This is a genomic window from Mesorhizobium sp. P2_C4 (assembly GCF_056404575.1).
Map to the genome: position 1 here is coordinate 1 of NZ_JBFUDT010000010.1, position 55,458 is coordinate 55,458.

Consider the following 55,458-nt stretch of genomic DNA (forward strand, 5'->3'; position numbering starts at 1 on the left):
CCGGCAGGACAGAGGGGGGCGCGAAGGATCGCGGCCTGTGGCCTAACAGCTACCCCGCCATGGCCAGTGGCACGGCGCTCTTGTTGGGGATCTGGATGTCGATTTCCAGCGTCGACATGGTCTCGCCGCGGTCCATCGAGACCTGCAGATAGTCCTGGTCGATCTGCACATGCCGGGCAATCACCGCCATGATCTCCTCGCGCAGGATGGAGACGAGGTCGGGCTGGCTGCGGCTGCGGCGCTCATAGGCGAGCAGCACTTGCAGCCGCTCGCGCGCCACCGGCGCGCTGGAGCGCCGCTTGAAAAGGTCGAGCAGGTTCATGCCGCCCTCCTTCCCAGCAGACGGTCAAGGAAGCCCTTGCGTTCGAAGGGAACGACAACCGGCAGGTCCTCGCCTTCAAGCCGCCTGGCGGCATCGATATAGGCCTTGGCCGCGGCATTCAGCGGATCGCTGAGCGTCACCGGCGAACCGAGGTTGGAGGCGCGCAAGACATCCTGGCTCTCTGGAATGATGCCGAGCAGCGGCGTCGACAGGATTTCCAGCACGTCGTCGATCGACAGCATTTCGCCGCGAGCCGCGCGGGCGGCATCATAACGCGTCACCAGCACGTGCTTGGCGATCTGCTCGCCCCGCTCTGCCCGCAAGGTGCGGGCATCGAGCAGGCCGATGATGCGATCGGAATCGCGCACGGAGCTCACTTCCGGATTGGTGACGATGACCGCCTCGTCGGCAAAGCGCATGGCGAGCTGGGCGCCGCGCTCGATGCCGGCCGGGCTGTCGCAGAAGACGTAGTCGAAGACCGAGCGCAGCTTGTCGATGACTTCGCCGACGCCCTCCTCGGTCAGCGCATCCTTGTCGCGCGTCTGCGAGGCCGGCAGCAGGAACAGCGTTTCGACCCGCTTGTCGCGGATCAGCGCCTGCGAGAGTTTGGCCGAGCCCTGGATGACGTTGACCAGGTCGAACACCACGCGGCGCTCGGCGCCCATGATCAGGTCGAGGTTGCGCAGGCCGACGTCGAAATCGACCAGGGCCACCTTCTTGCCGGTCTTGGCGACCGCGGCACCGAGTGCGGCCGTTGAGGTCGTCTTGCCGACGCCCCCCTTGCCCGAGGTGACCACCACTACCTTGCCCATCAAACTGCCTCCATTCTTGTTCGTTAATTGCCTGATATTTTTCGTCGATTTGCCGTCAGCCGAGCATCGTTCAGCCAAGAGGGGCTATGCGCAGCATGCCATTGTCGAGAAAGGCCTGGACCGCCTTGCCGCGCACGGAAGGGTCCATCTCTTCGGCCGTGCAATACCAGCCGTCGACCGACAGCAGTTCGGCTTCGTTCTTGCGGCAGAAGATGCGCGCCGCCGCATTGCCGAGCCCGCCGGCCGAGGCGCGCCCGCGCAGCGTGCCGTAGACATGAATGGAGCCGGCGGCGACGATTTCCGAACCGGAGGCGACGGAGCCGAGCACGATGACATCGCCATGCGGATGAAAAACCAGCTGTCCCGAGCGGATCGGCGCCTTGATCATCAGCGTGGCAGGAGCCTCTTGCGGCTTGCCCTCCCCCGCCTTGCCGGTCTGTTCCGGAGCGACGGCCTTGCGACCGGGCTGCGTCAGCAGGCCGTCCGTTGTGGCCTCCTTGGCACCGATGAGCACCGGCGGCAAATTGGCCTCAAGGGCCGGATTGCCGTCGAGCTCGATGGCGTAGATGCGGATGCCGCGCTGGCCAAGCACGGCGACCAGCGAACCGATCGCTGCGACATCAGGCTTCAGCGTGTTGAGATCGAGCAGAACCGGCCGGCCCGAGAAATAGCCCGGCGAGTTGCCGATCCAGCGATCGAGGCTTTCCAGCCAGGCATCCAGCGGCGCCTCCGGCGTCAGCGTGAAGGCGACGAAGGAGCGGGCACGAAAGCGAATGGATTTGGTCTCGAGGGGGGCGGCGAAGGTCACGGACAGCGATTCCTTACTGATCGGTAAACGCTAGCCAGCCATGGTTAATGAAAGGTTAATGAAGGGGGAATTGCGTGAGCCGGAAGGCGGTTTCTGACAGCACTGGCGGGAGGGTGCGAGAGTCTGCTCAGCGCCAGAAGCGGTCATCCGCCATGTGTGCTAGAATGATCATAGCGGGCCGAAAACGGAACGTCCGCTTTCGGGTGACTGGGCTAGAAAGCGGACTGGGTCCAGGGTGTCGTGAACCGGCTTTGCCAGGTCAGCTAAGGCCTGCACGGCAACACGTCTTTGGTCCTTCGTTGATCCGTCGTAGGGTTCGTGGCCAAGCGGAGGGTCCAGACGATGTCCAGTGCCGACTATTTGCTGTCGGACAGCGCTTCAGAGCTTGAGCGCCTGCGCCTCCAGGCGCGCGTGTGGGAGCCGGAGACAGAGGCGTGGCTCGACAGCCTTGGCCCGATGGAGGGCTGGCACTGCTTGGATCTCGGTTGTGGGGCCATGGGCATCCTTGGATCTCTGGCGCGGCGCGCTGGGGCGTCAGGGCGCATCGTAGGTGTCGACATCGATGCCATGCAGCTTCGCGCCGCCCGCGCCTTTATCGCCGAAAACAATCTGCCGAAGGTTGAGATCCTGGAAGCTGACGCCTACGCTTCTCCGCTTCCCGCCAACTCGTTTGACCTCGCGCACGTCCGTTTCCTCTTTGCGCCGGTCGGCCGGGATGCGCAGCTGATGGACGAGCTTTGGCGGTTGACGAAGCCTGGCGGCATCATTGCGATCCAGGAGCCGGACAGCGCGGCTTGGCGCTGCTACCCGCCGTCTGACGCGTGGGACCGGCTGAAGGCGGCAATTCTCGCAGCATTCCGCCGCGGCGGAGGTGATTTCGACGCAGGCAGACGTACTCACAAGATGCTGCGCGAGCGGGGAGCTGAGGACTTGCGCGTGCGCGCAGCCGTTGTTGCCCTAGCGCCCGGTCACCCGTACCTGCGGCTGCCTATCCAGTTCGCGACGTCGCTAAGGAACCGAATTCTGGACGCTGGCCTGATGACCAAATCCGAGCTGGATGAGGCGATCGTTGAATGCGAGCAAGTTGCAGGTGATCCACAAACCACGGGTCTGACATTCGTCGTCACTCAAGTGTGGGGTCGCAAGCCGGTCTGAAATCGCGCCCAAACGACACTTAGCCGCGCTCTCGCGATATCCATGAATGGCCCCTGATGTCGGCGAGCACAACGACGCCGTGCTGTTCCATCTTTGCGAAGTAGAGCGGCAAAACCACGTGGTCACCAACGATGTCTGTTTTCAGGAAACGGAGAAGTGTGATCCAGCGTCTGAAATGAGGCGCAAAGCAGCCATGCCGCCGTCGCGTGTGAGACTCTGATTTGCAAGCAAAACCGCAGCCCCCTACGACTCGTCCCTCTCATCGCGCAAATTGGACACAACGCGGCGGTTCTGCGACCTGCAGGCGGTGTCGGGGCAGTCGCGGACGAGCCTGTCCTTGCCGTAGCCCTTGGCCCACATGCGGTTGCGGTCTATGCCGCCGGCGGCGAGGTAGTCCATCACCGCATCGGCGCGCTTCTGCGACAGCGCCGTTTCGCTTGCGCCGGGATCGTCGGCGAAACCCTGCAGCTTGAGCAGCCAGCGCGGATACTTTGCTAACCAGGCGATCTGGGTGTCGAGGGTGGTCTTGGCGACAGAATCGAGCGCGGCCGAACCGTTCGTGAAATAGGTGCGGCGGCCGACATTGAGGATAAAATCCTCCTCGCTGCCCGGCTGTACGTTCTGGAAGCCGGCAATCTCGGCGTTGGTGACGTCGGGCGTGGGCGGGGTCAGCGTGTTGCTGGTCGAGCAGGATGCGGCCAGAACCAACAGTCCGGCGGCGAGCAGCCGGCGCGTATTTTCAATCATGCGGTTCATGATGCGCCATCATTCGACAGTGGTGGAAGCGGGCGCCTGATCGGCGATGTGCGGCAAGACCTCCACCGCGGTGCCGATCGGGCAACGCTGGTAGAGGTCGATGATGTCTTCCGGGAACATGCGGATGCAGCCGCTGGAAGCATCGGTGCCGATGCTCCATGGCTCCAGCGTGCCATGCAGCCGGTAGCCGATGTCAGCGCCGTCGCGGTACAGATAGAGCGCGCGCGGCCCGAGCGGATTGTTGGGCGCGCCGCCTGCGACCATGGGCGGTAGCTCCGGCCTGCGCTTAAGCATTTCGGGGGGCGGGACCCATTGCGGCCACAGCGCGCGGCGGTCGATCGTCGCGCGGCCGTACCATTTGAAGCCCTCCTTGCCGACGCCGACGCCGTAGCGGATGGCGGTCTTGTTTTCCATGATGAGGTAGAGGAAATGGTGGTTGGTATCGACCACGACGGTGCCGACCGACTCGCTGCTGAAATACTTGACAATCTGGCGATGCCATTTCTTGTCGATCTTGGCGAAGTTGGTCTTGCGATAGACAAAATTGTTGTCGGTGGCGGTACCGGCAAAATAGGATTTTGCCGCCGCGGCTTGAACAATATTGCCGGTTGCACCGACCGCGACCAGTGCCAGGCCGCCTGTCACGACACCCCTGCGTGATAAAACCATCGGCAATCCCCCATGCCTTTAGTCTGCGAACCATAGTTGAGAACTATTTCGCCTCAAAGTGGAAAATGCCGCAGTTAGCCGGAAGCAGTAGGTCCGCATGTGGTGGAGGGAACAACGATAGCGGACGTTGAGCTTCCAATGTCCGAAATCGTGAGTTGGCCCGTTCCGGTCGTCGCATCCCCCCGACGGGAAAGAACCTGCCCGCACCATCGAAAGACATATGGGCGGCCGAGCGCAGATTCCCTGTCGACTTCAGCATTTCACAACGGATGCACGACCCAGCGACGCAGGCTATATTGCCTCCCGGGCCGACGTCATCGAAGGGAGGGCATGACATGCAGGCAATGCCGATAGCGCATCAAGCCGCGCAACCCGTGGTCGGGCCAATACCCTCTCGCATGTCCTCCTTGACCGGCTATCCGGCCGCCGTCCTGTGCTGGCTGCTTTCGGCCGGGGTCTATATCGCGGCCAAATGGGTGGCGCCTGAAATGCCGCCCTGGGGCCTCTGTTTCTGGCGGCTGACGCTCGCTTGCGCCATCCTGCTACCGATTGTGCACCGTTATCACGACGCGATGATTGGGCTTTTGCGAACTCGCGCCGTGGAGATCGTCGCCGTGGGGGCGATCGGCCTCACGCTGTGCCAGGGTATGATCTACCATGGCCTCAACGACACCGACGCCACCACGGCCGGCATCATCATGGCGCTGTCGCCTGTCATGACGATGGTGCTCGCCCGTTTCGTGCTTGGCGAGCCGCTCGGCCTGTGGAAGTCGCTTGGCGCGCTGGTTGCGCTCGCCGGGATGATTTTCATCGTTGCCCACGGGAACCTGACGGCGCTGCTGCAACTCAAGTTCAACGCCGGCGAGCTGTGGATCGTAGGGAGCGCGTTCTGCTGGGGCCTGTACACCGTGCTTTTGCGCCGTGCCAAATTCGGCATCGAACTCCTGCCAATGGTCGTGCTGCTGCTCGGCGCCGGTGCGCTGGTCGCCTTGCCTTTCCATTTGTGGGAATTGTTCAACGACGAACGCTCCGCCATGGACGTCGACAGCATTCTCGCGCTCGCCTATCTGGCAGGTCCCGGCGGCGCCTTGATGTACTATCTCTACAACAAAAGCGTGGAAACGCTCGGCGCGAGCCGGGCGAGCATGTTGCTCTATCTGCAGACGGTGTTCGTCGCCATACTCGCCTATCTGCTGCTCGGCGAGGAGTTGCACGATTACGATCTGGTCGGTGCGGCCTTCATCGTCGCCGGCATCGTACTCGCCACGGTGGTCAAACCCGGGCCGGCTCAACCACGGGTGGCGTAGAAATCTTGCGCGTGACGGCGAGGAACTGACCTGGAGCTTGTGGAAGGAAGAGCCGCGACTGTTTGAGTCTTTAATTGCCAAGTCCTTGAAAAACGGCCCTCTTGCCATGCCGCCTAATCTGGCAAGCCGGCCAGATGCCAGCCATCGACAAAGGGCTGCGCAGCGCTCATGGTCTTAAAGGGCAAGTTCGTCATGAAATCAGCGATTTTCCAGTCTGGATTCCCAGCAAGAAATAGGCGGGCTTCCTCCCGTGCCTCAGGAACACGGCCGGCAAGGGCAAGCGCGGCAATCAGGTGCTCCCTCGAACCCGTCCCGTAGGTTTCTTCCCGGCTCAAGGAAGCAACGGCTTCTTCGTAGTTGCCGGAGGAACAATGCGCCATTCCCTCGATCCAGAAATACCAACCAGGTGGACGAGGATTCAAACGGAGCGCCTCTGCACAAGCTATCAGCGCCGCTTGCGGCTTGCCTAAGTAGATTTGAAGCTCACCAATCCATGCAACCGCATCTGCATTGTTGGGATTTATCAGAATGGCAGCATCGAACTGGAATTTTGCTTCATCCCAATTGCGCTCAAAAAGCTGAACGCAGCCCAGGATCCTGCGAACGTTGGAATCGCCGGGATCGATTTCCATGGCGCGTTGCGCGTGCATCAGCGCCTTTGCGCGACCGGGTATCTGTGGCTCTCCCCAGACAATCCAGCCAAACAAGAGCGCAAGGGCGAGATTGCTGTGCGCTTCGCAATAGTTTGAATCAAGCGCAACGGCACGTTCCAAAGCTGAGCGCGCCTCGCTGTTGTCTGATCTTGAAATGTTCCATTTGCCTCGCGACCTAACACAAAGATCATAGGCTTCGAGATTTGACGGTCGGGAACGGGCAACAAGTTTCTTTTCACCAAGCTTGCCAGAAATCGCTTCAACAACGCGTCGCGTGACCTCGTCCTGAACGTCGAAGATGTCGGCGATATCGCGGTCGAAGCGCTCGGCCCACACGTGATTGCCGCCTTCTGCCGCATTGATAAGCTGCACATTGACGCGCAACCGCTTGTTGGATCGCCGGGCGCTGCCCTCGAGAACATATTTGACGCCCAGATCGCGAGCGATCTGACGGACGTCGGTGGGCTTGCCTTTATAGGCAAAGGTGGAGTTGCGGGCGATGACGAAGAAGCCGGACACATTCGACAGATCGGTGATGATGTCCTCCGTCAGCCCGTCGGTGAAAAATTCCTGTTCGGCATCGCCACTCATATTGACGAAGGGCAGCACGGCAATCGAAGGCTTGTCGGGCGGTGCGAGCGGCTGCGAAAGCTTCTCCAGCACAAGGGACTCAGCTGGTGCCGCGGGCTTGGCCTTGGAGGGAACGCCGACCTGGAGCGAATAAACCCGGACCGGCTCGGCGATGTTCTTGAGCTGAACCGCCCCGCGATCGTTGATCGCGATATCGAGCCTTGACTTTACCTGCCAATAGGCTTGCTCGGAAAGACAGATATTGCCAGGTTCGCAGATGCCTTCCAGGCGCGCGGCGATATTGACGCCATCGCCCATCAGGTCGCCATCGCGTTCTTGCACGACGTCGCCCAAGTGAATGCCGATCCGGAACTCGATGCGGCGATCATCCGGCACCCCGGCATTACGCTCAAGCATGGCGTTCTGTACTTCGATCGCGCAGCGCACTGCTTCCACCACGCTGTTGAACTCGACGAGGCTCCCGTCGCCTGTGCGCTTGACGACGCGACCACGATGAACAGCGATGGTGGGATCGATGAGATCGCTGCGCAGCGCCCGCAGCCGTGCCAAGATGCGATCTTCATCCGCGCCGGCCAGCCGGCTGTAGCCGACCACATCCGAGACCAGGATCGCTGCTATTTTGCGGGTCTCACTCATGTCGTGCTCCCTCCATCCAGTCTGGCACTACTGCCCAGCCAAAGGAAGATAGCTCCGAGCCATTGGTCGGATGATCCGCGTAGCCCGAGAAATAACCCGGCGAGTTGCCGATCCAGCGATCGAGGCTCTCCAGCCAGGCGTCCAGCGGCGCCTCCGGCGCCAGCGTGATGGCGACGAAGGAGCGGGCGCGAAAGCGAATGGATTTGGTCTCGAGAACGCTCGCAGCCGATTTTGTAACGTACCGCATCGGAGAAGGGACTGTTTGCTACTACCTCTCGCTAGCCAGTGCGTATGGTCTTGCCACTACCCTTTCCTTATAGTTCTGCCTGAAATGGAACAGGGTCAACATCTGGAACGAAAGTTGGTCGCTATCCTCGCCGCCGACGTGGTGGGGTACAGCCGCCTGATGGGCCTGGACGAGACAGGCACACTTTCTCGGCTCAAAGCATTTCGCCGCGAATTCATCGAACCGTTGATCAATGGGTACCACGGCCGCGTCGTCAAGCTCATGGGCGACGGGGCGTTGGTCGAGTTCACCAGTGTCGTTGATGCCGTGGCATGCGCTGTCGAAATTCAGCAAATTGCCGCGCAGCAGAACCTTAATGTTCCCGAGGACTCCCGGATCGTTTTCCGAATGGGGATAAATCTGGGTGACGTGATCATCGATGGGGATGACTTCTATGGCGATGGCGTCAACATCGCTGCCCGGCTGGAGGGGTTCAGCGATCCAGGCGGCGTAGTCATCTCGGGAGCTGCTTACGATCAAGCCAGGAACAAGCTTGGCTTGGCCTTCAAGTCGTTGGGCGAACAGCACCTCAAGAACATCGCCGAGCCAGTCCGCGTCTATCGGGTCCTGTTGGAGCAGACCGCAATCCCCAAGAAGCTGCGTTCCCGGCGATGGTTCATGATCCCCGCGGCAATGTTCGTGTTCCTAGCGGTAGGCGGCGTTGTGTTAATCCTTTGGCCGCAGGCGACTGCACTTCTTCCTCGCCACAGTCCCACCACTGTCGGCGCGGCGGCGGGCAAGCCCTCCATCGCCGTATTGCCGTTCGTTGATATCAGCGACAAATCCGAGCAGGACTATTTCGCCGAAGGGCTCACGGACGATCTCATCACTGATCTATCGAAGATTTCGGGGCTGCTCGTTATCGCTCGCAATTCCGTATTCTCATTCAAGGATCGAACCCTGGACGCCCGGCAGATCGCGGAGCAATTGAACGTCCGTTACGTGCTCGAGGGCAGCGTTCGCCGTGAGGGGGACGCAGTTCGCATCAACGTGCAGCTCATCGATGTGACGACGGGAAGCAACGTTTGGGCAGAGCGGTATGACCGCGACTACTCCAAGATATTCGCGCTGCAGGACGAACTGATCGGACGCATCGTCGAGGCCCTCTCGGTACGGCTGACGGAGGGCGAGAGAACCCAGATTGCGCGCCTCCCGACCCGAAATCTGGAAGCCTACGACTTCTATATCCGAGCCGAGCAGAAAGTGTATGCACTCGACTACAAGTCTCTCGGGGAGGCTCTCGCCCTTTATCAAAGCGCGATCAAGCTCGATCCTGGGTTCGCAGACGCCTATTCGGGCTACGCCCGGGCTACCGTGGACGTGCTCGGTTTCGACTACCAGCTCATCATGCTGAGCGCCGTCGCTCGCCAGCGCGCCTATGAGGCGGCGGGGCGAGCGCTGGAACTCAACCCCCAGTCTTCGCGCGCCTATGCCGTGCTCGGCATCCTGCAGATGCTCGACGGCGAAATGGACGAGGCGATCGTGTCGGTCCAGAAGGCGGTGGCACTCGATCCGAATGGGGCCGAGGCAGAGCTCAACCTGGCGATCGTACTGACCTACGCCGGTCAGAACCCGGAGGCGCTAGCGGCCATGGAACGCGTGCTGCAACTCGATCCCAAGCCGCGGGCGCAGGTCTTCGATTATTATGCCTTCGTGCTCTACATGAACCGGCAATACGAGAAGGCCATCCAGGCGCTGCACGAACTCCAGCCGGAAGAGCGGAGCGACCTCGGCCTTGAAACGCTGGCCATGACAAACGCGCGGCTGGGCCGAATGGCGGAAGCGCACAACGCGGTCGCAGCAATGCTGGAAAGGTCCCACGAGCAGAACCTCGCCGGCCTTCGCGTCGTGTACGCCCATCATCGGCGGCAACAGGATCTCGATCACCGGCTGGACGCTCTTCGCGCCGCCGGGATGCCGGAGTGGAGCTACGACTTCCGCGGGCGGGCGGAGGACCGCCTCGACGCCTCTGCTATACAGGCCCTGACAATCAACCACACATGGATCGGGCATCAACATAATGGTGCGCCGTTTGTGATGGAGCTGAATGCAAACGGCGATTTCGCCCTGAGCTCTCAAAACAGCATGATCGCCGGCGCGTTCACTCTAGAGGACAACCTGTTCTGCACGCGATCGCCAGCGACTTTGCTCGGCCGCAAATTCTGTAGCCCGGTCTACCGCAATCCCAACGGGAGCAGCGAAAAGCGCGACGAGTATGTTTTGCCGGACTCTGTCACGGTATGGTATTTCTCAGCGTCTCCATGACCCGCGCGGTTCGGCGCGAGATCGCAAGATTCCGCTCGAACCAAGTCAGTTGTCTCCCGCTCTGGCATTGAATTCCTTCGCTTCGATTGCGGGCCATTCGGCGTCGGCCTTGGCAATGACAGCACCGGGGGCAGCATCGAAGTCTTCCTCCAGGCCTTCCTTGCCGGAAAAAAGGAAGAGCTTGCCGTCGACGATACGCCAGGCTTCCGGGTCAATGTTCGCAGATGCCTCTTTGAGTGCCATCCCCCCCGTGCAGAAGCCGCCATACTGAGGGGCATAGCGGACCGGCTGAGAAGCGAACGCGTCGCGATGTTTTGCGCTAGCAAAATACCAGGTCGCCCCGAGCCATTTCTCCGTGATCTCCGGCGAACCCTTGGTCGCGCGACCGTCGGTGAAATACGCCACCGGATCGTAGCCGAGTATCGCGACATTGCCGAAGTATCCCGTGTTCGCTCCGTCGACAGCGTGGGATGCATTCATGCCAATGAACAGGAGGCACGCGGCTGTCATAGCTCCGCAAAGCAAACTGCCAAACGTTCTTGAGCGGTGCGTTGTCATATCAGTGTCTCCAATGATGTAACGCTTAGTTGCCGGCTGCGACGCACGCCGCGTACGATGCTCCAATTGTTTCCTTGGGTTGACATTTTGCTCCATGCTTCTTGAGCAAAACCATCACTTGCGCGCTCTGAAAGAATGTCGCACGGCTTAGAGGCGTATAGCCGTACTCTTGGATGGCCTCGACCTGGGCACCGTGCGCAATCAACATCTCAACCACCGCTGCCTGGTTTTCTTCGGCTGCTACGTGCAAGGGGGTGATTTTGTGAGCGCTCAAGGCGTCGACCTCGGCACCGTGGTCGAGCAACAGCGAGACTATCTCCACGCTTCCGGAATAGGCGGCGGCGTGCAGCGCAGTGAAGCCGCGGTCATTACGGGCTTCGAGGTCGGCATTGGCCTTGATCAGCACTGCGACAACTTCCGCTTTACCGGAAAGCGCCGCATCGATCAGAGGCGTCTCGCGGTTCTCGTCACGGCTGTTCACGTCGACGCCTTGAGCCAGGATATGGGCGACTCCAGCGGCATCGCCTTCCCGCGCAGCTTCATGAAGAGGCCCTGCGGTCGCCGCACCACCAGCAATTCCGAGCCAGGAAATGCACGCAACGAGCGCAGCAATACAGACGAGCCGCTCTGGGCCTATTTCCAAGGGCGTGACCCTCAGAGAGACCATCAGCGACAGTATTCGCTTGGTGACGGTCACGATAAACCTCCGGGCGACGTTCGCTCGCAGACCGATTTATGACTCCACTGTACTCCATTCGGCGCACAGGGGCTATGGATTCCGTCATTTCACCAGAGCGCAATTGGCAATGCGCTCTAGGAGATTCTCTGCTCTGGACGGGAAAGGCAGCCCTCGCGCGGTTGTGTTTCCGAACCCAGCGCATTGCGTCCGCGCGCAGCTCCCATGCGCCACAGCAATGTCCAGATTGGGGTCAAACCCGGACACCGCGCCGCCCAATCCGAACGTCTGCTTTCAGGAAGTAGCAAAACCGACTTTTACGGCCGACATAAGGCGCAAAGTTGCCGTTCGCCTCGTGGAAGACGTACATCGACTTAAGGTCAATTGCGGCCCGTCCCTGGCCTCGACATGGCACGCCTTCGATTTGCATCCTGGCCCGCCTTCCGGCAGGTCAAGCGGCGGCCGTCGACCGGCCTCCGCTTCTCTTCAACTCACGCCGCGAGCTGCACCTCGCGCGCCGCCGCGATCATGACACTGGCGAGCAAGCCGTAGGCTGCCTCCCAGGCCTCGCGCACCGCCGGCGTGAAGGCTTCGCCGAGGCCGGCCGCCAGTGTCTCGATCAACGCCTGGCCGACGATCGGGTAGTGATGCTCTTCAACGCCGTAGCCGACGTGCCGTTTGGCGAGCTCGCGCACGGTCGGCAGAATGGTGTCGGCCCGATCCAGTCCATGCACGACGAAGCCGAGGGCCGTCATCAGCTTGGCGCCCTGCTTGGTCATGTCCCGCACCGGAAACAACGCTCGAAGGCTGCCGTCGATGGCAAACAGGCGTTCGTAGAACAGGGCGGCGGCAGCCGCGCGTATCGGGACCACCTCACGAAAACTATCCTGGACAAGTCTGATCTGGTCGGGTGTCATCGGTCGCTCCTCTGGTTCTGATCCGGGTGACCATCCTCCCAAGGCGTTTCGCAGGCATGTCGCCCGTTGCGCCGGATGTTTCAGTTATGTCTCAATCTGGTTTCAGGTTGCATTCGGTTGCTTTCACACTCTTCTGCCCCTACGACCCAAACCGCACGCGCCGCGCCGTCTCCCTGCTTCCCTCCCAGTATCCCGTCACCCCGCCATCCTGCCGTATTCACCCGCCAGTGTCGCACCTGCGCCGGCGAGCCATGCTGCACCGCCCAAAGCCAACGGCTCAAATTCATTCGTCATGGGACAAGTGTGTAATCGACCTGCTTGAAACATATTTCTGTATAACTTCTCGCGATTTGTCGAAATATTGAATATTTTTCACCCGCCAATCCGAGAATGTCCTGAGCAACCTCTTTCAGGCGAAGCTAATGCAACTTATGCGATAGGGAGAAATGCCGTACAAATCGCCGTATCGGCGAAAGCCTGGCTGTTTTCATTAACTTTTTAGCATTTGCTCACGCAAGTATTTCAGTGAGGTAGATATTTTGTGTTGCGCTGCACAATGGCGTAACCGATCCATCTCCTGGGGGACTCATTTTTGCGACTGGAAATACGCCGTGAAGGATCCCACCGGCTCGACCGCCTGTCCGTTCGTTGATTGCGAGGCCGCAAAGCGCGGGTTTGATGGCGCCGGCGCCCAGGCGCGGCCCGTCCCCGCGCCCCTTGGCGTGAAGCTGGAAACGGCTAGCTGGCGGCTCGGCGGAAGCCGGTGATGGAAAATACCCGCGACACCCAACTGGATGCGCTGAGAGCCATCGCGGTGACGATGGTGCTGTACTCGCATTTCTTCGCGGCGGGCGGATCTTCGTTCTGGGGCCATATCGGCGTGCGGCTGTTCTTCGTGCTGAGCGGCTTCCTGATCACGCGCCTGCTCCTGGAAGCGCGCGCTGCCGCCGCGTTTGAAACCGGCCCGGCGCTGCGATCCTTCTACATCAGGCGCGGCTTGCGGATATTCCCGCCCTATTTTGCCGTTCTGGCTTTCGTCTGGCTGGTCGACCTGGAGCAGTCCAGGGGATCGCTGGTCTGGCATGCGCTTTATTTGTCGAATTTCTGGTATGCGCTGCACAATGACTGGAACCCCTGGGTGCTGTGCCATTTCTGGAGCCTGAGCATCGAGGAGCAGTTCTATATAGCCTGGCCACTGGTCGTCCTTTTGGCCCCGCGCCGGCGCTTCGAACAGATCTGCATCGGCGTCATCGCGCTGTCGCTGGCCTATCGCTTCTACTGGCCGCTCACCGCCAACACGGCGCTGGCGCGCGACCTGCTGCCGCCGGCATCCATGGACGCGCTGGCGACGGGCGCGCTGCTTGCCTGCTGGCGGGCCAGAGGTGCGGCCGTGCCGCAATGGATGCGGCTGGGCTGGCCTGCCCTGGCGGCCGCATTCCTTGTCATCGAGTGGTTTGTCCCGGCGCCTGCCGATCCGATGCTGGAATGGGCCCACTGGCTGGTGCGGCAGGTCCTGCCGCTGGTGCCGCTGATGGTCATCGTCGCCGCCTGTTCGAGCGGCCTTGGCGGCACAATCGGCAAGCTTCTCGAACTGCCGCCGCTGCTTGGTCTCGGCCGCATCAGCTACGGCGTTTATCTCTATCATCCGATATTGCTGTCGCTCGCCGTCAAGTCGCAGCCGTGGATTCCGCTCAATGTCTCGGAGCAAGGGCCGGGGCGGTTCCTGGTTGCGGGCGCCGCCACGCTTGTCGCTGCCTCGATCTCCTGGGTGGTGTTCGAAAGGCCGCTCAACAGCCTGAAGCGCCACTTCCCCTATGTCGCGCGCGCCCCGAAAGCAGGCGCCGGCCATGCCGGCAGGTTCGCGATGACGCCCGACGGTCGCACGCCAGCGCTCGACCTGCAGCGAACGGATCCGAGACGATGACCGCCGCGCCGCTCGTCTCCGTCGTGCTGCCGGTCTTCAATGCCGGGCCGTATCTCGCCGCCGCGCTTGGAAGCATCCTGCGGCAGGACTATAGCCGCCTGGAGATCATCGCCATCGATGACGGCTCGACCGACAATTCGCTTGAGATCCTCGAGCGATACCGGAGGGACGACAGCCGCGTCTCGATCATCTCGCGCGAAAACCGCGGCCTCGTCGCAACGCTCAACGAGGGGCTGGGGAAAGCCCAGGGCGAGCTGATCGCTCGGATGGACGCCGACGACGTCGCCTATCCGTGGCGCCTGTCGCGCCAGGTGGCGCTGTTTGCGCGGCGGCCCGAGCTCGGCTTCTGCGGCGCCGGAGTCGACATGTTGATCCGCGGCCGCATCGCCAGGGGCAGGCCCGATCCGGTGTTCCAGTTCGGCCAGCTGCCCATCTTGGCGATGTTCTTCACCATCTTCATGCACCCGACGGTCGTCTACAACAGGAAGGTCATCGCAGACGACGATCTCTTCTACGACAAGACCTACAGGCACGCCGAGGATTTCGATCTGTTCAGGCGGCTGGCCGGCCGTTACCCCGCAGCCATGATGCCCGAAAACCTGGTCGTCTACCGCACCCATGAGGGGAGCGTGACCCAGCGGCACAGCAAGGAGATGCGCAGGACGCATTTGCGGATCGTGGCCGAAAACCTCGAGCGCGAGGGCCTTGCGGAAGCCACACGGGACCTGCGCGCCATCGGCGGTGCGGTCAGCCTCGACACCGTCACCCGCGCGGCCGACTTCATCGTCGCGCTGGAGCAGCGGATTTGCTCGCTGCCGGCCGAGACGCGGCCGAGCTTTGCGGCCGGCGCGCTCAACCTGTTCTATTTCCTCTACCAGCTCGTCGCCGACGAAAAGCAGCCGCCGCTGACGCATGAATTGCTGACGCGGACCGCGAAGTGGAACGTCATCCGGCGGCGCGAGAAATATGCACTGCGGCCCGGCGCCTGGGCGCCCTGGCTCAGCCTTGCCTCGCTGGAGGCAGGCAGGCGGGCGGACGCGGTGGAGTATTTCTTCAAATCCGCGCCGGCTGCGGCGGTTCTTGCATCTTATCAGTTGAGTTAGGGGATGACCGTCAAAGCCCACCAACCCCTGCAGCGCGATCGCTTGACCTCGCTTGAGCCCGGCCCGGCCGATCCGCGGCCGGAGCGATCGGCGCCGGAAGTCAGCTTCATCATCTGTACGCGCAACCGTGTCGCCGTGCTCGAGGCCTGCATCAAGTCGGTGCAGGCCGCGTGCCGCGCCCATGCCGGCTTCGCGGCCGAGCTCGTGGTCGTCGACAACGGCTCGAGCGACCGCACGGCGGAACGCCTGGCCTGCATCGCCGAAACCTCGGATATTCCGTTCACGGCCGTCAGCGAGCCGCGCCCCGGATTGGCGGCTGCCCGCAATGCCGGGTTGCGGCGGGCGCGGGGCCGTGTGCTGGTCTTCGTCGATGATGACTGCGCCGTCCACCGCGATTATCTCAGCGATCTGGAGCGGCACTATGCGTCCGGGGAACAATGGCTGATCCGGGGCGGCCGCGTCGAACTTGGTGATCCCAGGGATTTGCCGTTCACCATCAAGCGGTCGCGGGTCCGCGAGCGGCTGACGCCGGATGTTCATCCCGGCGGTTTCGTGCTCGGCTGCAACATGACGATGCACCGCGATGTCGCGGCCCGTATCGGCTGGTTCGACGAACGCTTCGGCGCCGGCGGGCCATTGCGGTCGGCGGAAGATACCGATTACCTCGTGCGCGCGATGCTGCTCGGCATCGCGGTCGAGTATGTGCCTGATATGACGATATTCCATCATCACGGCCGGCGGGATCGCAAATCCATCGAAAAGCTCCACCGCGACTACAGCCTGGGCAATGGCGGGCTTTGCCTGAAACATGTTCGCCATGCGCCCTGGCTGCTTCGCCATTTCTACTGGGCCGCGCGAGGCGCTTTGCGGGAACGGGCGGGCGGGCCTGCATTCGATCGCGAGCTGAAGCTGTCGCACTGGCCGATCGTCGCCATGAATTTGCTCGGCGCGGCCAAATTCGCGGTTCTCCTGCTGGCGCGACGGCCGCAGCGGGCCCCCGTGCGGCAAGATCAACACGCAAATGCCGAGGCGAGGTAGGCCACCATAATGCTATTGCTACCGCCAAGCCTGCCCATGCTGTTCCGGACGTTCGGAAAGCGGCAACTGCGCCTGCTTCCGGCCGTGGTGGTTCTCGGCCTGGTCGGCGCTGTGCTGGAAGGGTTCGGCATCGGCCTGATCATCCCGCTGCTGGGCATAATCATGGGGCACGGGGATGCGGCCGGAATGGCCGGCTTCTCGGCTGTCCTCCAGCATGTCGGCTCGGGCATGAGCGAGCGCGACCGGCTTGTCGCCATTTCGGTCGCCATCCTCGGCTCAATCATCCTGAAGAATGTTTTCGCCTTCGCCAACACGCTGCTGACCACCTTCATCTATGGCAAGGCCAGTCATTCGATCCGCAGCGCGTTGTCGGAGCAGCTCCTGAGAGTGGGCTATCCATTCTTCCTGCGGCAAAGTCCGGGACGCCTGCTCAACATCATCTCCAACGAATCCTGGCGGGCGTCGGATGCAATCCAGATCATGCTGTCGGCCATCGTCAGCGCATCGGCCGCCATCATCCTGCTGGCCTTTCTGCTGCTGCTTTCATGGCGCATGACGCTGCTGGTCACGCTCGGACTGGCGCTCGTCCAGATCGCGCACGCCATCCTCTCGGCCAATCTGAAAGAGCCCAGCCGCAGCGTCGCCTCGCGCAACGGCCATCTCGCGTCACAGATGCTGCATCTGGTGCATGCCGGGCGCCTGATCCGCATCTTCGGACAGGAGAGCCGGGAGAAGGCGATATTCGATGCGGCATCGGACGGGGTTCGCCGCGCCGCTTTCGTCCTGCAGGTCCGCCAGGGTGCGTTGCCGCCGCTAACGGAGGTTCTGCACGCCATGCTGTTTCTGGCGGTGGTGGTCGGCGCCTGGCTCGCACAAGTGAGTTTCCCGCTGATCATCGCGTTCGTCGTCCTGCTCTACAGACTGCAGCCGCATATGCGGGCCCTGCAAGGCGCGTGGAGCCAGCTGCAAGGCCTGAGCGGATCGCTGGAAGAGGTGACATGGATGCTGGATCCCACCGGCAAGCCCAAGCCGCCGCAAGGCGACGGGCCGTTCCACGGCTTGCGCCAGCGCATCAAGTTCGATGACGTGACGTTCACCTATTCCGGCACGGACCAGCGTGAGGTGGTGCTGCATGCGGCGACGTTCGAAGTCCGCAGCGGCCGCTCGACGGCACTGATCGGCCGCTCGGGCGCCGGCAAGACGACGATCGTCAACCTACTGTGCCGCTTCGTGGAACCGGACACCGGCAGGATTCTGGTCGATGGATCGCCGCTCGATGAGATCGATGCCAGCCAGTGGCGACAGCACATCGCGCTGGCCAGCCAGGAGCTGGAATTGGTCGACGGCACCATTTTCGAAAACATAACCTACGGCCAGGACGCGGCGACAGCCGGCGACGCCGAGCGTGCCGCAAGGCTGGCCGAAGCGCATGAATTCATCGAACGGCTACCCCTGGGTTACGACACGCTCGTCGGCTACAGGGGCGTCAATCTCTCGGCGGGACAGAGGCAGCGGATCGCGCTGGCGAGAGCCCTGGTGCGCGATCCCGATCTGCTCATCCTGGACGAAGCCACCAATGCGGTGGACGGACTGTCGGAAGCGGCCATCGTCGAGACCCTGAAGTCGAGAGCCGGCCGCCGCACGACCATCGTCATCAGCCACCATCACAGCACCATCTCGTTCTGCGACGACGTGGTGATCCTCAGCGGCGGCCGGGTGAAAAAGCAGGCACCTTTCGGCGCCCTGGCATCGCTCACCATGGACGAGCTTTATCAGCACGAGCCGCTCGACTGAGAGCCCGAGTCGCGATCCTGCAGCGCGGTATTCGAGATCGCGGCTGCCGGCATCTTCCGTGATCGCGCCAATGCCATGCTGCTGGGATGCGCTATCTTGCCTGAGCGGCGGACCTGTCGATCCGCCTGGCCGGCGTCCATCAACTTACTCTCCTGGTGTGGCGCCGGCTTTTCTTTGCCCTCGTCGTTTGCCCGCCGAGCCGTCCCCCTTAGCCGCGACGCTTGCAGTCCGGTGCCACTCGGCGAATGCGCGGTTTTCTTGTTCACCAACGATCTCGACATCCCCCTCACCGCCCACAGCGCGGATTGCAGTTGCTCGGCACGCGCAAATCCTTGTTCGGCGTCGCCCGCGCATGATAGCGGTGCGCCCCGAGGGATGGAGCCTCTGGCGCGATGAGGGAGTTTGAACGCGTGAACGACGACACGACACTGATTGCCGAACTGCGCAAGGTGGTCGGCACGGTCTGGGACCAGGCCGAGCTCGCCGGCCGCGATCCGGGCTTTGACCGGCGCAATTTCGGCGCCTCAGCACTGGTGCGCCCTGCTGATACCGCCGGGGTGGTGGCGCTGGTGAGGTTTTGTGCCGCGCATGGGTTGAGCCTCGTCGCCCAGGGCGGGCGCACCGGGCTCACGGGCGCGGCCAGCACCGTGCCCGGCCAGATCATTTGCGACCTTGGCGCCATGGCGCGTGTCGACGAGATCGACCCGCTCGCCCGTGTCGCGATCGTGCAGGCGGGCACGCCGCTCTGCACACTGCAGGAGGCGGCGCTGGCGCAAGGTCTCGATCCGGGCATCGACTTGGCCGCGCGCGGCAGCTGCACCATTGGCGGCATGGTTTCCACCAATGCCGGCGGCATCATGGCTTTTCGCAACGGCACGATGCGCCATCGCGTGCTGGGGCTGGAAGCGGTGCTGCCCGATGGCAGCGTGTTTTCTGATCTCACCCGCGTGCTGAAAACCAGCGCCGGCTACGATCTGAAGCATCTGTTCATCGGTGCTGAGGGCACGCTCGGCATCGTCACCCGTGTCGCGCTCAGGCTCGATCCGGTGGCGGGCGCCAGCGCCACGGCGCTGGTCGGCGTGCCGGATGCGGCCAGCGCGCAGCGCATCGTGCGCCATTTCCTCGGCTCGACCGCCACCAGCCTGCGCGCCGCCGAGATCCTGTGGCACCGCTTCGCCGTGGCCATGAACAGGATGCTCGGCTACGCGCCCGGCCAGCTGCCACTCGACGCGCCATGCCTCCTGGTGCTGGAACTCGGTGCCGACAGCATCGAGGGTGCCGCCAGCGCGCTGGAGGAAGGGCTGGCGGCGATCTGGGAGGAGGCCGGCATTGTCGACGGGCTGGTTGCCAGCTCGGTCGCCCAGGCCGAGGCGATCTGGCGGCTGCGCGAGGAGACCGAGATGATCGAGCGCATGCACCATCTGCCGCCGTCCTTCGACGTGTCGGTGCCGGGCGGTGACATCGATGCCTATGTCGCGCGCATCGAAGCCGGCCTCAAGCGCATCGACGCTGCCTATGCGCCGTATGTGTTCGGCCATCTCGCCGACGGCAATTTGCATATTTCGATCAACACAGACGGACCGGTTTCGCATGCGCTGCATGAGGCGATCGAGGACGTGCTCTATGCCGGCTTGCGCGAAAGCGGCGGCTCGTTCTCGGCCGAGCACGGCGTCGGCATCGAAAAGCGCGACGCCTATGAGCGCTACGCCGATCCGGCGAAGCAGGCGCTGGCGCGCGCCATCAAGGGGCTGATCGATCCGAGCAATATGCTCAATCCGGGGAAGGTTATTTCCGGCAGGTGATGTTGGAGGGAGCCCAAGCCCACTGAGGTAATTCCAGGCGGCGATCCGCCGCCTGGAAGTCTGTTATCAGCGGCCCCAGATGCCCTGGCCATAGCCCGGTGCGGGCATGGCGGAGGTCGCCTTTTCCGCAGCGCTGTCGGCAGCGATGCTCTTGGTGGCGCTCATGTCGACCGCGCCGGACACCATCGAATGGGTAGTCGGATAATCGCCAACGGCGGGGACGAAGTCCGAGCCAAAGTGGTCGCTACCGGCAAAAGCCATGCTCGAGGCGAACAACAGCGAGGCAATGGTAAGAACGATCTTCTTCATTTCAGTTTTCCATCTTTTGAAAGTGGCCTCAACGCGCCGCCCGCACCGCGTTCATGAGGCCGTCTTTTGTTGCTCTTGGGCGAAACTGACCGACCGCATTCCTTCTGGATTTGCGGAGGCAGGTTGCTCAGCGGACGGTCGTCTTGGGCCGTCCCTGCGCTGTTGGGCCACTTCATAGGGCCATGGTGTTTGGCGGAGTGTGGGAGCCGGCGTGGTACGAACCGCCGCAAGTGTGGTATTTTGCGTGGAATATGGCCGGGGAGCCCGGGGACTGTCATCAAGGGCCTGCCCGACCCCAGATTGCGGCCGGCACCTCTCAGGGCAATGCGGCTGCAAGTGCCGGTGCGTACGCATACTGCCAAGCGGACGGCAGAAGATATTCTTGCCGCAAATTTTCGCAAAGCAAGGAGGCGTCGATGAGCGCAAGGAGCCGATATTTCCATAGCCTGGTGGTCGGCATATGGGCCGGTGTCTTTTGGGCGGATACCGCGCTCGCGCAGGACGCAGGGTGTACGTTCGAGCCGGTGGCGGGTACGTCCCGGCAGATGCTAAAATGTCGGGAAGGCCTTACCATCATCGTGGAAGGTGGCGCTCGTTTTACGCTGGTGGACCGCGATGGAAACGGCAATGCCGATGCGGTCAGATTGCGGCGCAAGGCGCTGCTGCTCGAGACTCCGGCCGGCGCGGTTCCGGGCGGCTTCGTGGTCCTCACCCCGCAGGCGATCGCCGCCGTGCGCGGCACGAAATGGACCGTCGACGTCGGCCAGGGCAAGACGTCCGTCTTCGTCCTTAGAGGTCGCGTTGCCGTGCAAAGGCCGGCGTCCACTACCGGTGTGGTGCTGGCTCCGGGTGAAGGCGTCGACGTCGAAGCAGGGACAGGCAAACTGACCGTCAAGCGCTGGCCCGCCAAGCGCGTTTCGGCATTGATGGCCCGTTTGGGTCAGTGAGCCGCAATGAGCGGTCGAGCGCTTGCGACGCTGATCGCGCTCATCCTGGCCGGGCTTTGGGGCGCCGGCCTGGGCTACGCGCACTGGCGCGGCAACCTGTCGTTTCTCGATCGCGTCGAAGCGACGATGACCGATCTCCGAACGCTTGCCCGCGGACCGGCAAAGCCGCCGGAACTGATCACCATTGTCGCCATCGACGACGAGGCGGTGCGCAACGAGGGCAGCTATCCGCTCAGCCGCGCCACGCTTGCCCGGCTTGTCGATACGATCGCGCGCTTTGGGCCGAAAGCCATTGCGCTCGACCTTTTGCTGGTCGATCCCGGAGCAAAGGACGATGACGCGGCGCTAGCGCGTTCGCTGAGCGGGAGTACAAGCATCATCGCAGCCGCGGCGGTCTACCCGGACGGCAGGCAATGGGCGGTGGCCGAGGGCGAAGGCCCCCTCGCCCGGGTGCCGGACGCCGAGCGGTTTCTGTTGCCCCTGAAAGCGTTCTCGAATGCCGCCGCGGTCGGCGTCGTCAACGTGATCACCGACCGGACGGGAACGCCTCGCTTCGTGCCGTTGCTGTTTCGGGCCGGCGACCAGTTGGAAGCGTCCTTCTCCCTGCGTGTTGCCGCGCTGGCGGAGCGCGAAGAGCCAGCCATTGCGCCCGATCATCTGTCGCTGGGCAGCCGCTCGATCCGGACGGACATCGGCCACATCCTGCCGCTGATGTTCTATGGCCCGCGCGGCACCATCCGCACGATCAGTGCGGCGACCGTGTTGGCGGGCCAGCTCGATCCCGGCATCATCCGAGATCGAATTGTCGTGATCGGAGCGACCGCAACCGGCGCCGGCGATGTCTTCCCGACGCCGTTCGATCCAGTGCTGCCGGGCGTCGAAGTGATGTCGACGGCGATTGCCCATCTGATGACCGGCGACGGCATCGTGCGCGACCAGTCCGTACGCCTTGCCGATGCCGGCTTTGCGGTGGTGCTGCCAATGGTTCTTGTGGGGCTGTTGGCATGGCGGCGAAGTGCTGTCGGCCTCGCAGCGATCGTCGGCGTGGTCTTGATCTGGTTCGTGGTCAACATGGCCGCCTTCTCACACCATATCTGGCTGAGCGCCGCGCTGCCGATGGCTGCTGCCGTACCGCCGGCCATCCTGTTCGGGGCAGCGCAACTTTGGCTGGGCCGGAACCGGGCCCAGTATTTCGCCACGCAGAGCGAGTTGCTGCAGCGCGTCGAGGCCCCGGGCCTGGGGGAATGGCTCGCCCGGCATGGCGACTTCCTCGCGGAACCCGTCCGGACCGACGCTGCCATCCTGTTCATCGACCTGTCCGGCTTCACCGGACTGAGCGAAACATTGGGGCCGAGCGCCACACGCGAGCTGTTGAATGCGTTTCATGCGCTGGTGGACGAAGAGGTCGCGGATTGCGGCGGCGTCGTCACGTCTTTCATGGGCGACGGCGCCATGATCCTGTTCGGCCTGCCGGAACCGACTCCGGATGACGCCTTCAACGCCGCCCGCTGTTGCGTCGGGCTCTCCAGCCGCACCAACGACTGGCTCGCCTCGTTGCCGGTAACGACCGCATCCCGGCTTGGCTTCAAGATCGGAGCGCACCACGGAACGATCGTCGCCTCTCGACTCGGCGGCGAAGGCCGTCAACACATTGCGGCCACGGGCGACACGGTCAACGTCGCCAGTCGCCTGATGGAGATCGCCGCCGACCAGAATGCCGAAGTCGCGGTGAGCGACACGATGCTAAAAGTCGCCGGCCGCGACTGCGCGCTCTTCAAGTCCGGTGCGCTGAGAGGCCCCGTGGACACACAGATCCGTGGTCGATCCGGGTCGCTGGCAATCTGGTTCTGGCAGAGTGCGGGGGTGCGGTAATGGGCCCGCGATCGATGGCCATCCTACTCCCCCAAGACCTCCCGATAGGCCCTCACCTCACCATCGAGCCCGCGTATCCGCCAGCTCTCCCCGTCCCGCGCCTCGACATGGCACGGCCCGATCGGCACCTTGCCGCCGCCCTCGGGCAGGTCCAGCACATAGACCGGATTGCAGATGCCCGACATCCGCGCACGCAGGGCGGCGGCCAGCGCCTGCCCCTGCGCAATCGTGGTGCGCCTATGCGCCATGCCGCGCGCGAGGTCGCCGTGGTGCAGGTAATAGGGTTTTATCCCGAGGCGGTACATCAGCTCGCGGCACAGCTCCTCCAGCACCTCGATAGTGTCGTTGACGCCTTTCAGCAAAACGCTCTGGTTGAGCAGCACGAAGCCGGCTTGCCGCAGGGTGCGGCAGGCCGCTTCGGTGGCCTCGGTGATCTCGCGCGCGTGATTGAAATGGGTGACGATCGTGACCATCAGCCGGCCCTGCAGGGCCGCGACCAGCCCTGAGGTGATGCGCGACGGCAGCGCCACCGGCACGCGGGTGTGGATGCGCAACAGCCGCACATGGGCGATGGCTTCGACGCGGGCGCGGATTTCGGCCAGCACCTTGTCGGGCAAGGACAGCGGATCGCCGCCGGTCAAGATCACCTCGCGGATTTCGGGATGATCAGCGATATAGGCGAGCGCCGGCTCCAACGCCTCGCGTGTGTAGCCGCGGCCGATCGCAGTCAGCGATTCCTTGCGAAAGCAGAACCGACAATAGACCGCGCATTGATAGGTCGGGAACAACAGCACCCGGTCGGCATGGCGATGCGTCAGGCGCGGCACCGGGCTGAAGTCATGATCGGCGATCGGATCGTCGAGCTCGCCCTCGTGCTCCACCAGCTCGTCGGGCGACGGGATGACCTGCGCCCGGATCGGATCGGCGGGGTCGTTCCAGTCGATCAGGTCGAGATAGGCTTTGGGAATGCGCACCTTGTGGTTCGCGGCCGCAGCTTGCGACGCCGCGCGCTCGGCCAGTGACAGTGGCAGGGAGGCGAGATCGCGGACGTGGCGCACGCCGGCGCGAACGTCGTCCTGCCAGGCAGTGTCGGCGGAGCGCTCGATTGTGTCGTGAAGGTTGGCGTCTGAAGTCATCGGGGTTCTCAGGGCATTTTCCGGCGGAGCTATCGGCCGGATGACCAGTCGGGTCAACCACCGTGGTTGCTGCTGATTGTCACCCATTGCGTTCATCCGCAACCAGGCGCCGGCGCGCTACCCTTCGCGGCCCATGCGGGCCAGGCAGCGGGCCTGGTCGCGCGGGCGGCCAAGCTCGTGATAGCGCGAGGCCGCCTCGTCGAAGGCGGCGAGCGCGCGGATCTCGTGGTTCTGCGCCCGCCGCTGCACGCCGCGCGCTTCCCAAAGGGCGGCCGCCCAGGGACCGCCATGCCACATGCCGGCGATCCGCTCGGCGTCGTTCAGGCGGCGGTCGACCTGGTCCAGCTCGCCAGCCTCGGCGAGCGCGATTGCCGAGGCCGTGCGCAGTGCCATCGAACAGGGCTGGCAGGCGCCTGGGGTCAGCAACCGGTCGCCGGCCAGGATTTCTTCCGCCACCATCTTGGGCGTCGAGGCCGCCCGCACGGCCAGCGCCTGCATGCGCATGATCAGGTGAGGCGACAGCCATGAGCGTTCGGCGTCGGTGAGACCGCGCTGGATCATCCGGCTGGCGCGCCACTTCTGGCCGCGCTCCAGCGCAATCTCGGCCAGCCGCTCGATGGCCAGCACGCGGCCGGCCACCGCATCCGCCTCCAGCAGTAGCCGCTCGGTCTCGGTCAGGTGGCGCTCGGCCTCGTCGAGGTCGCCTGAAAACAGCGCCGCCTCGCCCAGAAGCAGGCAGGCAAGTCCGCGGCCGGCTTGCGATCCGGCCTGCTCGGCGACGGTGAGCAGCTCGCGGGCGAGGCCCGCGACTTCGGCATGGCCCGAAGCGCTGCACAGGCAGAACTCGGACAGGCACAGGTGACCATCGAAGACATGCTGCACGAAGGCCGGCTTGGCACGAACCCATTCGATGAATTCGGAGCGGAACAGTTGCGGCCACTGCGCCCGCATCATCGAGGCGAGGCCGAGCAGCGCACTCGCCTCGCCGACTTCGCGCGGCAGGTCGGCGCCAAGCGCCAGGTCGCGCGTGTGCCTGGCGATCTCGCTTGCCTTGTCGAACTCGCCGCTCTGCAGATGCACCAGGCCCCAGGCGAGCGAGGTGCGGATGCGCTCCGACGGGCTGACGGTCTCGGTGCTGGAGAGGGCCAGCGCCTTCTCGTAAAGAGCGATGGTCGCCGCACTCGGCCCGACGCCGAGCTCGGCGTGCAGGTTCGCGCGCAACTGGTTGAACTGGCGAATGGCCTCGACGCGGTTGCCGGCATCGAGTGCCACCTGCATCAGCGCGCACTGGGCCTGCTCGTCGGCGGGGTCGAGCGCGATCAGCCGCTGCCACAGGCCGCCAGCGCGCAAAAGGTCGCTGTAGCGCTGCTGCATTTGCGCGCGCGGCGTGTCGAGCCACTCGACGAAAAGATCGTCCGGCAACAGCCTGCCGCCATAGAAGTCGGCAGCACGCTCATAGGCGCTCTTGTCACCACCGCTCAGCGCCGCCTTGGCGGCGGCCTCGAAGCTTTCGGCGTCGATCTCGAGCTCGGCATGCGGGGCAAGCGCGACGATGTCGTTGCTCACCTCGATCAGGTCGTGGACGCCGAGCGTGCGGCGCGCGAAATGAATGGCCTTGCGCAGATTGGCGCCGGCCGCCTCGGGATCGGCGTCGGGCCAGAAAATTTCCATGGCCTGCTCGCGGTGGATGCGATGGGCAGGCCTGAGCGCCAGCAGCTTGACCAGGGCCGCGGCGCGATCGCGCCGCCAGTCGGCCGCCGGGATCGGGCGGCCATCGACGCTGACGGCGAAGCGGCCGAGCAGATGGATCGAAACGCGCATGCAGGCACCATCAGGAAAGGATCGGCCCAGGCGGGCGCCAGAGCCGTCACCAACGAGGAGGCGTCGGGGAACGCTGGCGGAACATAGATTTCCTAATATGCCCCCGCAATCAAATTCCAACCGAAAGGAAGCAACCATGTCACTCCGTATCGCAGACATCGCCCCCGACTTCACCGCCGAGACTACCGAAGGCACGATCAGCTTTCACGAATGGCTGGGCAAGGGCTGGGGCATCCTGTTCTCCCACCCCAAGGACTACACGCCGGTGTGCACGACCGAACTCGGCTACATGGCCCGCCTCAAGCCCGAGTTCGACAAGCGCGGCGTCAAGGTCATCGGCCTCTCCGTCGACCCGGTCGAGAAGCATGCCGGCTGGGCCAAGGACATTGCCGAGACGCAAGGGATGGCGCCGAACTTCCCGATGATCGGTGACCCGACGCTCGCCATCTCGCAGCTCTACGACATGCTGCCGGCGTCGGCAGGCAACAGCGCCGACGGCCGCACCGCCGCCGACAACCAGACGGTGCGCAACGTCTACGTCATCGGCCCGGACAAGAAGATCAAGCTGGTGATATCCTACCCGATGACGACGGGCCGCAACTTCGACGAGGTGCTGCGCGTGGTCGACTCCCTGCAGCTGACGGCCAAGCACCGCCTGGCGACGCCGGTCAACTGGAAGCCGGGCGACGACGTCATCATCGCCGGGTCGGTGTCGAACGATGAAGCCAAACAACTCTACCCGCAGGGCTGGAAAGAGCCGAAGCCCTACATCCGCATCGTGCCGCAGCCGGTCCTGACCTGACATCGATCAAACTGCAAGGACCTGGACGGCCAGGACTTTGGCGGCGAGGACATGGTCTCCGCCGCCACGACGGGAATGATCGATCAACCAGCAAATATTCGTGGGGAATAAAGATGAACACCGCAAGCAAACCGCGTATCGTCGTGCTGGGAGCCGGTTTCGGCGGCCTGGAGCTGACGACGCTGCTTTCCGAGGCGATGGGCGACAGCATCGACGTGACGCTGATCGACCAGAGCGATTCCTTCGTGTTCGGCTTTTCCAAGCTGGACGTGATGTTCGGCCTGAAGACGCCGCAGGCCGTGCGCCTGCCCTACAAAAGCTACGCCAAGCCGGGCGTCAGGATGCTGAAGCGCACGATCACAGGGATCGATCCCGAAAGGCGCCGGGTGACCACCAATGACGGCGTGTTCGACGCCGACCACCTCGTGGTCGCGCTGGGTGCGGAATATGATTTCGACGCCACGCCAGGGCTTTCGGGAACCAACGAGTTCTACACAGTGGCGGGAGCGGAGCGGCTGCGCGACGTGCTGCCCACGTTCAAAAAAGGCAAGGCGATGGTCGGCGTCTGCGGGGCGCCCTACAAGTGCCCGCCGGCGCCCAGCGAATGCGTGCTGATGCTGCACGACTATCTGGTCAGGCAAGGCGTGCGCGCGGACTGCGAGATATCACTGGTGCTGCCGCTGGGCAGCCCGGTGCCACCCTCGCCCGAGACGTCGCGGGCGCTGCTGGCGGCCTTTGCCGAACGCGACATCAAGTTCATCCCCAGCCGCCGCGTCGCCTCCGTTGATAATGCCCGCAACGTGGCGGTGCTCGACGACGGCACGGCGATGCCGTTCGATCTCTTCCTCGGCGTTCCCAAGCATCGCGTACCGCCGGTGGTGCTGGAAAGCGGCATGGCCGAGAACGGCTGGATCCCGGTCAATCCGCGCACGCTCGAAACAAAATACGAGAACGTCTATGCCGTCGGCGATGGCGCCAACACCGGCACGCCCAAGGCCGGCGTGTTCGCCGAAGGTGCGGCGCGCGCCGTTGCCACCGGGCTCATTGCAAAACTGCGCCAGAGCGGCAGCGCCTCGCTCTATGACGGCTTCGGCACCTGCTATATCGAGTTCGGCGGCGGTCGCATCGGCAAGGTCGAGGTCGACTTCTTTTCAGGCCCCGCGCCGACCGGAAAATACCACGAGCCCTCGGTAGCGCTGCGCGCGGATAAGGAGACTTTTGGATCGAGCCGGCGCTCGCGCTGGTTCGGCCTCTGAGCCCAGAGGATGCAGGCCGCCCAGGGGCTGAGGGGCCCCCAGGGTGGTCTTGGCTTCTCATCGACCACGAGCGCGATCTTGGGTATCCTGCCGGCCATGACGATGGTCCACGAGGAGGTGGACGCCGCTACGGGAGGAATGCCGCGATGGTTGGAGCTTCGGCCGGCTTGCCGCGCTATGAGGATGCCGTTCAACGCTTTCGCATCGACGATGAAGTCGCGCGCCTTGCCGGCGACCCCGCGACCGGCATCAACGCCTATATCGAATGCTGCGGCCGCTACACCGGCCAAAACCGTCTGGCGCTGCGCGCCGTCTCCGCAAGCGGGAACTTGAGCGAATTCAGTTTCGACGCTCTCGCCGATCTATCAGGACGTGTCGGCACCCTGCTGAAGGATTTGGGCGTTGGCCCCGGCGATGTCGTTGCCGGCATGCTGCCGCGCATTCCCGAACTGGTGGCGCTCATTCTTGGCACATGGCGCATCGGTGCCGTCTATCAGCCGCTGTTCACCGCTTTTGGCCCAAAAGCCATCGAGCACCGGCTTGGCTATAGCGGCGCGAAGCTGGTGGTGACCAACCCGGCCAATCGCGGCAAGCTCGACGAGGTCGAGAAGCCGCCGCAAATCGCGACCGTTCTCGGACCCGGCGAGGTGCTGCCCGCCGGCGACATCGATTTCCGCGCCGCCCTTGCCGCCGCCTCCCCCAATTGCCAGCCGATGCTGCGCAAGGGCGACGACCTGTTCATGATGATGTCGACCTCGGGAACGACCGGCCTGCCCAAGGGCGTACCGGTGCCGCTCAAGGCGCTGCTGTCGTTTGGCGCCTATATGCGCGAGGCGATCGGGCTGAGGCCTAACGACGTGTTCTGGAACATTGCCGATCCCGGCTGGGCCTACGGCCTCTATTACGCGATCACCGGGCCGCTGCAGCTCGGCATCGCCACCACCTTCTATGAAGGCGCCTTCAACGCCAAAAGCACCTACGACATCATCGAGCGGCTGGGCGTCACCAGCCTCGCCGGCTCGCCCACCGCCTATCGCCTGCTGATGGCGGAAGGGGCCGAGGCCGCCGCCCGCATCAAGGGGCGGCTGAGGGTGGTGAGCAGCGCCGGCGAGCCGCTCAACCCGGAGGTGATCCGCTGGTTCGACGCCCATCTTGCCGCCCCGATCCACGACCATTACGGCCAGACCGAGAACGGCATGATGGTCAACAACCATCACGGCCTGTCGCACACGGTGCGGCCGGGTTCGGCGGGCTTCCCGATGCCGGGCTATCGCATGGTGGTTCTTGACGAGGCCGGTCAGGAGCTTGGCCCCAACCAGCCCGGCATTCTCGCCGTCGACATCGCCAAGTCGCCGCTGCGCTGGTTCAATGGCTATCATCAGGCGGAGACGCCGGCGATTGCGGGCGGCTATTACCGCACCGGCGACACGGTCGAGTATGAGCCGGACGGCTCGGTCTCCTTCATCGGCCGGGCGGACGACGTGATCACCTCGGCCGGCTACCGGATCGGGCCGTTCGACGTCGAAAGCGCGCTGATCGAGCATCCCGCGGTCAACGAGGCGGCGGTGGTCGGCGTCCCCGATCCGCAGCGCACCGAGATCGTCAAGGCCTTTGTGGTGCTGGCGTCCGCCTGGCAGGGCAGCGAGGCGCTCGCCGAAGAGCTGGCGCAGCATGTCAAGAAGCGGCTCTCGGCGCATGCCTATCCGCGCGAGGTCGATTTCGTCACCGAGCTGCCGAAGACGCCTAGCGGCAAGATCCAGCGGTTTTTGCTGAGGAAGGCGGAGGTGGAGAAGCGCAAGGGGTGACGCGGCCAGGGTCGTCGAAGCTCGATCTTTTTTTCAACAAGCTCGTTGCGCATTGTCTTCCGAATGGGATCGAAGGCGGGAGGTTTTGTCATGCGGCTGGTCTGGACGTTTCTGTTCGCGCTCGCGAGCAGTGCTGCTTTCGCGGCCTCGCCGGAGGACGACTATGTCGCCGCGCGCGACAAGGCGATTGCCGCAATCGCGGCACTGGAAAGCTCGAACGCACCGGTGGAAACGCTCGATGCAGCCGGCGCCAAGGCGCTGGCGGATCTCGAGAAGCGTCTTTCCGCCCTTGTCGGCCCCGTGACGGTCAAGGATTTTCCGGCAGCCGGCACGATCAATCTCGAAAGCCTCAGCGACGCCGATATCGGTTTCGGCATGCTCGACGGGTTGAGATACGCCAAAGGCGACGACGGCCCGAGCCTGGTGGCAACGACGCGGGGGCTGCTCGAGCGCTGGCTCCAGTCCAGGGCCGCCGAGACCGACGAGAGCTTCAAACTGCCCGCCGGCATCGATGCGGCGCTGAAGCTCGATGGCTTCTACACCCAGGCCATCAACAGCGACGCCGCCTTCGAGGGGACGCTCGACTTTCCGCTGAAGAAGCCCGAAGGCGCCGACCTGGCTTTTGCGCGGCTCGGCGGCTGGACGCAGGATTTGGGGCCGATCGACGACCAGCAGGTCATCGTTACGCTCGTCAAGGGCAACAGCGTCATGATCGCCTCGGCGCCTGCGGCACGCCCTGTTCCCAAGATCGCGGCCTGCGATGCCGTGTGGACCGCGGCGAATGCTGCCGCCCAGAAATTCCAGGATGCCTATCAGGCTTCTGACCTCAAGGACGAAACGGCGTTCGATGCCGCCAACGCCGCTTTGGAAAAAGGCGACGGCGACTATCGCGCCTGCATGGGCGAGCACCTGCCTGATGACCCGGCCTTCCCGGCGCTGCTTGCCCAGGCGCAGGTGCTTGCCGATCACATGGCGGGAAAGTAGGGCTCGGCGCTTAGCGACACAGGCCAGTTTCGCATCTATTCGGAAGAATTCGGAACTATTGATGCGGCCTTTGAGACGCTGGCTCGAAGCTTCTCCAATCTGGGGCCTGCCGTCATGCAGACGGTGCAGGAGCTCAAGGAGGGCGCCATGAACGTCGTCACGTCAATTCCCGAAAGCGATTTGGCCGCCAGCAAGCAAGCGGCGTATGAGCCTCTTTTCAAACGGCCACACAGCTTCGAGACCCACGAACAGGAGCGGCAACACCGCAAGGAAAGGCTTGCCGCCGGCTTCCGCATCTTCGCGGCGCTGGGTTTTAGCGAAGGCGTCGCCGGACATATCACGGCACGTGATCCGGAATTCACCGACACGTTCTGGGTCAATCCGTTCGGCATGCATTTCGCGCATGTCACCGTCTCGGACCTGATCCGCGTCGACGCCACCGGCGCCGTGGTCGAGGGCACGATGCCGGTCAATGTCGCCGCCTTCGCCATTCATCATCAGATCCACGCGGCGCGGCCGGATGTGGTGGCGGCCGCCCACACCCACTCGATCTACGGCAAGGCTTGGTCGGCGGTCGGCCGGCTGCTCGACCCGATCACGCAGGACGCCTGCGCCTTCTATGAGGATCATGTCTTCTTCGACGACACGCGGGTGATGGTCACGGAGGCGAGCGAGGCGGCGCGGATCGCCGAGAGCCTCGGCGGCCACAAGGCGGCGATCCTGCGCAATCACGGCCTGCTGACGGTTGGCCTGACCGTTGACGAGGCTGTCTGGTGGTTCATCTCGATGGAGCGCTGCTGCCAAGCGCAGTTCCTCGCCGAAAGCGTGGGAACGCCTCTGCAGGTCGACCCCGAAAACGCCCGCGCCACCCGCGCCGTGAACGGCACGGCCCAGGCCGGCTGGTTTCAATGCCAGCCGCTGCACGACCGCATCCTCAGGCAGCAGCCCGATCTGCTCGGATAGGCTCGCGGAATACACCTGGAGGAAGCTGGTGGGGGCGCGGCGAAAGCCGTCAGCCCCTATCAGCTTGTGAGGGAGAGGAAACGCCAATTACCGGAGTCGCGGCCTTGAAAGGCTGGGGTTTCCCCTCCCCCATGACTGGGGGGTGGCCGCGCAGCGGCCGGGGTGGGAAGCTGGCGCCGCCATATGCGATTGGGCTCGGAATGGAGAGGGAAGGCATCGCCGGGGACGAACAGGCTTGATCTCGATGTTGCATCACGTCCCTTCGTGCTGCGCGGCGGCATTCCTGGCCTCGGAGCAACGTTTCTGGCAGGCGATGTAGTCAGCCATGTAACGGTCGAGCGCGGCGCGGAATTCTTCTTCGCGTGGGCGCGGTCTGCTCACCGAGGCCGCTTGGCTGGTCTCAGTCTCAAACCCGATACGGTCGAAAGCAATTGCGGACATTTTCGGCTCTCCTGTGTCAAAACGTGGTGGCAGGATGAGCCGGGCGCCCGGTGGGGTCGCGGGCGGATGCCCGAATACTTCCGAAAAGCCCCGAAAAGATGTTAGTTTGCGCCATGGTGGGGACGCGTTTTGCCTTCGGCCCGTTCGAGCTCAACCCGGAGGCGGGAACGCTGCTCCGGCAGGGCCTGCCCGTTCCCGTGGGTTATCGCGGCGTGCTGCTGCTGGCAGCGCTGGTGGAGCGGCCCGGCGAAGTGCTCTCCAAAGCCGAGCTAATGGATGCCGCATGGCCTAACGCGGCGGTCGAGGAAAGCAACCTTTCGGTCCAGATCGCGTTGCTGCGCAAGCTGCTCGGGTCGGGCACCGACGACGCCGAGTGGATCGCGACCATCCCCCGGATCGGCTACCGCTTCGGCGGCGCGGTGGATTGCCTCGACGCGGCCTCGACCGCATCCGACAACGTGGAGGCCGGGCCTTCGATCGCTGTGCTGCCCTTTGCCAACCTCAGCGACGACGCCGAGCAGCAGTATTTTGGCGACGGCCTCGCGGAAGACATCATCACCCGCCTGGCGCGGCTGCGCTGGCTGTTCGTCTCGGCGCGCAACTCGTCGTTCACCTATGGCGGCAAGGCGGTCGACGTGAAGCAGATCGGGCGCGAGCTCGGCGTGCGCTATGTACTCGACGGCAGCGTGCGCCGTTCGGGACAGCGGCTGCGCATCAATGCCAGGCTGAGCGACGCCGACAGCGGGCGCCAGATCTGGGCCGAGCGCTACGATGCCGAGATCGCCGATTTCTTCGCGCTGCAGGACGAGATCGCCCAAAGCGTGATCGGCGCCATCGAGCCCAGGCTGTACGTCGCCGAGCAGGAGCGTTTCCAGAGCCGGTCGCCTGGCAACCTCGACGCCTGGGGCTTCGTGATGAAGGCGATGCCCTACGTCTGGACCTGGGCCTCGCTGCCGGATTTCGAGATCGCCGAGCGGCTGCTCAAGAAAGCCATCGACATCGACCCCGACTATCCGCGCGCCAATTGCCTGATTGCCTGGGGCCTCGGCGCAAAGTCGATGCTTGGGTTGGCGGATAGCGAAGCCGCCCTGCCCGCTGCCCACGACATGGCGCAACGGGCGATCCGCAGCGATCCGGAGGACCCGTGGACCCACTTCGCCACCGGCTTCGTGCATATGGCCTCGCGCCGTTTCGATCCCGCCGTGAAGGCCCTGTCCGAGGCGATCACCCTCAATCCGAGTCTGGCCTATGCGCATATGATCTTAGGATCGACCTATGCCTATGCCGGCATGCCCGAAGACGGCCTGCACCATGTCGCGCTGGCCGACCGGCTGAGCCCCCGTGATTTCACCCAAGCCGGTAGCCTCTCCGTCATTGGGCTCTGTCATTTCATGGCCGGGCGTTACGACGAGGCCGCCGAATTCGAGCGGCGAGCGGTTGATCTCAGGCAGAATTTCGGAACGGCCTGGCGCACATACGCCGCCTCGGCCGGCATGGCGGGCGATCGCGCCACCGCCGCCCACGCGCTGTCGCAGACACGGCGCCTGCATCCATCCGTGTCCGTCGACTGGGTCGAGAAATACCACCCCATCGTCCACGAAAAGGATCGGGCGCGCTACATCGAGGGGCTGCGCATCGCCGGGCTCGACTGATCGGCGAGGCCGGGGCTTCCTGTACCGATAGTAGCGCCCGTCAGCTTCGCAACCCCGGCGCTTCCTGTCCCGTGCGCTCGACATATTCTGTATAGCCGCCGCCATAGGTGTGGATGCCCTCCGGCGTCAGCTCCAGCACGCGGTTCGACAGTGCCGCGAGGAAATGCCGGTCGTGCGAGACGAACAGCATGGTGCCTTCGTACTGCGACAGTGCCGTGATCAGCATTTCCTTGGTGGCGATGTCGAGGTGGTTGGTCGGCTCGTCCAGCACCAGCAGGTTGGGCGGGTCGAACAGCATCAGCGCCATCACCAGGCGCGCCTTCTCACCGCCAGACAGCACGCGGCATTTCTTGTCGATCTCGTCGCCAGAAAAGCCAAAGCAGCCGGCAAGTGCCCTGAGCGGCGCCTGGCCGGCCTGCGGAAACGCGTCCTCCAGCGTCTGGAACACGGTGCGCTCGCCTTCCAGCACTTCCATGGCGTGCTGGGCGAAATAGCCCATCTTGACGCTCGGGCCGCGCGCGACCGTGCCATTGTCGGGTTCGGAGGCGCCGGCGACCAGCTTCAAGAGCGTCGACTTGCCGGCGCCATTGACGCCCATGATGCACCAGCGCTCGCGGCGCCGCACCTGAAAATCCAGCCCCGCATAGATCGACCGGCTGCCATAGCCCTTGTGCACGTTTTTCAGCGTCACGACATCCTCGCCGCAGCGCGGCGCCGGCTGGAAATCGAAGGAAACCGTCTGGCGGCGTTTGGGCGGCTCGACGCGGTCGATCTTGTCCAGCTTCTTGACCCGGCTCTGTACCTGGGCGGCATGCGAGGCGCGCGCCTTGAAGCGCTCGATGAAGGCGATCTCCTTGGCCAGCATCGCCTGCTGGCGCTCGAACTGCGCCTGCTGCTGCTTGTCGGCAATCGCCCGCTGCTGCTGGTAGAATTCGTAATTGCCGGAATAGGCGGTGAGCGAACCGGCATCGATCTCGACCACCTTGTTGACGATGCGGTTCATGAACTCGCGGTCGTGCGAGGTCATCAAGAGCGCGCCGTCATAGCCCTTGAGGAAGGATTCCAGCCAGATCAGGCTTTCGAGATCGAGATGGTTGCTCGGCTCGTCGAGCAGCATGACGTCGGGTCGCATCAACAGGATGCGGGCCAGCGCCACGCGCATCTTCCAGCCGCCGGACAGTTTGCCAACATCGCCGTCCATCATCTCCTGGCTGAAGCCAAGGCCGTCGAGCACTTCGCGGGCGCGGCCGTCCAGCGCGTAGCCGTCGAGTTCCTCGAAGCGATGCTGCGCCTCGCCATACTTTTCGATGATCTCGTCCATCCGGTCGGCTTGGTCGGGATCGCCCATGGCGTGCTCGAGCTCACGCATTTCGGCGGCGACATCGCTCACCGGCCCGGCGCCGTTCATCACCTCGGCGACCGCGCTGTGGCCGGCCATGTCGCCGACATCCTGGCTGAAATAGCCGATGGTGACGCCACGATCGACCTGCACCTGGCCCTCGTCGGGCTGCTCCTCACCGTTGATCATGCGAAACAGCGTCGTCTTGCCGGCGCCGTTGGGGCCGACGAGACCGACCTTCTCGCCCTTCTGCAAGGCGGCTGAGGCCTCGATGAAGACGATCTGGCGACCGTTCTGCTTGCTGATGCTTTCGAGACGTATCATGGGGAGTCCGGGAGGCTGATGCGGGATTGAGGGGATTGCCCCGGCCCTTACGCGAATGAGCGCAGCGGGGGAAGAGGCAGAAGCGCCGCAGATGGTGGCGAGGACCCCGTCATCGCGCACGAAAACAAGAATCCAGGGAACGTCGAAAACCGCCCTCGCGGAACGACATTGGCGCGGCGGCCTGCATGGCCCCCGAACAGCAACGCCAACAGGACAGGAATAGGACGATGGCCAAGATGCTCGTGATCTACAAAACCCCGGCCGATCCGGAGGCATTCGACCGGCACTATTTCGAGGTTCATGTGCCGCTGGCCAAGAAGCTTCCCGGCCTGCGGCGCTACGACATCAGCAGGCGGCCCATCATCAAGCGCTCGGCGGGCGAGATGCCGTATCTGGTGGGGACGCTCTATTTCGACAGCCTCGCCGATATGCAGAGCGCATTTGCCACCGAAATCGGCATTGCCTGCGCCGCTGACCGGCGGATACTCGCGCCAGGAGACGACGACTTGACGATGCTGCTGTTCGACGTCGACGAAGTGTGAGCCTTCGCCGGTCTCGGAGCGGAACGAAGGAGCCGCGCCAAAGCGGACGACGTTATTTCGCGTCGTGGAAGATGATCCCCACCGTATGCCGGCGTCCCGAGCGCAAGCGGCTGACACCGTGCCTGAGATTGACCCGGTAATTGCCCTTCGCACCTTGCACCGGCCGGTTATGCACGGCGAAAACCACCGCGTCACTCTGGCTGAGCGGCACCACCTCGGCGCGGCTTTGCATGCGCGGACGCTGCTCGGTCAGCACGAACTCGCCGCCGGTGAAATCCTCGCCCGGCTGGGAGAGCAGGATCGCCACCTGCAGCGGAAAGGCGAGATCGCCATAGAGGTCCTGGTGCAGGCAGTTGAAGTCGCCCGGCACATATTGCAGCAAAAGCGGCGTTGGCCGCGTCTGGCCCTGATCGTGGCATTGCCTGAGGAACGCGGCGTGTTCTAGGGGATAGCGCCGGGCGATGCCCATGCGCTCGTTCCAGTCATTGGCGACAGAGGCCAGCCGCGGGTAGAGCGCGCTGCGCAAGGCGCCGATCAGGTCAGGCAAGGGATAGCGAAAGTAACGATACTCGCCCTTGCCAAAGCCATGCCGCGCCATGTGGACATGGCTGCGGAAATGGCTTTCGTCGGGATAGAGGCCGGCGATCTGCCGGCACTCCTCCGGCGTCAGCAACTTTTCGATGACCGCGCAGCCATGGTTTCCGAGCTCGCCGGACAGTGCCGGCCAGTCACAGGCGGCGACGCGGGTCTCGGCCGCACGGGCCGCTTTTGCCGTATCGAGGGAATGGATGGTCATGGATCTTGCCTCCGATCTCGCCATCAGGGTCGGCGAAAGACGGTGCGTCAGCCACCCGTTTCCTGCCGGACGCACGTTGGCAATTTGCCTTTCTCGTGCACAATGGCGCCATGCGTGAGGCTCTTGTCGGAGTGACGATCTTTGTCTGCCTGGCCGGGGCGGCACTCTGCAGCCTGGCGATCTACCATCGCTTCCCCGACAGGCACCGCCAGGACGACACCAACGCCATCGTGCGGCTCATCGCCAATCTGTTCGTGGTGATGACCTCGCTGGTGATCGGCCTGATGATCAACTCGGCCAAGAACACCTTCGAATCCATCGACCACAATGTGCACGCCTATGCGACGGAACTGATCCTGCTGGACAGGACGCTCCTGCAATATGGCGCCGAAACCAACGCGGTCCGCGAGCCGCTTGTCGCCTATGTGCAACGGGTGGTGAGCGACGTCATGCCCCAGGGTGAAACGCCGGTTATCGCCAACAGGCTGTCGGAGCACCTGCTCACCGAAGTCGGCGACCGGCTGGGTACGATGACGCCGCCGGATGCCGCCCATGGCGCCCTGCTGCAGGATGCCCACCAGCACCTGCAGAAGGTTCTGGAGCAGCGCTGGGTGCTGATCGAACAGTCGGAGGGCGCCATTCCGCTGCCGCTGATTGTCATGCTGGTGCTTTGGCTGATGCTGATCTTCGGCAGCTTCGGCTTCCGCGCACCGCGCAACGCCGTCGTCGTCGGCTCCTTCGTGCTGGCAGCAGCGCTAATCGCCAGTTCGCTCTATTTGATCCTCGACATGGACATTCCGTTTTCCGGGCCGATCCAGATCTCGCCGGCGCCGCTCGAGCGTGCCCTGGCGGAGATCAGCCGATAGGTCGGATCGCCAGCCTTCGTCAGTTGCCGACTGCCCTGATGACCAGCTTCCCGCCGCTCAAGCCTTCCTGCGATAAGGCTCGAGTTCCGGATCGAGGTCGACCCGCACCGCATTGGTGAACACTGACGTCGCCACCATGATGCCGGCGAAGGCGACCAGGTTGACCAGCACCGTCTCGTCGTAGCGGGCTTTCAATGCATCCCAGATCGCGTCGGGAACGGCGTTGGAATTGGTGGCGATGGCCTTGCCGAAGGCGATCAGCAGCGCCTCGTCGGCTGTTGGTGTGACAGCTTCAGGATCGAACCCGGCGCCGATCAGCGCGCGGCGAAAGAAGGTGACGGGTATCTCGGCATGGCAAGCTTCAGATATCGCCAGCGACAACAGCCAGACCGCACGGTCGTCGAGATCAGGCCGCAGCAGATCGCGCAAGGTGAACCATTCGGCGTAGATGCGATGAGCTACGGGCGAATGCAGCAGGATGCGCTTCATGTTGGTCATCCGGCCGCGAAGGCCGAGCTCCCGATCATGCTCGGCACGGATCTCGGGCGAAGCGGTGGCGTAGTCGATTGGGGAGATGCGTGCCATGGGGTGGTCCTGGTTACCCGGCGAGCGTGGTGTGAAGCTCCGGCGGCGTGCGCAGTGTGTTGCTCACCGTGCAGATCGTTTCTGCGTCTTCCACAATCCGCTTTTTCGTCGCTTCGTCGAGATCGCCCTGGACGTCGAGCGTGATGGTGAAGCGGCCGACGCGCGAGACATCGCCTTCCGCCTTTTCGCCTGATACCTCGGCGCGAACCTCGCCGAGGCTGGCAGCGACGCCGAGGCGGGTGGCGGCGATGCGGGCACTCAGCACCATGCAGGCGGCGACGGAGGCATAGAGCAGGTCGAGCGGGTTGAAGCCCGGCGCGCTGACCCCGGTGACGACATCGACCGCGCCGCCAGTCGGCGTGGTGACAACAGGCAGAGCGCCCGGCGGCAAGACGGCGAGCGCACCGGTCACCCGGGTCCTGATCTTGAGTTCACTCATCACGAAAAATCCTTTCGGCCGGCTGGCAAACGCCGCGGCGCGCGCACCGCGTTGCGGTCATATGGTATCGCGCTCCTTGGACATCATCGATCTCTTTCCCGTTCGCCGTGGAAAATGGCCAGCCTGTTGCGCGCCTGATCGATCACGAGTTGCGCCTGGAAGCGGCTAAACTGCGGCTCTGGCATCGCAGGCGACATCGGTTGATACGGCAAATAAAGGCATTGTTATTAGCGCTTCCTAAACCGCGCCGCGGTAATGCTTGCCGATTGACGGTGGGAACCGCGGATGAACGCCTTCAGGCGAATGGTCGGATCTGCTCTGATCCTGCTTACCGGCACGGTGATGCTGGGGGCATTGCACATCGACGCTCAGCGGAACTTCGCGCTGGCCAAGGAGCGCTATCTCGAAAATTCCCAGGCGACATCCAAGGCGACCGCCAAGACCGTCGAAGACGCCTTGCGGGCCATCTACGAAAACGTGCGGACCTTGGCCTATCTGCCAAGCGTGCGAAACCTCGACCGGCATGGCACCAACCTTGGCGACGAAGGCCGCGCCACGATCCAGCAGATCTACAACAACCTTGCCAACAACGTTTCCATTTCCGAGGTCTACTTCCTTCCAGTGGATTTCGACCCCGATCGCTTCGATCCGGTGACGGGCAAGCTCGAAGAGCCGATCCTCCAGTTCGACCAGCTGATCGTGAATGCCAGGGCGAGGTCCGACGCCGCCGGCGAGGCAAAACCCAGAAAGCTGGATGAAAATACGCTGGCCCGTCCAGCCGAAGAGGTTGAAACCTATGAATATCATGAGTTGGCCAAACAGCTTGCCTGGCTGAAGACGAACTATCCGAATTCGAGCAACATCGACGGGCTCAACGTGCCGATTATCGGCACGAAGGAGCTGATCACCTGCGACAACACGGATTTCGTCCACAGCGGCAATGACGCCGACAGATCCGGCTTTATCCTTTCAGTCCCGGTGTTCGGGCAAGATGGCAGCCTACGTGGCTCGGTTTCGGCGATCATGCTCACCTCGGCATTGAGGAAACTGCTGCCCGGCAATGACTATGTCATCGTCAATTCGGGCTACGGCTTCGAATCCGACCAGCATCGGCTGTCGACGTCGCTGGCGGCAGATTCCCGCTCGTTCACGGCGCCCGACCAAAAGCTGATCTATTCCGAGGTCATCCCGCTTTCCGTCAACGATCCAAGAAGCGCATGGCGGCTCTGGGTCGGTTTTCCCAACAGCAGATTCGCCAGCAACATAGACGCCCAATCGGTGCGGGAGTTCGAGCTGGCGGGCTATGCCGCGGTCGCAATAGTCACCCTGTTGGCGTTGGCCTGCTGGTATGCGATCGGGCGCACGATGACGATGCAGGTCGATGCCGCCGAGACCCTGGAACGGCGGGTGGAGGAACGCACCGCCGAGATCCAGCACCTCGCCACACATGACATTCTCACCGGCCTGCCCAACCGCGGCCTGCTGGCCGACACGATGGACGAGGCGCTGAGGAGCCTCAGGGACGGCGAGAAGCTGGCGGTCCATTGCGTCGACCTCGACCGTTTCAAGCCGGTCAACGACACGTTGGGGCATCCGGTCGGCGACGAGCTTCTTGGTGCCGTTGCCAAGCGCCTGAAGCAGCAGGCTGGCGAAACCGCCATGGTGGCGAGAGTGGGTGGAGACGAGTTCGTCATCCTCCAGTTGCTGCTCGATGGCGACGAGCAGGCCGGCGTACTGGCAAGCCGGGTCATTCACGCCCTGGCAGCCGAATATTTTATTCAGGGCCACAAGGTCAACATCGGCAGCAGCATCGGCATCGCCGTTTTCCCCGATGACGGACAAAGTTCCGAGATCCTCATTCGCAATGCCGACCTCGCCTTGTACAAGGCCAAGATGGAGGGACGCGGCACCTGCAGGTCGTTCGAGCCGGGAATGGACGCGCGATTGCAGGAGCGTCGCCAGCTCGAAGCCGAGTTGGCGCTCGGCGTGCCGAACGAAGAGTTTGTTCTACACTATCAACCGCTGCACGACGCAAAGACCTCGACACTCACCGGCTTCGAGGCGCTGGTACGATGGAACCATCCGCGCCTCGGCATGCTGCCGCCGTCGGAGTTCATCCATCTCGCCGAGGAGACGGGCGTGATCGGCGCGCTGGGCGAGTGGATCATGCGGCAGGCGTGTAGCGATGCGGCGAAATGGCCCTTGCCCGTCAAGGTCGCGGTCAATCTCTCGCCGGCCCAGTTCAAGCAGCAGGCGCTGCCACTTCAGGTTGCGTCGGCACTCGCTGCTTCAAATCTGCTGCCGTCACGGCTCGAACTGGAGATCACCGAGTCGGTGCTGCTGGCGCACAACGAAAACACCATTCAGACGCTCTACAGCCTGCGCGACCTCGGCATCAGCATCGCCATGGATGATTTCGGCACCGGCTATTCCTCGCTCAGCTATCTCAGGTCGTTCCCGTTCAACCGCATCAAGATCGATCGCAGTTTCGTCAGCCTGATGTGCGAGAGCAGCGAAAGTCGGGCGATCGTCAAGGCCGTTGCCGAACTCGGTACCACGCTCGGCATGACGACAACGGCAGAAGGTGTGGAGACCGAGGACCAGTACAGGCTGGTCAAGGAGAACGGCTGTACCGATGTCCAGGGGTGGCTGTTTGGACGTCCAATGCCGGTATCCGACGTCTACGCACTTTTCGAACAGCCGAAAGCCTTGATGGCGTAGGGCAAGGCGCAGCCCGCCCCGAGACGCTCTGCCAAGCAACGCCAACATATGGTAGTTTTGAGGCCAACACCGCAACATCGACCGACGAACAAACCGTCTGCTTCGAGGTGCAGAAATGAGGCGCAGTCTCGGTTTGAGCTTGATTGCCGGCGTTGGCCTGCTCTGCGGCGCCGCGTTTTTGATTGTCGGTCAGTCCGCAGTCTCGCCAGACGCAATCCAGTCGTCGGTTACCCGTACCCCTGAATTGATTGACAGCGCCTGGAAGCTGCCCGTGGCTGCCACTTTCAATGCCGACCTCACATGGCAATCAAACAGTTCGCGCTGCGGTCCGGCAAGTGTTGCAAACACATTCCACTCGATCGGCGAAGAGGAGACAACCGAAGCCGAAGTGCTCGAGGGAACGGGAAAATGCTGGACCGGCTTTTGCATTGTCGGGCTGACGCTGGACGAGCTTGCCGACGTCGCCCAAGCGAAAACCAGGCGCAAAGTCTCCGTGCTGCGGAATCTGAGCGCCGACGAGTTTCGCGAGCACATGAAGCATGCCAACGACCCCGGCCGCCGCTACATCATCAACTTTACTCGAGAGACGATATTCGGCGCCGGCAGTGGTCATTTTTCACCGATCGGCGGCTACCTGGAGGCGGAGGACCTGGTTTTCGTCCTCGACGTCAACGAGCGCTACAAGCCTTGGCTGATCGAGCGTGAACGGCTGTTCTCGGCCATGGACACCATCGACAGCGATGGCGACAAGAAGCGGGGATTGCTGCTGATCGAGTAGCACGGTCGGTTTCGGGGCAAACGCGATCCCGGCGCTACCACCCGCGCAAAATGTGTTTCTGGATCTTGCCCGACGCAGTGCGCGGCAGTGCGTCGGTGAGCAGGAACTCCTTAGGCACCTTGTAGCGGGCGATGTGGGCAGCGCAGTGACCGGCCAGTACCGCCGGGTCGAGGATACGGCCGGGTTTTGCCACGACGAAGGCGCGGCCGACCTCGCCCCAGCGCTGGTCGGCAACGCCGATGACGGCTGCTTCGGCGATGTCGGGATGGTCGAGCAGCACCATCTCGATCTCGACCGGATAGACGTTCTCGCCACCTGAAATGAACATGTCCTTGCGGCGGTCGACCAGGGTGACGAAGCCGTCCGCGTCGCGGCGGGCGATGTCGCCGCTGCGCAACCAGCCATCGGCGGTGAAGGCACGCGCCGTCTCTTCCGACCGGTTCCAGTAGCCCGGCGTGACGTTGGGGCCGGACAGCCAGATCTCGCCCGCCTCCCCCACTGCGACGTCGCAGGCTTCGTCGTCGACGATGCGGAGCAGGACCGATGGCCCCGGTAAGCCGGACGAACCGGCCTTGCGGGCGATCTGGCCGGCATCGACCGGCATGCAGAGGACGGTGCCGGCCTCGGTCATGCCGAAGCCGTCAGCCATGCGCACACCTTGCTCCAGCCACCAGAGGATGTCGGAAGCTGGATTGGGTGCGCCGCCGGTGAAGATGGCGGTGAGTGAGGTCCAGTGCTGAGGCGCGAAGTCCTGGTGATCGCGCAACATTTTGGCCATCTGCGGGACGCAGAAATAATGGGTGATGCCGAGGGCGGGATCGGCCAGCCGGCGGTTGGTGAGGCCGGCGTCGAAGCCGGACGAAATCAGCACCGTGCCGCCCTGCAGCAGCGGCGGACGCAGGCAGGTGATGAGCCCGATGACATGGAACATCGGCGCGTCGCAAAGGAAAACGCTGGCATTGCCGACATGGCCCAAAACGCTGAAATTGACGGCGGTGGCCAAGGCGTTGCGCTCGGTAAGGATGACGCCCTTGGGCCGGCCCGACGTGCCTGAGGTGTAGAGAATGATCGACGGCGCATCGCCCGCCGGCAAAGCGCGTCGCGGCGCCGGTTCTTGCGCCTCGACCGCCGCCGCAAAGGCCGCGACTTCAACCAGCGCGCAGCCTTTTGGCAGCGCCACGTCAAGAACAGCATCGTGCAACAGCAGCACCGGATCGCAATCGGCAAGGATCGCCTGCTGCTCGGGTCCGGCCAGGCGCCAGTTGACCGGCACGAAGATGGCGCCGAGGCGCATCGCCGCCTGCTGCAGGATCAGCAGATCGGCGCTGTTGCGGGCGAGCGTCGCGATGCGTTGCCCCGGCTCGATGCCGCAGTCGGTCTCAAGGACGGCAACTGCGCGCTGGATGGCCTCGTCGAGCTCGGCATAGGTCCAGCGCCGCCTGGAGGCCAGGTCGACGCAAGCGACGCGATCCGGCTGCGCGGCGGCGTGCAGCGCCACGGGGTCAGAAGTCGTCCAGGCCGGCATTCGCATCTCCTCCCCGGATTGCGTCGTCACTCTCGGCTCAGTCGGTCATCTCGCCTTGTCGTAGGCAGCCAAGCCTGGCTTGTAACTCTTCTCATCGATGAACTGGCGGATGCCTTCCTTACGGCCGTCATTGTCATAGGAATTGGCCGCTTCCTGCGCCCGCACCAGATAGTCCTCGGCATTGTCGTAGGTCATCTCGGCGACGCGGCGGATTGCGTCCTTGGTGGCCTTGAGAGCAATCGGGTTCTTCTTCAGCAAAATGCTGGCGACCTCGGTGACGCGCGCCTTCAGGTTCGCCAGCGGGTGGCTCTCGTTGACCAGCTTCCAGGCGGCGGCCTTCCTGCCATCGATGAGCTCGCCAGTCAGGGCGTGATACATGGCGTCGCGCATCGACAGGAGGTCGACCACCACCTTGGTGGCGCCGCCGCCGGGCAGGATGCCCCAGTTGATCTCGGACAGAGCGAACTGCGCCTCATCGGCAGCGAAAGCGAGGTCGCAAGCGAAGAGCGGACCATAGCCGCCGCCAAAGCACCAGCCATTGACCATGGCGATGGTCGGCTTGCGGTACCAGCGCAGGCGCCGCCACCAGCCATAGGCTTCCGCTTGCGCCTTGCGAACCGCGCCGAGGCCTTTTGCTTCGGTCTCGCGAAAATACTCCTTGAGGTCCATGCCCGCCGACCAGGCGCTGCCCTCGCCCGACAGCACGAGCACGCCGACATCGTCGCGATATTCGAGCTCGTCGAGCACTTCCATCATGCGCCGGTTGAGCGGCGGGTTCATGCAATTGCGCTTGTCCGGCCGGTTGAAGCGCACCCAGGCGATGCCGTTCTCGACATCGAAAGCAACTGTCTCTTCGGTCATGCTCATGTCCTCCCCATTCAGCCGCTTGCGCAAATAATTGCTATGCAGCATAGCGATCATACCCGCTATGTCGCATAGTCTTTTTCGCTTGACAAGAGCCTTGATCAAGGGGATCGGTTTCAACATGGACGAGACACAGCTTCGCACCCATCCCGACGACACGCTCGACGCGCAGATCGGCTACAATCTGCGGCGCGCCTCGGCCTTGGCGCTGAATGATTTCGCGGTCGGGCTGACTGACGCGTCGCTGCGCCCGGTGACCTATGGCATGCTGGCGCTGATCGATGAGAAGCCCGGCATACGAGCCGCCGAACTCTGCCGCCTGCTCGGCATGAAGAGCGCCAACATGGCGCCGCTGCTGGCCGAGCTCGAAGAGCGCGGCCTGGTCGAGCGCGACGACCATGCTGAGGATAAGCGCGTGCAGATGCTGACCCTGACCAGGGCGGCAACCGAAGCGATGCCGGCATGGCGCCGGCAGGTGCGCCGGCACGAGGACCGCTTCCTGCGCCGGCTGACGAAGAAGGAACGGGCGACATTGCTGCGCCTGCTGCGCCTGATCTGGGTCGACGAGTCAGAGTGAGGCTGGCGGCGACGCCTTCAGCGCGCTTGCCAAGCTGGCCCTCTACGGCGCCCCCCTCTGGCCGGCAGGCCAGAGGGGGGCGCGCAGGATCGCGGCGTTGCCCAACCTTGTCAGGAGACTTCACCACCCCGTTTTCGGTCCACCCTGCACTGCGCTAGGCTCGCGAGACCCACAACAGGATCGCTTAGCATGATCGTCCAGACCTGCATCAATGGCGCGCGCAGCGCCGACTTCCACCCTGACCTGCCGCTCGACGCCGACGCCATGGCACGCGACGGCGCGGCTTGCATTGCCGCCGGTGCGGCCGAGCTGCATGTGCATGCGCGCGGGCTCGATGGACGGGAAAGCCTGGCGCCAGCGGCGATGGACCGGACGGTGCTGGCGCTGCGCCGTGCCTGCCCGGGCACGCTGATCGGCGTCTCCACCGGCTCCTGGATCGAGAACGACGAGCTGCGCACGCTTGTCTCCATCGCCGGCTGGCGCGAATTGCCGGACTATGCCTCGGTCAATCTCAGCGAGGCGGCAGCGCCACTGGTAATGGAGAGCCTGCGCCAGCGCGGCATCGGGATCGAGGCCGGACTTGCCTCGGTCTCCGATGCCGAGCGGCTGGTCCACCTCGACCATGGCGGGCGCGTGCTGCGCATCCTGATCGAGATTTCCGAGCAAACGCTGGACGAGGCACTCGCTGTGTCGGACGGCATCGAAGAGGTGCTCGAACAGGCCGGCATCCGCCGCGCTATCCTGCTGCATGGCGAAAACACCACGGTCTGGCCGTTCGTCCGGCGGGCGGCGGAGCGCAACTGGTCGACGCGTGTCGGACTGGAAGATGGCAAGGAACTGCCGGATGGAGCGGTGGCCTCCGGCAACGCCGCGCTGACGGCTGCGGCGGTGGCGATCTTTCGGGCTGGGCGGTAGCGGCGGCGCAAGCCAGGGTCAGCCCCGCCGAGGATACCACTGCCCGGGCACTCGCTTGGGCGATGATCCCTGAAAACGGGTTCGAAAAGAGTCCAATCAACAAGATAGCAGCCTCTCCTGCCGCAATGATTCAAGCGCCGGAACCTATTCGAGGAGGCCGCCGCCGTGCCTTCGACAGATTCTGGGACGAGGCGCCGACCCTTTGCCGCTGCGAGCCTCGCACCATCAGTTAGATGCAGCGCGCCTCTTGCTGTTGTTAAAAATTCCTCATAGGGTATTTTCATATCAGAAAGAAATTCACATCGATTTTTCTCTTTTATGAAAGTATGTGCCTTTGCGGGAACATCTCGATCAAACCGACCGGCGACTGGTCAAACTGCTGTCGCAGGACGCGCAGCTTGGCGTTAACCGCATCGCCGAGACGATGGCGATCTCGGTGCCGACGGTGCGCACGAGGCTGCGCAATCTGCTCGACCGCAATTTGCTGAAGATCGTCGGGCTGCTGAACCTGACAGAGCGCCCGGAGTTGATTTCGGCCATTGTCGGCATCAATGCGCAAGGCCGCGGACGTGCCAGGGAATTGGCGCAGCGCATTGCGGAACTGCCCTTCGTCAACTCGGCTTCGGTGGTCACCGGGCGTTTTGACATCATCGTCGACGTCACCGTGGCCGGCGATGTCGCCGACCTCTACCGCGTCACCAGCGAGTTGATCCCGGGTGCCGGCGAGCCCGGCGAAGTCATGCGCAGCGAGACCTTCGTCGTCATGGCCTCCTGCAACAAATGGGTCAGCTTGCCGGAAGGCTGCTGGTCCGAAGACGCCCAGGCGCGCAAGGAGCCGGCATGAAGATCGCGGTTCTCGGCGGCCTCGGCCTGCAAGGCCGGGCGGCCATCGCCGATCTCGTCGCCAGCGGCGATGTCGAGGAAATCATCTGTGTCGATACATCGACTGACGGCCCTGCCCGGCTCGGCGGCCTGACCGATCTTTCCCGCGTGCGTTTCGTCGTGCCCGAGGGCGCCATCGGCCCGGCACTCGCCAACGTGCTGGCCGATGCCGATGCCGTCATCGACCTGTTGCCGCAACCGCTGATGCGCGAGGCGGTGCAAGCGGCGATCGCGACGCGCACGCCGCTGGTCACCACCAATTACGGCAAGGCCATTGCCGACCTGGCGCCTGCGGCGGAAGCGGCCGGCGTCTCGATCATGACCGAATGCGGGCTCGATCCCGGCATCGACCTCGTGCTCTATGCGCGCGCCGCAAAACAATTCGACAGCATTTCTTCGATCGACTCCTATTGCGGCGGCATCCCCGAGCCGAAGGCGATGGCCAAGCCGCTTTGCTATAAGGTGAGCTGGAATTTCGACATGGTTCTGGTCAGCCAGAACCGCGACAGCGTGATGATCGAGGACGGCAGGCGCGTCGCGGTGCCGGCCGAGCGGCAACACGACAATCATTTTATCCACGAGATCGAGGTCACGGGCCTCGGCCGGCTGGAAGCCTTCCCCAATGGCGACGCGCCGCACTACGTCGAGATGCTCGAGGCCGCCAAGGGGCTGCAGCGCTCGGGCCGCTATACGCTGCGCTGGCCGGGCTGGTCGGCGTTCTGGGCGCCGCTGAAGGAGCTCGGCTTCCTCTCCGAAGACAAGGTTTCCGGCACCGCTGTCAGCCCGCGCGAATTTCTCGGCCGGCTGCTCGGCCCGCAATTGCAGTACGGCGCCGACGAGAAGGACCTTTGCGTGATGCGCAATGTCTTTTCCGGAAGCGAAGGCGGTCGCCGCAAGACGGTGACGTCGGAGCTGGTCATCGAACGCGATCTCCAATCCGGCTTGTTCGGCATGAGCCTCGGCGTCGGCTACCCCGCCAGCATCGTGGCGCAGATGCTGGCGCGGCGCGAGATCACCACACCCGGCGTGCTCAACCCGCTGCTGCACGTGCCCGACACCAGCTTCTTCGACGAACTGGCCAGGCGCGGCATCAAGGTTGCCGAGACGGTCGACTGGGACTGAGGATTTTCGAACGGTGGCTGCCGCCGGCAACGGCGCTGCCGCTCAAAAAGAGCCCAAGGAAACCCGCGGGCAAAACAACAACGACAACAGGGAGGAATGCCCAATGAAGATTGCCAAGCTTTTCATCGCCGGACTTGCACTTGCCGGCCTCACCACTGCCGCCAGCGCCGGAACGCTCGACGAGATCACCAAGCGCGGCGAACTGCGCGTCGCGGTGCAGACGCAGGGACCGCCCTTCTCGCTGGTCGGCGCCGCCGGCGAACGCACCGGCAGTTCGGTCGAACTTGCCGAGCTGATGGCCAAGGAAATGGGCGTCAAAATCACCTTCCTCGACTTCGATTGGGACGGTCTGATCCCGGCGCTCTTGTCGGGCAAGGCCGATCTGCTGGTCGCCGACATGACGCCGACGCTGGCGCGCGGCATGAAGGTCGCCTTCACCACGCCCTACATGTACACGGGCAGCACCGTCTTCACCAAGGCCGACAGCAAGTTCAAGACCACCGAGGACTGCAAGGCCAAGGGCACCAAGATTGCCGTGCTGCTGGGTGCCACCGGCGAGAAGGAAGCCAAGACCGCTTTCCCCGATGCCGACATCAAGAGCTACAAGGGCGGCGGTCCGCTGCTGCTCGATGCCGTCAACAACGGCCAGGCCGATTGCGGCGTCAACGACGTCTCGGCGGTTAAGGGCCAGTCGACCGCCTACCCGGCTGGCAGCTTCACCATCATGCCGGAGCTCCTCTCTAAGGAGCCGCTGGCCTTCGCCACCCGCTATGACGAACCGGACCTGCTGGTCTGGATGAACCTGTTCCTCAACCAGGTCAGCATCGACGGCCGCCTGCAGAAGAACCTCGACTACTGGGTCAATTCCGACGCCTGGAAGAAAGACCACTAAGCAGACATAGATCCGAACGGTTTCGCGCGCCCCGGCGGCGCGAGACCGTTCGGAATTCGCTTCGTCCGTATTGAGGACACGCCCAGCGATGCTCGAAAATTTCAGCTTCCGCACCATCGTCGAATATCTGCCCTTGTTCGGGCAGGGCCTCGTCACGACTGTTTGGCTGTCGGCGCTGTCCTTTGCCGGCGCGCTTGCGGTCGGCATCGTGCTCGCCGCCATGAACCTGCAGCGCGGCCAGCTGTTTCGCGTGCCGGCCAAGGCCTATATCGACGCGGTACGCGCCACGCCGTTGCTGGCGCAGCTCTATTTCCTCTATTTCGGCCTGCCCCGCCTCGGCTTCGTCCTGCCCGAGCTCGTCGTCGGCATCCTGGCTTTGTCGCTCAACAGCGGCGCCTATGTCGCCGAGATCATCCGCGCCGGCATCCTGTCGATCCCGCGCGGCCAGGTGGAAGCCGGCGTCGCCTCGGGGATGACCTATGTCCAGCGCATGCGCTTCGTCATCCTGCCGCAAGCGTTCAAGGTGACGATCCCGCCGCTGCTCGGCCAGGCGATCGTGCTGGTCAAGGATTCGGCACTGCTGTCGCTGATCTCAGTTTCCGAACTGACGCGCGCCGGTCAGCTTCTTGCCTCCGACCGCTTCATGCCAGCGGAGGGTTTCATCACCATCGCCGCCTTCTACCTCCTGCTCTACTACGGCCTCAAAGGATTGGCGGCGCTGTCCAGTCGCTGGCTCGGCTTGCAGCCGGCAAGGAGCGGCACATGATCTGGCAGCAGCTGCAAAGCCTCGCCGGCAGCTATCCCCTCGCACTGCGCGGCCTCGGCATGACCGTGGTCTTGTCGCTGATCAGCCTGGTGCTGGGCACGCTGCTCGGCTTTGGCCTCGGCATCTTGCGCACTGGCGGCAACCGGATCATCAGCAGCGCGATCGGCGCCTGGGTCGACCTGATCCGCGGCACGCCGTTCCTTGTGCAGATCTTCCTGATCTTCTTCATCCTGCCGGAGTTCGGCATCGAGCTCGACGCCTTCACCGCCGGCATCATTGCGCTGACCAACCTCGCCGCTTGCTTCATCTGCGAGATCGTCGCTGCCGGCATCCGCTCGGTGCCGACCGGCCAGGTGGAGGCGGCGCTGGCATCCGGCCTGTCACGCTGGCAGCGCATGCGCCAGGTGGTGCTGCCGCAAGCGATGCGTATCGTGCTGCCGCCGCTGGTCGGGCAATATGTGCTGCTGATCAAGGATTCCTCTGTCGTCTCGGCGATCGGGCTGACCGACCTCACCCGCGTCGGCTGGCTGGTGGTGCAGCGTGTGCCCAACGGCCTGCTGGTCTTCTTCCTGGTCGGCGTCGGCTATTTCATCGTCTGCTACCCGCTGATCATGCTCGCCCGCCGGCTCGAACGTCGCATGGGTGCGGCGCATGGCGAGGTGCAGCTGTGACATCGAACGCAAAAGGGCCAACAGCTATGACCAAACCAAGCCTGGCCAAAACCGGCATGATCGACTTTCGTGGCGTCAACAAATGGTTCGGCGCGCTCAACGTGCTGAAGGACATTACGCTCAGCGTCGAGCCCCGCGAGGTGGTCGTCGTCTGCGGCCCGAGCGGCTCGGGCAAGAGCACGCTGATCCGCTGCGTCAACGGGCTGGAGACGATCCGCGATGGCGATCTCGTCGTCGACGGCCAGCGCCTCGGCGACCCCGCCACCAACATGACGCGGCTGCGCACCGAGATCGGCTTCGTCTTCCAGTCGTTCAACCTCTACCCGCACAAGACCGCGCTGGAAAACGTGACGCTGGCGCCGATCCATGTGCGCAAGATCGCGCGCGCGGAAGCCGAACAGGCCGGGCGCGACTTGCTGGCCAAGGTCGGCCTGGCAGACAAAGTCGATGCCTATCCGGCACAACTCTCAGGCGGCCAGCAGCAGCGCGTGGCGATCGCGCGCTGCCTCGGCATGCGGCCCAAGATCATGCTGTTCGACGAGCCGACCTCGGCACTCGACCCCGAGATGATTTCCGAAGTGCTCGACGTGATGGTAGCGGTCGCCGAGGAAGGAATGACCATGATGGTGGTGACGCACGAAATGGGCTTTGCCCGCAAGGTCGCCCAGCGCGTGGTGTTCATGGACGCCGGCGCCATCGTCGAAAGCGGCACGCCGGAGGCGTTTTTCTCCGATCCGAAGACCGACCGCAGCCGGGCGTTTCTGAGCAAGATTCTCAGGCATTAGAGGAGAGTAAAAGACTCGATATGTTGGCTGCTGCCGATGGCTGAGTTGGGCGAAGACGGCGTGGCGAAGCGACTATTCTACCATCGCGTCACGGGCTGGCATCACCGCGTCGACTGAATATGTTTGCGCCCGGGTGACTCCGGTATGTGGAGCAGCACCCGGTTGCGGCCGGTTTGCTTGGCGAGATACAGCGCCGCATCCGCCTGACGCTGTAACTGCTCCGATGAGATGGCCTCGTCGGCCCTCTGAACTGCAACTCCAATGCTGAGGGTGACGCGGCGCGACACGCGGGATGCAGGATTGGGAAAAGCGGCGGCCTCAACGCTCTGGCGAATTCTCTCGGCCACAGAGATGGCCTCTTCATTGTCTACGCCAGGCAAGAGCACCAGGAATTCTTCGCCGCCGTATCGGGCCACGAGATCGTTGTCGCGCCTGACGTTTTCCTTGATAACGCGGGCGACCTCGACCAGACAGCGATCGCCCTCGGCATGACCGAGGTGATCGTTCAGCTTCTTGAAATCATCAATGTCGCACATCAGCATGGCCGCACCGCCGGGGCATGTCCCGCCATCGGCCCAAAGGAGATCGAGCAGCTCTGTCATCCAGCGCCGGTTGGCAATGCCCGTGAGCGGATCGGTGCTCGCCAGTTGCTGAAGCCGATCGTTCGCTTCCGCCAGTTCGGCGACTCTGTGTCGGTCGCGAAGCTCAAACAGGAAAGTCTTCTGAGCGAGAATTGTCATGATGCGCCGCGCGGCGACCGTTGCGATGATCCCGCTGGTGAAGAACAGCGTGGCAGCCGCGGCGCTTCCAAATTCGATGCCCGGGTTCTGCAGCTGAAAAACGAGATAGAGACCGAGCGCCGAGGCGGCAATAGCCATCGTCCAGGCCAGCGGGATGCCGAAGATGATGATGGCTGTAATGGCCACGAACAGCATGATGTTCAGGTGCCGTTCGTAGAACTCGCCACCAGCGCTCACCCCGACCAGTGCAACTGACAACAAGATGAGGAACATGCCTGCGATCAGCGAAGCCCCTTGGAGCCAGTGCGCCTGCGGTTTCCGCCAGAGAAGGATAACAATCACGACGACAGGTGGAATGATGGCGCCAGGCAGGAGCATGGAGAGCGCGACCGCCTTTGGTAGCATCAACAGGTTGAGCGCAAGGGTCAGCACATCCAAAAATGCCACCCAGATCATCCAGGCCCGGATGATTTTCGCCGTTTGTGACCAGACACGGGTTCGAAATAGACGTTTGATCTCGCCTTTGAGGCGGATATCGCGCGTGCGGCGCGCCAGCTGTCGCTCGACTTCCGCAATTATGGCAGGATCATCCTGCACGTCGAGATCCATCCTCTCCGACACGGTCGACGGACCCACAAGCTGGTTTCACCTCGACATTCATCCGAGCCATCCGGTCGTCGGCAACGGGCAAGCATGTCAGGTTAATCCTGAAGATTTGATTTATCGGGCCATCACGAAGTCCCTCAGGCTTCCAACCGAGGAAATGTCTCCTGTCTGCTGTCAACACCGGTGAGGCAGAAGAGCAAGATTCTGAGGCATTAGAGCAGCGACAGAAACTCTTCGATGCGCGCGCATACCAGGTCGACCGCCAGGAACGCCTGGAAGTGATTGCATCCGGCGAGTTCGAGATGGTCAGCGCCGGCAAGGGCTGCAAAATCACGAACCTTGGGACATAACGGATCGGCCTCTCCGCTGATCGCAAGTATCGGTCGATCAAAGCTGACAAACGGTGCCGACCGATCGGCCCGATCCAGCGCTACGCATGCCCGCAAGGCCTCAAGATCATTGCTTCTGAGCTGTCTGACGTTCCCGTCTGTCAACGGCCAGTTCTCGGTGCGCAGATACGAGATCCAGGGTTCTATGCCAACGCTCACGGCTGCCCTCAGTAGACGCAAATCCTGACCGAAGGGATGCGCGCCGTTGATGACAAGCGAGCGCACCCGGTTCCGGTAGTGGGCGGCAAACGCCAGGGCAATCGTGCCACCCAGAGAATGCCCGCAGATGTCCGCATCTACCGCGCCGATGTCATCCAGAACAGCCGCGACGTCTGTCGCGCATCGCCCGGGATCATACCCTTCGGGCACATGCGGCTTGTCGCTTCTCCCGTGACCGCGAGCGTCGATCAGCACCAGTTGCCGCCCAGCTGCCAACCGCTCGACATAGCCCACTTCACGCCAAATCGTGCGATCTGCTGTAAAGCCGTGCAACAGCACGAGCGGTCTTCCAGTCCCGACCACCTCATAGGCAATGCGGGTTCCGTCTTCCGAGACAGCAAACATGATCACTCCTTTTGCCGGGCGCGCAAAAACCTGTGCTTCACAACTGACATCAAGAGTTGTGAGCGTTACCCTGCAGTGGAGGTGTCCCCTGATCGTCCCCGGCGGGGTCAGCTGTTTCGTGCAAACGCGCTGATGCTATCGAGCAGTGGCTGCTGGTCGCCGACCCAAAACCAATGGTCGTCACCAGCTAGTTCGATGAAACGCGCGCCCGGGATCTTGGCTGCGAGGAAACGCCCGGCCTCGACGCGCACGGCGCGGTCGCCGGAGCGGTGCAGAACCATCGTCCTTGCCGAGACTTTTGCCAGGAGATGGCGGACATCGGTATCACGCAGCGCTTCGAGCAGGCCTGCGACCGCGCCTGGACTGGAGGCTGCCCTGAGCAACCCAGCCCACCAGGTCTGCGCTTGGCGGTCTGCGGTCAGGCTCGGGGCGAAAGTTTCGATTTCCGCCGGGCCGCCCCAGCCGGCGAGCAGCCGCTGCTTCCACAGATCGTATTGCGCGACGGTCAGGGCAAAAGGATAGTCGGGTGCGCGGCTGCCTTTCGCCAGGGAACCCCACAGAACCAGACCGATCAGGCGATCGGAGTGGTTTACGGCAAAACGGACACAACCCGGACCACCTTCTGACGCGCCGATGAGCAAGGCCCTACGACTGCCGGCCGCGTTCATGACCGCCAGAATATCCTGCGCCGTCGCTTCAACGGTAGGGCGGGCACCGACACGGTCGGAAAGTCCCATGCCTCGCCGGTCGAAAAGGATCAGGCGGCCAAGGCGCGAAACCGCGGTGAGCCAGGCGCGGCAGCTCCTGTCTTCCCAGACCCGTTCGACATGCGAAATGAACCCCGGAACAAGCACGATGTCCATCGGGCCCTTGCCGACGATTTGGTAGGCGATATGGATGCCGTCCACTTCGACATAGCGCGTTCTGGGCATGTCCAGGGTTGCATCGTGAGTTGGCTCACGCAGCATGGCAAGCGTTGTGGGGTCCGGCGCGATGCCGAGTTCGTCCCGCAGCAGCCTGACACAGGTTTCGGCCTGACGCTCGGCTGCTGCCCTGTCCCCGGCCATCAGGTGCGCCCGGATCAGGTGACGGTGCGCGCTTTCGCTCAAAGGGTCCAAGCTCGTCAGGCGCGTCGCGTACACTACCGCGGCGCGCGGCTCACCGCCGGTAATCTTCGCTTCGACGAGCCGCTCCAGCGCCTGCACCAGCCGGCTGCGCAGGGCCTCGCGCCTGAAGAAGACCCACTCCTCGAATTCCATACAGTCGGTGAGTGAGAAGCCGGCGAGATAGTCGCCCTTATAGATGTCTGCTGCCTGGTCGAGAGGGCCGAGATCACAGGCATCCTCGAAAACCCTTGAGTCGACCTCGACGGACAGCGCCGGGTGGAGGCTTAGGGATGTTCCGCTGGCAGCGATAACCTCGCTGCCGAACGCGATGCGGATCTTATACAGCGTACGCCGAAGTCGTGCGCGTGCGGCTTCCTCGTCGCTTTCGGGCCACAGAAGCGTGGCTGCGACCTCACGCGCCACGGGCCCGGCGGCCTCGGCGAGGTAGATGAGGAGCGCTGCCGCCTTGCGCAAGGCAAGTTCCACCCGCCGCCCGTTCAGACGGAACTCCGGAAAACCCAGAAGTCGGAACTGCAATCGCTCCATGGATCCGTATGCGCCGGGCGGGGACGTTGAGGGGACGCAGACCTTCTACCTATCCCCA

Annotated in this window: 51 protein-coding genes; 28 read left to right on the plus strand and 23 right to left on the minus strand. The window is 63.6% G+C overall.

Translation table 11 applies throughout. The features are described 5' to 3' along the window. Window positions 1-49: 49 nt before the first annotated feature. The 3 genes from minE to minC form a co-directional block, all read right to left on the minus strand. Window positions 50-322, minus strand: a complete 273-nt coding sequence (gene minE, locus AC1DX6_RS27360; protein ID WP_477277626.1) for a cell division topological specificity factor MinE — start codon at window positions 320-322, stop codon at window positions 50-52. Further along, window positions 319-1,134 (minus strand): septum site-determining protein MinD, encoded by an 816-nt coding sequence (minD, locus tag AC1DX6_RS27365; protein ID WP_477319155.1) that lies wholly within the window; start codon window positions 1,132-1,134, stop codon window positions 319-321. Before minD ends, minE begins: the two co-directional genes overlap by 4 nt. Window positions 1,135-1,204: 70 nt before the next feature. Continuing rightward, window positions 1,205-1,942: a septum site-determining protein MinC gene (minC, locus tag AC1DX6_RS27370; protein WP_477319157.1), complete on the minus strand. Its 738-nt coding sequence runs from the start codon at window positions 1,940-1,942 to the stop codon at window positions 1,205-1,207. A gap of 342 nt (window positions 1,943-2,284) precedes the next feature. Between minC and AC1DX6_RS27375 the strand changes: the two genes are divergently transcribed. Next, complete coding sequence (locus tag AC1DX6_RS27375) at window positions 2,285-3,097, plus strand: class I SAM-dependent methyltransferase (RefSeq protein ID WP_477319159.1); 813 nt, start codon at window positions 2,285-2,287, stop codon at window positions 3,095-3,097. A 243-nt stretch (window positions 3,098-3,340) separates the two neighbouring features. Here AC1DX6_RS27375 and AC1DX6_RS27380 read toward each other — a convergent pair whose 3' ends face one another. Together AC1DX6_RS27380 and AC1DX6_RS27385 are read right to left on the minus strand one after the other, a co-directional pair. Next, window positions 3,341-3,853 (minus strand): OmpA family protein, encoded by a 513-nt coding sequence (locus AC1DX6_RS27380; protein WP_477319161.1) that lies wholly within the window; start codon window positions 3,851-3,853, stop codon window positions 3,341-3,343. Between the two features lie 9 nt (window positions 3,854-3,862). Further along, window positions 3,863-4,522, minus strand: a complete 660-nt coding sequence (locus tag AC1DX6_RS27385; protein ID WP_477319163.1) for a L,D-transpeptidase — start codon at window positions 4,520-4,522, stop codon at window positions 3,863-3,865. Window positions 4,523-4,857: 335 nt separating this feature from the next. Between AC1DX6_RS27385 and AC1DX6_RS27390 the strand changes: the two genes are divergently transcribed. Then, a complete protein-coding gene (locus tag AC1DX6_RS27390; protein ID WP_477319165.1) occupies window positions 4,858-5,829 on the plus strand; it encodes a DMT family transporter in 972 nt (323 codons plus the stop codon). Between the two features lie 113 nt (window positions 5,830-5,942). Here AC1DX6_RS27390 and AC1DX6_RS27395 read toward each other — a convergent pair whose 3' ends face one another. Both AC1DX6_RS27395 and AC1DX6_RS27400 read right to left on the minus strand, forming a co-directional pair. Beyond that, window positions 5,943-7,709, minus strand: a complete 1,767-nt coding sequence (locus AC1DX6_RS27395) for an adenylate/guanylate cyclase domain-containing protein (RefSeq protein WP_477319167.1) — start codon at window positions 7,707-7,709, stop codon at window positions 5,943-5,945. Next, window positions 7,702-7,956 carry a hypothetical protein gene (locus AC1DX6_RS27400; RefSeq protein WP_477319543.1) on the minus strand — a complete coding sequence of 85 codons (255 nt, stop codon included), beginning with the start codon at window positions 7,954-7,956 and terminating at the stop codon, window positions 7,702-7,704. Before AC1DX6_RS27400 ends, AC1DX6_RS27395 begins: the two co-directional genes overlap by 8 nt. A gap of 114 nt (window positions 7,957-8,070) precedes the next feature. Between AC1DX6_RS27400 and AC1DX6_RS27405 the strand changes: the two genes are divergently transcribed. Next, on the plus strand, window positions 8,071-10,260 hold the full coding sequence (locus tag AC1DX6_RS27405; RefSeq protein ID WP_477319169.1) for a tetratricopeptide repeat protein: 2,190 nt from the start codon (window positions 8,071-8,073) through the stop codon (window positions 10,258-10,260). Between the two features lie 45 nt (window positions 10,261-10,305). Here AC1DX6_RS27405 and AC1DX6_RS27410 read toward each other — a convergent pair whose 3' ends face one another. From AC1DX6_RS27410 to AC1DX6_RS27420, 3 genes are all read right to left on the minus strand, one after another. Further along, the gene (locus tag AC1DX6_RS27410) at window positions 10,306-10,818 is read right to left on the minus strand and encodes a YHS domain-containing (seleno)protein (RefSeq protein WP_477319171.1); all 513 of its coding nucleotides are present in this window, start codon (window positions 10,816-10,818) and stop codon (window positions 10,306-10,308) included. Window positions 10,819-10,843: 25 nt separating this feature from the next. Then, window positions 10,844-11,515 carry an ankyrin repeat domain-containing protein gene (locus AC1DX6_RS27415; protein WP_477319173.1) on the minus strand — a complete coding sequence of 224 codons (672 nt, stop codon included), beginning with the start codon at window positions 11,513-11,515 and terminating at the stop codon, window positions 10,844-10,846. Between the two features lie 470 nt (window positions 11,516-11,985). Beyond that, on the minus strand, window positions 11,986-12,411 hold the full coding sequence (locus tag AC1DX6_RS27420; RefSeq protein ID WP_477319175.1) for a globin family protein: 426 nt from the start codon (window positions 12,409-12,411) through the stop codon (window positions 11,986-11,988). 766 nt (window positions 12,412-13,177) lie between these two features. On the opposite strand from AC1DX6_RS27420, the gene AC1DX6_RS27425 reads away from it, so the two are divergent. The 5 genes from AC1DX6_RS27425 to AC1DX6_RS27445 all read left to right on the plus strand — a co-directional run bounded on the left by AC1DX6_RS27425 (window position 13,178) and on the right by AC1DX6_RS27445 (window position 20,072). Next, complete coding sequence (locus AC1DX6_RS27425; protein ID WP_477319177.1) at window positions 13,178-14,335, plus strand: acyltransferase family protein; 1,158 nt, start codon at window positions 13,178-13,180, stop codon at window positions 14,333-14,335. Then, window positions 14,332-15,438 (plus strand): glycosyltransferase family 2 protein, encoded by a 1,107-nt coding sequence (locus tag AC1DX6_RS27430; protein ID WP_477319179.1) that lies wholly within the window; start codon window positions 14,332-14,334, stop codon window positions 15,436-15,438. Before AC1DX6_RS27425 ends, AC1DX6_RS27430 begins: the two co-directional genes overlap by 4 nt. A gap of 3 nt (window positions 15,439-15,441) precedes the next feature. Next, a complete protein-coding gene (locus AC1DX6_RS27435; protein ID WP_477319181.1) occupies window positions 15,442-16,476 on the plus strand; it encodes a glycosyltransferase family 2 protein in 1,035 nt (344 codons plus the stop codon). Between the two features lie 9 nt (window positions 16,477-16,485). Next, the gene (locus tag AC1DX6_RS27440; protein ID WP_477319183.1) at window positions 16,486-18,270 is read left to right on the plus strand and encodes an ABC transporter ATP-binding protein; all 1,785 of its coding nucleotides are present in this window, start codon (window positions 16,486-16,488) and stop codon (window positions 18,268-18,270) included. Between the two features lie 410 nt (window positions 18,271-18,680). Beyond that, window positions 18,681-20,072, plus strand: coding sequence for an FAD-binding oxidoreductase (locus tag AC1DX6_RS27445; RefSeq protein WP_477319185.1), 1,392 nt, complete (start codon window positions 18,681-18,683; stop codon window positions 20,070-20,072). Between the two features lie 66 nt (window positions 20,073-20,138). Here the strand turns inward: AC1DX6_RS27445 and AC1DX6_RS27450 are convergent, their stop codons facing one another. Beyond that, a complete protein-coding gene (locus AC1DX6_RS27450; protein ID WP_477319187.1) occupies window positions 20,139-20,381 on the minus strand; it encodes a hypothetical protein in 243 nt (80 codons plus the stop codon). Window positions 20,382-20,797: 416 nt separating this feature from the next. Between AC1DX6_RS27450 and AC1DX6_RS27455 the strand changes: the two genes are divergently transcribed. Both AC1DX6_RS27455 and AC1DX6_RS27460 read left to right on the plus strand, forming a co-directional pair. After that, a complete protein-coding gene (locus AC1DX6_RS27455; RefSeq protein ID WP_477319189.1) occupies window positions 20,798-21,328 on the plus strand; it encodes a FecR domain-containing protein in 531 nt (176 codons plus the stop codon). Between the two features lie 6 nt (window positions 21,329-21,334). Further along, the gene (locus AC1DX6_RS27460; protein WP_477319191.1) at window positions 21,335-23,200 is read left to right on the plus strand and encodes a CHASE2 domain-containing protein; all 1,866 of its coding nucleotides are present in this window, start codon (window positions 21,335-21,337) and stop codon (window positions 23,198-23,200) included. A 23-nt stretch (window positions 23,201-23,223) separates the two neighbouring features. Here AC1DX6_RS27460 and AC1DX6_RS27465 read toward each other — a convergent pair whose 3' ends face one another. Together AC1DX6_RS27465 and AC1DX6_RS27470 are read right to left on the minus strand one after the other, a co-directional pair. Continuing rightward, window positions 23,224-24,336: a KamA family radical SAM protein gene (locus tag AC1DX6_RS27465; RefSeq protein ID WP_477319193.1), complete on the minus strand. Its 1,113-nt coding sequence runs from the start codon at window positions 24,334-24,336 to the stop codon at window positions 23,224-23,226. 117 nt (window positions 24,337-24,453) lie between these two features. Next, complete coding sequence (locus tag AC1DX6_RS27470; protein WP_477319195.1) at window positions 24,454-26,157, minus strand: BTAD domain-containing putative transcriptional regulator; 1,704 nt, start codon at window positions 26,155-26,157, stop codon at window positions 24,454-24,456. Window positions 26,158-26,293: 136 nt separating this feature from the next. On the opposite strand from AC1DX6_RS27470, the gene AC1DX6_RS27475 reads away from it, so the two are divergent. From AC1DX6_RS27475 to AC1DX6_RS27495, 5 genes are all read left to right on the plus strand, one after another. Further along, entirely contained in the window at window positions 26,294-26,959 is a 666-nt protein-coding gene (locus AC1DX6_RS27475) for a peroxiredoxin (RefSeq protein ID WP_095091235.1), read from the plus strand. A gap of 113 nt (window positions 26,960-27,072) precedes the next feature. Further along, entirely contained in the window at window positions 27,073-28,215 is a 1,143-nt protein-coding gene (locus AC1DX6_RS27480; protein ID WP_477319197.1) for an NAD(P)/FAD-dependent oxidoreductase, read from the plus strand. Window positions 28,216-28,361: 146 nt separating this feature from the next. Continuing rightward, window positions 28,362-30,020 carry an acyl-CoA synthetase gene (locus tag AC1DX6_RS27485; protein WP_477319199.1) on the plus strand — a complete coding sequence of 553 codons (1,659 nt, stop codon included), beginning with the start codon at window positions 28,362-28,364 and terminating at the stop codon, window positions 30,018-30,020. Between the two features lie 90 nt (window positions 30,021-30,110). After that, complete coding sequence (locus AC1DX6_RS27490) at window positions 30,111-31,004, plus strand: hypothetical protein (protein WP_477319201.1); 894 nt, start codon at window positions 30,111-30,113, stop codon at window positions 31,002-31,004. A 147-nt stretch (window positions 31,005-31,151) separates the two neighbouring features. After that, window positions 31,152-31,967: a class II aldolase/adducin family protein gene (locus AC1DX6_RS27495; protein ID WP_477319203.1), complete on the plus strand. Its 816-nt coding sequence runs from the start codon at window positions 31,152-31,154 to the stop codon at window positions 31,965-31,967. 252 nt (window positions 31,968-32,219) lie between these two features. Here the strand turns inward: AC1DX6_RS27495 and AC1DX6_RS27500 are convergent, their stop codons facing one another. Beyond that, the gene (locus AC1DX6_RS27500; RefSeq protein ID WP_477319205.1) at window positions 32,220-32,408 is read right to left on the minus strand and encodes a hypothetical protein; all 189 of its coding nucleotides are present in this window, start codon (window positions 32,406-32,408) and stop codon (window positions 32,220-32,222) included. 113 nt (window positions 32,409-32,521) lie between these two features. On the opposite strand from AC1DX6_RS27500, the gene AC1DX6_RS27505 reads away from it, so the two are divergent. Then, on the plus strand, window positions 32,522-34,060 hold the full coding sequence (locus AC1DX6_RS27505; RefSeq protein WP_477319207.1) for a winged helix-turn-helix domain-containing tetratricopeptide repeat protein: 1,539 nt from the start codon (window positions 32,522-32,524) through the stop codon (window positions 34,058-34,060). A gap of 40 nt (window positions 34,061-34,100) precedes the next feature. On the opposite strand, the gene AC1DX6_RS27510 is transcribed toward AC1DX6_RS27505, so the two are convergent. Then, window positions 34,101-35,723, minus strand: a complete 1,623-nt coding sequence (locus AC1DX6_RS27510; protein ID WP_477319209.1) for an ABC-F family ATP-binding cassette domain-containing protein — start codon at window positions 35,721-35,723, stop codon at window positions 34,101-34,103. A 185-nt stretch (window positions 35,724-35,908) separates the two neighbouring features. On the opposite strand from AC1DX6_RS27510, the gene AC1DX6_RS27515 reads away from it, so the two are divergent. Further along, a complete protein-coding gene (locus AC1DX6_RS27515; RefSeq protein WP_477319211.1) occupies window positions 35,909-36,265 on the plus strand; it encodes an EthD family reductase in 357 nt (118 codons plus the stop codon). A 52-nt stretch (window positions 36,266-36,317) separates the two neighbouring features. On the opposite strand, the gene AC1DX6_RS27520 is transcribed toward AC1DX6_RS27515, so the two are convergent. Further along, on the minus strand, window positions 36,318-37,061 hold the full coding sequence (locus AC1DX6_RS27520) for a 2OG-Fe(II) oxygenase (protein ID WP_477319213.1): 744 nt from the start codon (window positions 37,059-37,061) through the stop codon (window positions 36,318-36,320). Between the two features lie 110 nt (window positions 37,062-37,171). Between AC1DX6_RS27520 and AC1DX6_RS27525 the strand changes: the two genes are divergently transcribed. Next, window positions 37,172-37,927 carry a bestrophin-like domain gene (locus tag AC1DX6_RS27525; RefSeq protein WP_477319215.1) on the plus strand — a complete coding sequence of 252 codons (756 nt, stop codon included), beginning with the start codon at window positions 37,172-37,174 and terminating at the stop codon, window positions 37,925-37,927. 57 nt (window positions 37,928-37,984) lie between these two features. Here the strand turns inward: AC1DX6_RS27525 and AC1DX6_RS27530 are convergent, their stop codons facing one another. After that, on the minus strand, window positions 37,985-38,512 hold the full coding sequence (locus AC1DX6_RS27530) for a carboxymuconolactone decarboxylase family protein (RefSeq protein WP_477319216.1): 528 nt from the start codon (window positions 38,510-38,512) through the stop codon (window positions 37,985-37,987). A 13-nt stretch (window positions 38,513-38,525) separates the two neighbouring features. After that, complete coding sequence (locus tag AC1DX6_RS27535) at window positions 38,526-38,951, minus strand: OsmC family protein (protein WP_477319218.1); 426 nt, start codon at window positions 38,949-38,951, stop codon at window positions 38,526-38,528. Window positions 38,952-39,236: 285 nt separating this feature from the next. Here AC1DX6_RS27535 and AC1DX6_RS27540 point away from each other — a divergent pair, with 285 nt between their 5' ends. Further along, window positions 39,237-41,672 (plus strand): putative bifunctional diguanylate cyclase/phosphodiesterase, encoded by a 2,436-nt coding sequence (locus AC1DX6_RS27540; RefSeq protein WP_477319220.1) that lies wholly within the window; start codon window positions 39,237-39,239, stop codon window positions 41,670-41,672. 115 nt (window positions 41,673-41,787) lie between these two features. Continuing rightward, window positions 41,788-42,450, plus strand: a complete 663-nt coding sequence (locus AC1DX6_RS27545) for a phytochelatin synthase family protein (protein ID WP_477319222.1) — start codon at window positions 41,788-41,790, stop codon at window positions 42,448-42,450. 34 nt (window positions 42,451-42,484) lie between these two features. Here AC1DX6_RS27545 and AC1DX6_RS27550 read toward each other — a convergent pair whose 3' ends face one another. Both AC1DX6_RS27550 and AC1DX6_RS27555 read right to left on the minus strand, forming a co-directional pair. Further along, entirely contained in the window at window positions 42,485-43,975 is a 1,491-nt protein-coding gene (locus AC1DX6_RS27550; protein WP_477319224.1) for an AMP-binding protein, read from the minus strand. A 45-nt stretch (window positions 43,976-44,020) separates the two neighbouring features. After that, window positions 44,021-44,836 carry a p-hydroxycinnamoyl CoA hydratase/lyase gene (locus AC1DX6_RS27555; protein ID WP_477319226.1) on the minus strand — a complete coding sequence of 272 codons (816 nt, stop codon included), beginning with the start codon at window positions 44,834-44,836 and terminating at the stop codon, window positions 44,021-44,023. 100 nt (window positions 44,837-44,936) lie between these two features. Between AC1DX6_RS27555 and AC1DX6_RS27560 the strand changes: the two genes are divergently transcribed. The 8 genes from AC1DX6_RS27560 to AC1DX6_RS27595 all read left to right on the plus strand — a co-directional run bounded on the left by AC1DX6_RS27560 (window position 44,937) and on the right by AC1DX6_RS27595 (window position 51,449). Continuing rightward, entirely contained in the window at window positions 44,937-45,416 is a 480-nt protein-coding gene (locus AC1DX6_RS27560) for a MarR family winged helix-turn-helix transcriptional regulator (protein ID WP_477319228.1), read from the plus strand. A gap of 189 nt (window positions 45,417-45,605) precedes the next feature. Beyond that, on the plus strand, window positions 45,606-46,331 hold the full coding sequence (locus AC1DX6_RS27565; protein ID WP_477319230.1) for a 3-keto-5-aminohexanoate cleavage protein: 726 nt from the start codon (window positions 45,606-45,608) through the stop codon (window positions 46,329-46,331). Window positions 46,332-46,665: 334 nt separating this feature from the next. Next, the gene (locus AC1DX6_RS27570) at window positions 46,666-47,175 is read left to right on the plus strand and encodes an Lrp/AsnC family transcriptional regulator (RefSeq protein WP_477319532.1); all 510 of its coding nucleotides are present in this window, start codon (window positions 46,666-46,668) and stop codon (window positions 47,173-47,175) included. After that, complete coding sequence (locus AC1DX6_RS27575) at window positions 47,172-48,335, plus strand: saccharopine dehydrogenase family protein (protein WP_477319232.1); 1,164 nt, start codon at window positions 47,172-47,174, stop codon at window positions 48,333-48,335. Before AC1DX6_RS27570 ends, AC1DX6_RS27575 begins: the two co-directional genes overlap by 4 nt. Window positions 48,336-48,438: 103 nt before the next feature. Next, complete coding sequence (locus AC1DX6_RS27580; RefSeq protein ID WP_477319234.1) at window positions 48,439-49,227, plus strand: ABC transporter substrate-binding protein; 789 nt, start codon at window positions 48,439-48,441, stop codon at window positions 49,225-49,227. An 88-nt stretch (window positions 49,228-49,315) separates the two neighbouring features. After that, window positions 49,316-49,993 (plus strand): amino acid ABC transporter permease, encoded by a 678-nt coding sequence (locus tag AC1DX6_RS27585; RefSeq protein WP_477319236.1) that lies wholly within the window; start codon window positions 49,316-49,318, stop codon window positions 49,991-49,993. Next, window positions 49,990-50,664, plus strand: coding sequence for an amino acid ABC transporter permease (locus AC1DX6_RS27590; RefSeq protein WP_477319238.1), 675 nt, complete (start codon window positions 49,990-49,992; stop codon window positions 50,662-50,664). The genes AC1DX6_RS27585 and AC1DX6_RS27590 overlap by 4 nt, the downstream gene beginning before the upstream one ends. 26 nt (window positions 50,665-50,690) lie before the next feature. Further along, a complete protein-coding gene (locus tag AC1DX6_RS27595) occupies window positions 50,691-51,449 on the plus strand; it encodes an amino acid ABC transporter ATP-binding protein (RefSeq protein WP_477319240.1) in 759 nt (252 codons plus the stop codon). Window positions 51,450-51,550: 101 nt separating this feature from the next. On the opposite strand, the gene AC1DX6_RS27600 is transcribed toward AC1DX6_RS27595, so the two are convergent. The 3 genes from AC1DX6_RS27600 to AC1DX6_RS27610 form a co-directional block, all read right to left on the minus strand. After that, window positions 51,551-52,798, minus strand: a complete 1,248-nt coding sequence (locus tag AC1DX6_RS27600) for a GGDEF domain-containing protein (RefSeq protein WP_477319242.1) — start codon at window positions 52,796-52,798, stop codon at window positions 51,551-51,553. Between the two features lie 209 nt (window positions 52,799-53,007). Further along, window positions 53,008-53,748: an alpha/beta fold hydrolase gene (locus AC1DX6_RS27605; protein ID WP_477319244.1), complete on the minus strand. Its 741-nt coding sequence runs from the start codon at window positions 53,746-53,748 to the stop codon at window positions 53,008-53,010. Between the two features lie 107 nt (window positions 53,749-53,855). Continuing rightward, window positions 53,856-55,400 (minus strand): bifunctional AfsR/SARP family transcriptional regulator/alpha/beta hydrolase, encoded by a 1,545-nt coding sequence (locus AC1DX6_RS27610; protein ID WP_477319246.1) that lies wholly within the window; start codon window positions 55,398-55,400, stop codon window positions 53,856-53,858. Between the last annotated feature and the right edge of the window lie 58 nt (window positions 55,401-55,458).

Coding starts and splice junctions, on each gene's coding strand:
- minE (WP_477277626.1), bottom strand. CDS start 322: ATGAACCTGCTCGACCTTTTCAAGCGGCGCTCCAGCGCGCCGGTGGCG.
- minD (WP_477319155.1), bottom strand. CDS start 1,134: ATGGGCAAGGTAGTGGTGGTCACCTCGGGCAAGGGGGGCGTCGGCAAG.
- AC1DX6_RS27375 (WP_477319159.1), top strand. CDS start 2,285: ATGTCCAGTGCCGACTATTTGCTGTCGGACAGCGCTTCAGAGCTTGAG.
- AC1DX6_RS27380 (WP_477319161.1), bottom strand. CDS start 3,853: ATGAACCGCATGATTGAAAATACGCGCCGGCTGCTCGCCGCCGGACTG.
- AC1DX6_RS27385 (WP_477319163.1), bottom strand. CDS start 4,522: ATGGTTTTATCACGCAGGGGTGTCGTGACAGGCGGCCTGGCACTGGTC.
- AC1DX6_RS27390 (WP_477319165.1), top strand. CDS start 4,858: ATGCAGGCAATGCCGATAGCGCATCAAGCCGCGCAACCCGTGGTCGGG.
- AC1DX6_RS27395 (WP_477319167.1), bottom strand. CDS start 7,709: ATGAGTGAGACCCGCAAAATAGCAGCGATCCTGGTCTCGGATGTGGTC.
- AC1DX6_RS27400 (WP_477319543.1), bottom strand. CDS start 7,956: ATGCGGTACGTTACAAAATCGGCTGCGAGCGTTCTCGAGACCAAATCC.
- AC1DX6_RS27410 (WP_477319171.1), bottom strand. CDS start 10,818: ATGACAACGCACCGCTCAAGAACGTTTGGCAGTTTGCTTTGCGGAGCT.
- AC1DX6_RS27420 (WP_477319175.1), bottom strand. CDS start 12,411: ATGACACCCGACCAGATCAGACTTGTCCAGGATAGTTTTCGTGAGGTG.
- AC1DX6_RS27425 (WP_477319177.1), top strand. CDS start 13,178: ATGGAAAATACCCGCGACACCCAACTGGATGCGCTGAGAGCCATCGCG.
- AC1DX6_RS27430 (WP_477319179.1), top strand. CDS start 14,332: ATGACCGCCGCGCCGCTCGTCTCCGTCGTGCTGCCGGTCTTCAATGCC.
- AC1DX6_RS27435 (WP_477319181.1), top strand. CDS start 15,442: ATGACCGTCAAAGCCCACCAACCCCTGCAGCGCGATCGCTTGACCTCG.
- AC1DX6_RS27440 (WP_477319183.1), top strand. CDS start 16,486: ATGCTATTGCTACCGCCAAGCCTGCCCATGCTGTTCCGGACGTTCGGA.
- AC1DX6_RS27450 (WP_477319187.1), bottom strand. CDS start 20,381: ATGAAGAAGATCGTTCTTACCATTGCCTCGCTGTTGTTCGCCTCGAGC.
- AC1DX6_RS27455 (WP_477319189.1), top strand. CDS start 20,798: ATGAGCGCAAGGAGCCGATATTTCCATAGCCTGGTGGTCGGCATATGG.
- AC1DX6_RS27460 (WP_477319191.1), top strand. CDS start 21,335: ATGAGCGGTCGAGCGCTTGCGACGCTGATCGCGCTCATCCTGGCCGGG.
- AC1DX6_RS27465 (WP_477319193.1), bottom strand. CDS start 24,336: ATGACTTCAGACGCCAACCTTCACGACACAATCGAGCGCTCCGCCGAC.
- AC1DX6_RS27470 (WP_477319195.1), bottom strand. CDS start 26,157: ATGCGCGTTTCGATCCATCTGCTCGGCCGCTTCGCCGTCAGCGTCGAT.
- AC1DX6_RS27475 (WP_095091235.1), top strand. CDS start 26,294: ATGTCACTCCGTATCGCAGACATCGCCCCCGACTTCACCGCCGAGACT.
- AC1DX6_RS27480 (WP_477319197.1), top strand. CDS start 27,073: ATGAACACCGCAAGCAAACCGCGTATCGTCGTGCTGGGAGCCGGTTTC.
- AC1DX6_RS27485 (WP_477319199.1), top strand. CDS start 28,362: ATGGTTGGAGCTTCGGCCGGCTTGCCGCGCTATGAGGATGCCGTTCAA.
- AC1DX6_RS27490 (WP_477319201.1), top strand. CDS start 30,111: ATGCGGCTGGTCTGGACGTTTCTGTTCGCGCTCGCGAGCAGTGCTGCT.
- AC1DX6_RS27495 (WP_477319203.1), top strand. CDS start 31,152: ATGAACGTCGTCACGTCAATTCCCGAAAGCGATTTGGCCGCCAGCAAG.
- AC1DX6_RS27500 (WP_477319205.1), bottom strand. CDS start 32,408: ATGTCCGCAATTGCTTTCGACCGTATCGGGTTTGAGACTGAGACCAGC.
- AC1DX6_RS27505 (WP_477319207.1), top strand. CDS start 32,522: ATGGTGGGGACGCGTTTTGCCTTCGGCCCGTTCGAGCTCAACCCGGAG.
- AC1DX6_RS27510 (WP_477319209.1), bottom strand. CDS start 35,723: ATGATACGTCTCGAAAGCATCAGCAAGCAGAACGGTCGCCAGATCGTC.
- AC1DX6_RS27515 (WP_477319211.1), top strand. CDS start 35,909: ATGGCCCCCGAACAGCAACGCCAACAGGACAGGAATAGGACGATGGCC.
- AC1DX6_RS27520 (WP_477319213.1), bottom strand. CDS start 37,061: ATGACCATCCATTCCCTCGATACGGCAAAAGCGGCCCGTGCGGCCGAG.
- AC1DX6_RS27525 (WP_477319215.1), top strand. CDS start 37,172: ATGCGTGAGGCTCTTGTCGGAGTGACGATCTTTGTCTGCCTGGCCGGG.
- AC1DX6_RS27530 (WP_477319216.1), bottom strand. CDS start 38,512: ATGGCACGCATCTCCCCAATCGACTACGCCACCGCTTCGCCCGAGATC.
- AC1DX6_RS27535 (WP_477319218.1), bottom strand. CDS start 38,951: ATGAGTGAACTCAAGATCAGGACCCGGGTGACCGGTGCGCTCGCCGTC.
- AC1DX6_RS27540 (WP_477319220.1), top strand. CDS start 39,237: ATGAACGCCTTCAGGCGAATGGTCGGATCTGCTCTGATCCTGCTTACC.
- AC1DX6_RS27545 (WP_477319222.1), top strand. CDS start 41,788: ATGAGGCGCAGTCTCGGTTTGAGCTTGATTGCCGGCGTTGGCCTGCTC.
- AC1DX6_RS27550 (WP_477319224.1), bottom strand. CDS start 43,975: ATGCCGGCCTGGACGACTTCTGACCCCGTGGCGCTGCACGCCGCCGCG.
- AC1DX6_RS27555 (WP_477319226.1), bottom strand. CDS start 44,836: ATGACCGAAGAGACAGTTGCTTTCGATGTCGAGAACGGCATCGCCTGG.
- AC1DX6_RS27565 (WP_477319230.1), top strand. CDS start 45,606: ATGATCGTCCAGACCTGCATCAATGGCGCGCGCAGCGCCGACTTCCAC.
- AC1DX6_RS27575 (WP_477319232.1), top strand. CDS start 47,172: ATGAAGATCGCGGTTCTCGGCGGCCTCGGCCTGCAAGGCCGGGCGGCC.
- AC1DX6_RS27580 (WP_477319234.1), top strand. CDS start 48,439: ATGAAGATTGCCAAGCTTTTCATCGCCGGACTTGCACTTGCCGGCCTC.
- AC1DX6_RS27585 (WP_477319236.1), top strand. CDS start 49,316: ATGCTCGAAAATTTCAGCTTCCGCACCATCGTCGAATATCTGCCCTTG.
- AC1DX6_RS27590 (WP_477319238.1), top strand. CDS start 49,990: ATGATCTGGCAGCAGCTGCAAAGCCTCGCCGGCAGCTATCCCCTCGCA.
- AC1DX6_RS27595 (WP_477319240.1), top strand. CDS start 50,691: ATGACCAAACCAAGCCTGGCCAAAACCGGCATGATCGACTTTCGTGGC.
- AC1DX6_RS27600 (WP_477319242.1), bottom strand. CDS start 52,798: ATGGATCTCGACGTGCAGGATGATCCTGCCATAATTGCGGAAGTCGAG.
- AC1DX6_RS27605 (WP_477319244.1), bottom strand. CDS start 53,748: ATGTTTGCTGTCTCGGAAGACGGAACCCGCATTGCCTATGAGGTGGTC.
- AC1DX6_RS27610 (WP_477319246.1), bottom strand. CDS start 55,400: ATGGAGCGATTGCAGTTCCGACTTCTGGGTTTTCCGGAGTTCCGTCTG.